Raw genomic sequence first — 56679 nt, forward strand, 5'->3', positions numbered from 1 at the left:
TACGAAGGCGAGCCGATCCCGACCGTAGTCAGTGCCATCGCGCCGCATCAGCAGCACGCGGCAGGTCATGGGGTCGGTGAGGATCAGGTGAACGGCGACGGGATAACGCTCGTGCTGGGTGTCCCGGATGAACTGATCTACCACGTTTCTCCTGTCTCTCAACGCGAACGAGTCGAACGCGGCGAGCCGCCGCGGGAAACTGACAACATCACATCCGACAGGCGACTTGCCTGATGAACGGCGGGCACGCCCCGCTGTCCATCCGCGTAGCCACTCCCGGTCCGCCGCATCAGCAGAAATTTTCCTTGCTGGACGAGGAAGACGTGCACGGTAAGGGGTAGCGGTGGTGCTTGGTGTTGAAGGCGTACTGCGGGGCGGCCATGGGTGTCCTTAGCTGGCGGTGGCTGACCGCCTGCGCCGGAGTGGGGTCGGTGGTAGTTGTAGTGAATGTTCCAGACCGCGATCGCGGCTGAGCGCGCGTCCTCGCTGGTGAAGTCCCGGGCGTAGAGCAGTTCTTCGACCAAGATCCGCTGATAACGCTCCACCTTCCCGTTGTGGCGAGGCGTGTAGGGCTTGGTCTTCTGATGCCGGGACCGGGTTCCAACGATTCGAGCGAAGTCTCCGGAGCGATAGCACGCACCGTTGTCGGTGACGACGCGATGGATGTGGGTGATGCCATGGGCGGCGAACCAGACCTTGGCACGGGCAAGGAATGCCGCCGCGGTGGCTCCCTTCTCGTCGAGTAGAAGCTCGGTGTAGGAGAGCCTGGAGAAGCCGTCGATGGCGGAGTGCAGGTAGGTGTACCCGCGTCGTGCGCCAGCTGACTTGGCACGGCCAGCGGCCTTGGCTTGGTCGCTGTCGCGGCCGTGGATGCGCCAGCCGCCGCCGTCGGGGATGCGGCCGACCTTCTTCACGTCCAGGTGCACCATGTGCCCGGGCCAACGGGCAGTGATCTTGCCCGGTTTGCGGTTGTTCTCGCCGTCAGGGTCGATGAACCGTCGTCGACCGAGGCCGAGGCGAGTCAGGTGCCGAGTCACGGTGCGGCGAATGGTCTGGTGGCCCAGGTCGGCGAATTCGTCGGTGATGCGCTGGGCCGACCACTTGTGTTCACGCCGCCAGGTCCCGATGTGTTCGACGACCCAGGCGGGTGTCGCGTGCGGACTCCGATGCGGAGTCGGCGAGCGGTCCTGAAGTCCGGCGTCACCGTGACGCCGCCAGCGGTTGACCCACTTCGACGCGCAGGCGCGCGAGATGCCCATCTCAGCTGCAACGTGAGCGATCGGTCGGGTTCGGCACCGCCGATCAGCCGCCGACGGCCCTCGATGGACAGTGGTGCGTTGGCGTGACTCACGCGGTCGCTCCGCCATTGATGTTGACACCGGTGATCTGGGCAGACATCTGCCATAGACGCTCGGCGCTTTCGGGGTCGATGGCGTAGCCACGAACACCACCATCGTCCATCGATCCTCCCGGGCTGGCGAGCGGCGCGATGTCGCAGTCCTCGCAGTAGACCCCGCCACGGCTGTCCAGCACGGGGGACGTCGCCGCCCACAGCCCGGTCGCTGAGCCTTCGCTCGACGTCTTGAAGCCGGGCCCAATGACATTCCCTTCTGCGTCAATCCACCCCCGCTCGATCTGCTCGGCCGTAGTCATGTCGCGCTGCAGGTCGGTGATGATGGCCCCGGGATGCAGGGAGAAGGCGCGGATTCCGTTGTTCTTCCCGACTGCGTCAAGGTGCACTGCGAACAAGACGTTGGCCGTCTTTGACTGGCCATACGCCAACCATCGGTCGTAGCCGTGGTCGAAGTTCAGGTCGTCCCATCGGATATCAGACAGGTGGTGTCCAGCCGAGGAGTACGACACCACGCGAGCACCGCCTGCGTTCGCAAGCAGCGGGAGCAGCAGGTTGATGAGGACGAAGTGACCCAGGTGGTTGATCGCGAACTGGCTCTCCCATCCGGGCCCGACGCGCCGCTCCGGTGAGGCCATGACCCCAGCGGCAGCGATAGCGATGTCCAGCTTCGGTTCGGACTCACAGAGGCACTCGCCAGCCCTGCGTACGCTCACGAGATCGGCGAGGTCCATCGGAATCACCGAGACGCCCTTGAGGCCATCCAGTCGGGAAGTGGCGAGGTCCGGACGCCGCGCCGGCACGAGCACACGTGCCCCCGCCTTCACCAGGGTTCGCGTGGTTTCTAGCCCCAGGCCGGAATATCCGCCAGTGACCAGCGCCGTCTTGCCGCCGAGATCGACGCTGGCTATCACCTCCTCTGCCGAGGATGCGGTCGTGAATCCTGACTGGAGCGGTGTCTGTTGGTTGATCGTCATGCCGCGAACCTAGAATCTAGAGCGGACTCTAGATCAAGCGCGGAAGGGTGTGGCATGACCATCGATGCGCAGCAGCAGGAGACCTTCACGATCGGCGAGGTCGCCGAGCGAACCGGGCTCAGCGTTCACGCGTTGCGCTACTACGAGCGACAGGACCTGCTCGTCGGCCCAGTCCAACGAACGTCTGGCGGTCGCCGCATCTACACTGCCGTCGACATCGACTGGCTCCAGATCTGCGTCAAGCTCCGGGAGTCCGGCATGCCTCTCGCGGACCTGGCTAGGTTCGCGGCCCTCGTCAGGCAAGGGTCGGGCAACGAGGACGAACGACTCAAGCTCCTCGACGAACACCGCCAACACATCGAGGCCCAGATCCACGCGCTCGAAGAATGCCGCGCGCTGATTGAATGGAAGGTCGGCGTGTACAGCAAGCACCTTCGGGCCGGTACCGCGACGGGGCTATGGGATCCCGGGCACGGACCCTGATCGTCCGCCGACGTCGCAGCGTCATCAACCTTCTGCCCCGCAACATCTAGGCCTTCCAGCACGGCAACCTTGGCCACCACCGATCTGGGACGCGTCGTCGCCTAACCACCTCCAGAGTGGCCAAGATGCGCCACCGCGGCTCTCAGCAGAACGGGTATCCGCAGGGAGGTTGGCGGTAGGCTCCCAGGCTGACGAAATCGTGGTGAGCGAACCTGCCAGGGGCGTGCCCTAGGCAAGCGCACGACATGGAGAGGATGTTCGTGGCGAACGACTATCACCTGGAGGAGCTTGGTCCTCGCGCATTCGAGCAGCTTGCTGCGGCGTTGGCAGCCGCTTCTTTCGGTCTGGGGCTGGAGGTGTACGGGGCAGGCAAGGATGGAGGTAGGGAGGCGACGTTCCGAGGGCGCATCGACTGGGACGGCGGTGCGACGACCTGGGACGGATACACGGTCGTGCAGGCCAAGCAACGTGAACATGTGGCCGACCCCGCCAACAACTTGCTGTGGCTCCAGCGTCAGATCCGTGACGAACTGAACTCCTGGATGAGGCAGGGGGCCAAGCGCACGCCGTTCCCGCAGCAAGTTCTATTTGTCACGAATGCAAGACTGTCGGCTGCACCCGGTGGTGGAGTCGACAAGATTCGCGAGTACGCAACGACGGAGCTCGAACGCAGCCATGCAGCCGACACGGTGGATACGCTGCGGTCACGTGGACTGCAAGATATTCGGATATGGCACCGGGATACATTGAACGCACTGATCTCGAACAATCAGGATGCCCGTGCTGCGTTTCCCGCCCTGCTAACGGTCGGAGACCTTCTCGAACGGCTTAGTTCATTATCGGGAATTTCGGATCCTGCGGGCTTGGCGCCGTTGCTACGCGCTCATGCCCAGAGTGCCCTCGGTCACGACAGGTGGGTCCGTTTCGGGGAGGCTGCAGGCATGCAAGGCCGTCAGTCGGTTGATCGCATCGTCGTCGACCTCCCCGTGCGCGACGGTGACGGCCAGCGAGAGCAGGTGCTAAAGGCGTGTCTGAATCAAGGGGACTCTGTATTGCGCCGGTCGGTATGGCGCAGTGACAAGCCGCGGCACCTCGTCATCACCGGAGCTGCTGGCAATGGCAAGAGCACCGTGGCAAAGTACCTTACACAGGTGTACCGCGGGCGTTTTCTCGACGGCGACGCCGGCCTCGCTAGCGCCAAGGACATTGTCACTGAAACCAATGACTCACTGGGGCGGATCGGAATTCCCGCACCCACCAGTCGCAGATGGCCATTGAACGTGTCGTTGCCGACAATGGCGAATGATATGGGGCCATCTGGCGGCCCTTCAATGATGCGCTGGCTGAGTCAATACGTGTCGGAACGGGCGTCCGTTGAATTCATGCCTGCCGCGCTGGAGAAGTGGCTCGCAGCATGGCCGTGCGTGCTCCTTCTCGACGGACTAGACGAAGTCACTGCTCCGTCGCTGAGGCAGCGAGTGCTCGATGAGATTACCGAGTTCGTCGAACGCGCCGATCAAGTCGACGCCGACCTACTCGTCGTCGTTACGACACGACCCACCGGCTATACCGAACGCATTATGCCGACCGAGTTTGCGCAAATCGACCTTGACTACTTGACCATTGACGAAGCCGTCAAGTACGGACAACACGTAACTGAGCATCGATTGCATGACGATGCGCATTTAAAGGAACAGCTTCTCGAACGATTTGGACGCGCGGTAGCGGCTCCGGCGACCGAGCGGCTGATCAAGACGCCGCTCCAGGTTCTGATCCTTACGTTCATCCTGGAGAACCTAGGAGACCTGCCCGCAACGCGCTATGAATTGTTCTGGTACTACTACGATGCTGTCTATCGACGCGAACAGGAAAAACCCACATCGCATCGAGAATTTCTACGTGGCCATCGCGATGACATCACAGAACTCCATGAGCGCGTAGGCCTGGTGCTACAAACGCGCTGCGAGGGAACAGGCGAATCCCGAGCCCGCTTGCCCTTGAACGACCTTCGATCACTTGCCCGAGCCCGGATGCTCGAAGTCGGGTACCAGGAGTTAACCGCAGCGGACATGCTTGCTAAACAGATCGTCGAGATCGCGACGACTCGCTTAGTGCTCTTGACTGCCGACGAAGACGAAAGCGTGTCTTTCGAAGTCCGTAGCCTCCAAGAGTTGATGGCAGCGCGAGCGCTGGTCAACGGCGACGACGAGACTATCCGAGGGAATCTCGTCGCCACTGCTCCCAGTCCTCACTGGCGCAATACGTGGCTGTTCGCAGCGGGAAAGCTCTTCGGCGACAGCGATCACCGGCGCCATCTGGTGCTGGACATCGTTGACCAGTTTGACCGGTCCAATGGGGCCTGGCCAGGTTGGCTCTGTCCTATCGGACCCGAACTAGCCGCTCATCTTCTCGACGACGGACTCGCCGAGACAAAGCCGGCTGCTCTGCGTTCACTTGTGACGATCGCTCTTCGTAGCCTGACAGGTCCGATGCCAGAAGAATTTACCGCCGTCGCTAAGGGACTTTCTTACGCTGCTCGACACAAGTCGCTCAATACGCTGATTCGGAACGAATTGCGCGCTGCGTTCGCTGGGAGCCCGACGGCGGTGAACGTCGCGAGCGTATTGCTGTTAGCGACGACCGGAGTTCTAGTTCCAGGACAGCCGTTAAAGGCAACGACGAGAAATGCAACGAAGCTCTGGACCAGTGCCCCGCCGCCAGGGCCGACGACGACAGTCGGCAAGCTGTTGCGTGAGCCGTGGGAGGACCTCAGCGACCAGCCCGGTGCCGCGCTGGTGGAACCCGCGATCAGCGAGTGTAAGGACCTGACCCTGCGCTTCTTGCCGGACGGCAGCCTGTGGCCGGCTGCGGTTCCGGCCTCATTCAGTTGCCGCGGGCTTGACGAGGTCCTCGGCGACGACGATGCGGCGAGCCTGTTGGAGTTGTGTCTTGGCGACCTTGACCCTCAGCGGTGGGCTGCGCGTTCTCTCCTTGCACACGCGGTGTCGGCCGCGCGATCGCGGTTACCGATCGGCGACAAGCTATCCATGTCCTACCTCGACTGAACGCGCGGTGTGGCTTGGCTGCTGCGCAGGTGCGTGGCGCCAGATGGTCGTGGTGGATCCAGGCCAACCTTCAGTTTGAGTACACCATTTGGCCCGGCCGGCGTGCCTGGAAGGGGGAATCGCATCGGAACGGCACCACGCTGCAGCAGGCTGTCGCCGACCGCCTCGACTACCTCGACGTCCTGGCCGCGACAAGCGACACGCCCTCCAAGGCCGCTCTCGCGGAAACGGAGATCATCCGATTGACCACCGCGTGGCGGCAGGTGCTCGACCAGCACGCACTCGACGCCCGTGGCCAGTGCGCCCGCTGCTCACGCCGATGGCGCCACAGCGAGTGCACCGTCTGGGAGACGGCCCTCCAACAGCTCATCGGCGACGACGCACCAGCTGGCGCCGATCGAGCAGGACGCGACCGGCTACGGCCATTTCACTAAGGCAGTTGCTGTGTCTGAAATCGAAACCCGTGGCATCGTGGCTCTAGCCCAACTCGGTCCCTACGGCCTGGCGGTACAGCAGCTCGTACAGGTGTGCCCCCTTGATGAGGACCGAGGCTTCGACAGGGCGTTCGTTGTCGCTGTAAATGACACGCAACTGCCGGATCACCGGCGTCCCATCAGGGAGGTCCAGCGTCTCGGCTTCTTCCACCGTCGGTGGGCGTGCCGAAATTCGGTCGACGAAGGCTTGCTGAGGAAAGCCGAGGTCAGCGAGGGCCTGGGGTGCGCCGCCGCGGATTCTCGCCGAGTTCGCGAGCCTGCTGTTGGCGGCAATCTCGGCGGGATAGTACGACGCGGACAACTCCACGGGCTGCTCGTCGTGGAAGAGGATTCGGGTGCGGACGATCGCGGTCGCGCCCGGCGGCATCTGCAATCCGTTGGCGATGTCGGCCGGTGGGACGACGTTGTCGACGTTGAGCAACTGATAGCGGAACTGGCCGGGTTCGGGCTTGATGTAGGCGGAGGCGTCGATGATGAACGGCTGCCGGTCGCGGACATAGACGCCTTTGCCGACACGGCTGTCGAGGAAGCCTTCGTCCTTCAGCGCCTTCAGCGCGTGCTGGATGGTGGCGTTCGCTGCGCCGTACCGCTCCACAAGCTGCGCGGTGGACGGCAGTTGCGTACCTGGGCTCAGCTCGCCGCGCATGATGAGATCGCGCAGTTCCGCCGCGATCTGCTGATGCCGGGGTCTGACGTCACGGGTGCGAGGCAAGTCCAACTCCTGGGCACGCCGTCGGGATGGTCATGGCGTCAGCTCGTATCGCAGCCGTCGCCCGTCGGCCACCATCGTCATCACGCTGACTTCGACGGGCAGGTCGTTCTCGGTGACAAGCGCGCGGGCGAGCAGCAACACGCACGACGGGTCGTCCAGCTCCAGCACGGCCCGTTCGTCTGGTGTGGCCAAGCGTGCGCTGACGTCCTCGCGGACGCGGCGAGGCGGATGTCCGAGGCCGGCCAGGAGGGCGACAGCACCGCCGGGGATCCTGCGGGGCTCGGCGAGCCTGGTGCCCCGAGCGATGTTCGCAGGGTAATACGAGTCGACGCGCTCGACCGGGTGGCCGTTGAACAGCATCAGGCGGCGCCGGACGACCACCGCCTCGCCCACATTCAGGCCCAGCATGTCGGCGACCGTCGCGGAGGCGGCCATCTCGTCCACGCTCAGCAGCTTTTGAGTTCCCGTGCCGCCCTGCTCTGCTGCCTCGGCGCCCCAGGCGTCGCCCGGTTGGCCGCTCACGTAGGGCATCGACACGCTCGTCCACGGGCCGGGGCTCGTCATCGCTCGCCCTCCTTGTGTCTCGCGGTGGGAGGTGCTCCAGCCATTGACCTTAGTCGTAAGGCAGCAAGGCCACCTTCGATGCTCAGCCGCCAGCCTTGCCACCTTTCATATATCGCAGTAAGGTCACTTGTGACGAAGGTACTACAGATCGTCACCGACTCCGCTCGGCCCCCCAAACTTTCCGGCCGCTGCGCCGTCCGGGCCGGTAGGACCGTTCGGCTGCCAGCGCACGTCGTCCGAGTGCCGTTTGGCATGACCGAGGAAGGAGGGCTACATGAAGGCCACTAAGGAGAAGTGCGTGGCGGACGGTCAGGTCACCGTCGCGCAGTCGTTTGGCTTCAGTGCCAGTCATGAGCTGAGGCAGTTGCCGGCCGGTCACAAGTGTCGCCGCAATCACGGCCACAACTACACGGTGACCGCCTCGGCGCTCGTGCACGATGAGGCTCGCGGAGACCTGTCGCCTCTCGGGGACTATCTGGCCGCGACGTTCGACCACCGGTTGCTCAACGAGCAGGTCACCTTCCATCCGACGAGCGAGCTTCTCGTTGTGCATCTTGCCGAGTGGTTCCGGGACAACATGGAATCGGCGATGCCGATCACGCTGGTCGAGATGGTGGTGTCGGAGACCGCGACGACGTCAGCCCGCTATGACGGCGTCACCGGCGAGATCACGATCTCGAAGACCTTCACGACCAGCCACGGCGGCGTCACGCTGGTGCTGGGCGCGGACGGGCTCGACGAGGTTGGGTTCATCACCGATTTCGGAGACCTAAAGCCGTTCGGGGCGTACCTCCAGGCGCCTGACGCCGACGCGGGGCTACGTGCCGCCGGTCCTGCGCTGGTCGCCGACCTGGCTGGCTGGTTCGTCGACAACATCGAGCCGAAGATCCGCGGTCGACTCGTATCCGTACGGGTCGGCTCAGGAGCGACCACCGGCCTGTGGGAACGAGGCGATGCCTCGTGAACACGCTGGCCTTGGCTCCCGAACGTGTAGAGGGCTCCGCGATTCTCACGGAGAAGTTCGAGTCGTTCCAGGGCGAAGGCCCATGGACTGGGCAGCGCTGCGTGTTCGTCCGGTTCTCCCGGTGCAACCTTCGGTGCGGCTTCTGTGACACCCCGGAGAGCTGGGACTGGAGCCGATACAACCCGGCCGAGGTCAGCGACAGGGTGCCCATCTCCGAGCTGGTGTCGTGGGTGCGTGAGCGCGGCGTGGACATGATGGTGATCACCGGCGGGGAGCCGATGTTGCAGCAGCCCGCCATGACCGCCCTCGCCCGCGGCCTGGCGAAGGTGCGGGTGCAGGTCGAAACCAATGGAACGGTTGCGCCCACGCCGGAACTTGCCGCCTTGGTCGATCTCTGGGGGGTGAGTCCGAAACTCGCGAACTCCGGCATGACCTACTCCACCCGCATCAAGCCCGAGGCGCTCTCGGCGTTGGTCGCGACAGACCGTGCGGTGTTCAAGTTCGTTGTGACCGAACCCGAACGCGACCTCGACGAGATCGCCCGGCTCGTCGAGGAGCACCGGCTGGCTCCGGTGTGGGTGATGCCGGAAGGCACCACCCAGGAAAAGGTTCTGGCCGGCATGAACGCGCTCTACGGCCCGGCTACCGATCGCGGGTGGAATGTCTCCACCCGTCTGCACATCCTGACGGGAGCGCGGTGACACCGATTCCCAGACTGAGCACCGGATCGCGCGGTTTCCCGCGCCAGCATCGAAACGCCCGTGGCTTCCTGTCAAAGGACGCCTTCCGAGGAGCTGACCGAGACCTCCTTGTTGCTCCTGGTCGTCGCTGCGCTGGCATGTCGCGCAGCGCCTGCGCGCCGAGGCAATACGAGCCGCCGCTGCTGACGTCTTTGACCGATTTACCGAACCCGGAAGCGAGGCGAAGTCCGTGACCAACACCCTCGACAGACTGGCTCCCAGCGATAGCCAGGATCTGACGTCGCCGGGTCCGGTCGACACCGAGCGCGTCGCCGATCTTGTCGGCCAGCTCCTCGCCGCGATCGGCGAGGACCCCGGACGGGAGGGCCTGTCGGACACGCCGGCCAGGGTCGCCGCGTGGTGGCGCCGTTTCTTTTCCCCGGATCCGTCGGCGGCACCGACCTGCTTCACCGAGCCGCACCTGAGCGGCCAGTTGGTCGTGATCGGCGGTATGAGCGTCTGGTCGCTGTGTGAGCACCATCTGCTGCCCATGAACCTGGACGTCGTCGTCGGTTACGTACCGGACGGCGAGGTGATGGGCCTGTCGAAGTTCGGCCGTATCGCACAGCAGTGCGCCGGTCGTCTTCAGGTGCAGGAGCGCTTCACCCGGCAGGTAGCGGACGAGATCGCCGTCGTGATCGGCAGTACCGATGTGGCCGTCGCGGTCCGCGGCACGCACCTGTGCATGAGCGCGCGGGGCGTGCGGATGGAAGCAGCTCGTACCACCACACTGCAGACCGGCGGCCGGTTCGAAAGCGATTCTGTTCTCTCCCAACAGTTCCTCACCCTCGCCACCGACAGGTGGAGGGTCGCCTGATGGCCAAGAGCATCGCCTTCTCCGCGATCGCCCCGCCCGACTACCTCGACGCCTTCGTCGCGCAGGAGCCCGCCAGCGTCCACCACGTGGCAGCCCAGCGTGTTCTAACCGACGCCGCCTACCGCGCGTTCTTCCACCGCGAGGCGCAGCGGGGCGCGGAGATCATCGTCGACAACGGGGTCTTCGATCTCGGCCACGCCCTGCCGGCCGCCGACCTGATTGCGGCGGCCCGCCTCGTCGACGCCCGCGAGATCATCCTCCCCGACGTCATGCGCGACGGGCTCGCCACCATCAAGGCCAGCGACGAAGCCGCCCGCGAGATCCTCGACCTCAGCAACGAGTTCCGCCTGTGCGTCGTGCTGCACGCAGCAGACGATCACGAGTGGCTGCGCTGCCACGACTACTTCGCCTGCAGCGACTACGTCGGAGCGATCGCGCTGCCCGCATCCCGGCGCCCCGCACCCGAAGACCAGCTCTGCCGCACCCGCTGGGCGGCCACCCGATACCTGGAAGACCACGGCATGATCGAAGACGGCATCGTCTATCGGCTTCTCGGCCTCGGCCGGACCGGGCACCTCGAACTCGTCGAACAGCGCGAGCACGAATGGATCGCCTCGGTCGACGGGGCCGCCCCGGTCATCCTCGGCGCGATGGGCATCGAGATGCTGCCCGGCGGCCCCTACAAGAAGCCCAAAACTCCTCGGATCGAGCACCTGGGCCCCATCCCCGAGGAACGGTTCGACCTGATCCGACGCAACATCGCCGTCGTCCGCGAGGCGGCCGGCAGCAGCGTCCGTATCCCGGAGGCCGCCAGATGAACCTGCTCGCCAATGCGGTCCTGCCCGCATGTTCCGACTCGGCGTTGCGCAGTTCTCCCATCGCGGTGGACGGGCACACCATGGCCCCGGACCGCCTTCTGCGCTACCTCCAGATCAAGGTGCACCACCTGATCCAGGACCACGACTGGGACAGCATTCATGTCCTCGGCAGTTACGACCGCCAATCGGTGATCTCCGCGCATGAGAAGACCGGCAAGCTGTTCAACTTCGAGCGCCCCACCGCCGAGGTCCACGGCTGTGACCTCATCGTCAAGGCATTCCCCGGTGCCGACTACGTCCACCACTACGCACTGATCATCGCCACATACCTTTCCATGACAGGAAAAACGGCCGACACGGTCACCTACGAGTTGCCCGACCCGACGTCGTCTGACGACGCGATGGGAAAGCTCGACCTCGAACTTGACGGCGACCTCGTGATCGTCGGTTGGGGCCTGGCGCACCTCGCCCCGCCGGACGGGGTGTGGAACCACGGGCACGGCTACGCCTGGCAACGCACAGAGATCCACGGCCGCCGGGTGGTCTATCTCGGTTTCCTGCACAGCATCTGGGGCGACGTCGCCGGACGCGTGGTCACGCGCCTGGCGGGGCTCGGCGCCCGCCACGTCGTCTACGTCGGCAAAGTCGGCGCCCTGAACCCCGACATCGAACCCAACACGCAACTCGCCACCGGAAACACAAGCCTCGTAGGCGGAAGCCTCGTGACGTGGCCCGACTTCTTCGGTGACTTCGCCGCTGCCCAACCGGGCGTGCACACCGGCGTTCACGTCACCTCGCCCTCGATCCTGCTGGAGAACCGGGACTGGCTGACCGAGCACGCCGAGCATGCCTTCGTCGATCCGGAGATCGGCCCCATGGGGGTGGCAGCACGCGACGCCGGGATCGATTTCGGCTATCTACATGTCATTTCCAACAACCTCGCGCGCCATTACCCCGCGGACTTGTCCAACGAGCGGCACAACGACGTCGTCCGACGGCGCACCGTCCTCATCAGACAGATCCAAGACATCATCGCCAACCGACTGGCCGCCCGGCCGATCTGAAACCCTTGGAGGAGCACCACATGACGAACGCGGCACCTGTCTTCAACCCCACGCGCGGACGGGAAATCACGGTCGTCGGCATCGACGGCGCGGGCAAGTCCACCCTCGCCACCCGTCTGCACCGAGCGCTCATCGAGGCTGGTCACGAAGCGATCCTGATCGGCAAGCACAGCACCGAAGTCCCGATGGACCCAGAGTTGTCCGCCTACGTCGATCGGCTCAACGCATTGGTCTATCGCCGCGACGCACGCGTCGCCCAGGCGTGCGGCGACCACTACTGGCTGCTGGCGTTGGCCGCCTGGTACACCCTCCAGGACAAACTCGTCATCCAGCCCGCTCTCGCCACCGGAACCCACGTGATCCTCGACAACGCCCACCACAAGATCCTCGCTCGCTACGCGGTGAACCCCGACGTCTCCACCAGCCTGGCCGAGCAGGTCTTCGCCCACCTCACCGAACCCGACCTGGTGTTCTGCCTGCGCATCAGCGCCCGCGACGCGCTCGCCCGCAAGGGCGAATTCAGCTCCCTGGAAACCGGCCACTCCGGCGGCGCGGACGAGGACTTCATTCGCTACCAGGACGTCGTTCTCGCGAAGCTGCGCGAGCACGAGCAGCGCGGCGGATGGCTGTCGATGGACGTGACCGACATGGACCGCGACGCGGTCTTCAAGACCGCCGCTGACGCGCTCGCCGACCGCCTCCAGCTCGCCATCTGACCCGCCCGCAGCAACCACGAGGAACGCACCATGCCAGTGACCCGACCGACCGACGGCGAGTACGTGTGCCACGGCATCACCTGGGCGACAGGAGATCCCCGGCTGCTGCTGGCCTCGCTGCCCGACGGGCCGCTGGTGTACGCCGAGGTCATGAACCGGCGACTCGGCTTTGCGGTTGGTACCGGCCGGTGGTGCACTGGCCGGTACCAGTTCGCCGACACGGTGCGCGTCGAAGCCCTCGCATGCCCCGACCGCGCGCCGACCGAGCAAGGTGACCAGTGCGCTCGGTGCTTGCGCCAGGACGAGTTCCGCTTCGCCCACCAGTTCCACCAGGACAGCAACGTCCCCGAGGCCCTGCGCCAGTACATGGACCAGGCGCACTGGCTCTACCTCGCCACTTTCGCCGACGGCGCCACCAAGGTCGGCACCGCAGCCGAACCACGCAAGCAATCCCGCCTCGACGAACAAGGCGCCCTGATCGCCACCTACCTGACCAAGAGTCCCGACGGCCGCGCCGTACGCCATCTCGAAGACGCCATCACCCGCAGCCTGCAGGTGCCCCAGACCATCCGGGCCTCAACCAAGCTCAAGGCGCTGGCCAACCTGACCGACCTGTCCACCGCAAGCGCGACCCACGACCGGCACGTCTCCCGCGCCGCGGACGCGCTCGCCGCGATGAACACTCCGGCAATTCTGGAGAAGTGGACTCCTCCTGCCGAAGGCGACCGAATGCGCGTGGCCGGCGGTGTACGGATGCTGTATCCACACGACCTGCGCGAGGGTGAGCACGGCTTCACCGTCGTCTCGTGCGTCGGAACCCAGGTACTGGCCGTCCTGGACGGTGACGACGAGATGGACTACGTGCTTGACCTCGGCACCCTCAAGGGCCGCCGCATCACGCTCGGCCCGTTCACTTCGCCAGCTGCCGCCTTCCAGAACTCCCTCTTCTAACCGCCCCGGCCGGGTTCGTCGCATCCGTCCGCCACGAGCCTGGCCTGCACCCCTGAAGCGAGGTATCCGTGATGGCACCCCTGGACGCCCTTCTCGGCTGGGACGAGGACACCACAGCCGAGGCGTACGCCGCCTTCACCCGTGCCTTCCCCATGTACGCGCTCACCAGCCGAGACCTTGCCCGCCGCGCCGATCTCACCGACAGCGGCCTGGTGGTCGACCTCTGCGGCGGAGCCGGCGCGACCGCAGAGGCAATCCTCGAACTCGCCCCGACCGACGCCCAGGTCGTCTCCCTGGACAACGCCGCCGCCATGCAGCGCGTTGGCCGACGCACCCTGAACGACCCGCGCCTGACCTGGGTCACCGCCCCAGCCGAAGACCTGGCCGACCACGTTCCGGGCGCGGTGGACGCCGTGGTGTGCAACTCCGCGATCTGGAAGACCGACGTGCCACAGGCGTTCGTCGCCGTCCACCAAGTCCTACGACCCGGCGGCCGGTTCGTGTTCAACGTCGGCGGCGGCTTCGCTGGCGTCCGCCACCCCGACGAGACCAGCGTGCGCACCGGACCCTCGCTGAACACCTTGATCCATCAGGTCGCGGCCCGTGACTACGGCTACACCCCGCCGCCTCCAGCCCCTGAGGCAGCGCCCAAGCTGTCGCTGGACACGGTCGCCGAGCACCTGTCAGTCGCCGGGCTGACCGTGCTCGACACCGAGGTCGTCGCCCAGCACAGCACCATGGCCGAAAAGAAGGCGTGGCTGTCGATTCCGGTCTTCGCTCGACCAGACGGCGAGTTCACGCATGCTCAGCGGATGGACATCCTCGACAGAGCGTACTCGCTGACCACGCCCGACACGCCTACCGTCACGAGCTGGCTCGTGGTGGTCGCACAGCGACCCAAGGAACAACGTTGACCGCCCCGCCGCTAAGCGCGGAACCGTTCACCGCGACGCCCGGCTTAGAGCCGGTGTGGGTTCCATTCCTGCACGAGTCCCAACTGGTGACGCTGCCCGACGACACCCTGAGTCTGACCGACAAGGTCCTCTGACCGTGCACCGGCAACACGTCTCAGTGCGCCCCTACTACGTTCCCCGCTGCCAATCGCCGCACGTACGCGCGGATACGTTCGCGGTCCTCGGGGAACACGCTCTCCCACGTCTCGTCCAGGTCGAACCACTTCGACGGCTGCCCAGTCTCTCCGCCGAGCGGAACATCACGGCCGACGACGGCGCCATAAGACAAGCTCAGCGTCGGTGCCCAGTCGGCACGGAAGGAACGGACAGCCACCGCGGCCGGCGCCGGCAACAACTCGCCAGCTACACCGGCCTCCTCCACAAGTTCACGGGCCGCGGCCGCCCGCGGCGTCTCGCCCGGCTCGACCTTGCCACCAGGCGGCACCCATCCGCGCACGCGGTGCCGTACGAGCAGGACGTGGCTGCAGGTCGGGTCAGTGACCCAGACCTCGGCCGCGAGCGGCTCCATCAGCGTCTGATGGGCGCACAGCCATGCCTGAGCGTCATCGAACTCCATCGCGGCAAGGCGAGCATCGGCGACCGCCGCTTCCACGGTCAACTGGTCAATCACCTGACCCAGCCTAAGCCGAAGTCGCAGCCGCCACAGACATTGCAGAGAGCACCGCCCGCCGTGTCCCTGCCCGCTAATGAACGGCCTGAAGGCTGGATGCCCCTGAATGGCGAAATCGTCAGCGTCGAGTCGCCGTGTTCACGCAGGTCAAGCCTACGGCGACCGCGTCACACCGGCTCGCCGCCGCGGAGATCCGGCCGATGACGTTCACCGGTCTGCCGTCATGGGCGTCGCGGATACCGGTCACATCTCCAGCCACAGCGGGACACCCGGGCCGTCGCGCCACGTTCGCTCCGGTACGACGGCGCCCGGGTGCCACAGCCGCGCACGCCGTTACAGTGTCAAGCGGGTTCGTTCGAGTCGGGGTGAATGAGCCCACTCGCGGGGAAGGCCAGTCATGGCGCACATCAACAGCACCCACCCGGTGTGTCCCTCGCTGGACACCACCCGCCCTGGGTTAGCCCGGGTGCGTGATGCCGCGCTGGGCGGCAAGGACAACTACTCCATCGACCGGGATCTGGTGGTCGAGCTCGAACACGCAGCACCCGGTTTCAGCGACCTGGTCCGCGCCGAACGCGCGTGGCACATCCGCGCCGTGCGGTACGTCGCCAGCACCGGTATCGACCAGTTCCTCGACTGCGGCGTCGGGCTGCCGACCGCGTTCGACAACACCCATAAAGTCGCCCAGCGTCACAACCCCGATGCCCGGGTCGCCTACGCCGACGCCGACTGCATCGTCGTCGCCCACGGCCGTGCCCTGCTGCACGACGACGAACGCACCCTCGTCCTTCAGGCCGACTACACCTACCCCGAAGAACTCCTGCCCGCCGCCGGTGCGTTCCTGGACTTCAGTCGCCCGATCGGCCTGCTGCTCACCGACACCCTGCACCACGTCGAGGACGACGCCCACCCTGACAAGCTCATGGCCACCTACCGCGACGCGCTGGCGCCCGGTTCCGCCGTTGTCGTGAGCCACTGGTGGGATCCCGGCACCGGCCCGGACCACGACGCCGCTCGCGCGCTGGAAGCCACCTGGCAGGCCCGCTGCCCCAGGACCGGCCGTTACCGCACCCGCGCCGAGATCCAGGCGCTGCTCGACGGACTGGAACTCGTGCCGCCCGGTCTCGTCGAGTTCGACGACTGGTGGCCCGACGGACCCAGCATGACCGCCCCGACACCCACCCGGCGCCTCGGACTCGCCGCCGTCGGAATCACCCCCTGAGCGACCTCGCCCAGGGGAACCTCACACAACTTCGCCAGCCGAGACCGCCTCGCGGAACTGAACAGGAAAGACGGCTTGAACTGCGGAAACTTGTGTGCCGCCAGGGGTTCGAACCCTGGACCCAAGGATTAAAAGGCTCTTGCTCTATCCAGCTGAGCTACGGGGGCCTGTGGCGGGAGGTCGTCGGGCGCTGTGCGGCCTGGGGTGCACTGTTGACGCGGGGACCGTGGTATTCGCGGGCTTGTTCCTGGCTGGCTTCGCGCCTGTCGGTTGTTGAAGTCTTGTCACCCGCGGGTCCAGCCGAGCCATGCCGGCGCGGCTATTTCTGGGTGGGTGCGCTCTGGCGGGCATTCGGCGCAGGGTTCGGCGTCGTCGGGGGATCGGGGCGTCGATGAGGCCGATCCGCGCGCATCGAGTGAAGGCGGCGGTGTGCTCGCCGTATCGCGTCGCCGTTGGGGTGTCGCTGATCCTGTGCACGGTCTGCGGGGTGGTGAAGCCGATGCACCGCTGGCCGGCCGTTGCTGTCGCGGGCGGTTCGGGGACGATCGGCGTGAAGAGGACGTCGAGATCGAACAGTGGCCACCGCGGTTCGGGATCTGGGCTCTCGTACCGGCCGCCCCCGGGTCGTGGTCGCAGAAGGTGGACGGTGGCGCGCAGGCGGCCGGATCTGGACGCCGTCGGCGACCAGATGGGCGCGGACGGTCTTGACGGACATGCGGTAGAGGCGGGCGAGGCACCACAGGGACGCGCCGGCCTCGTACCGGCTGGCCATGCCCGGCGGTACCGGTCGACGAGACTTCGGAGCGGCAATAGCGTTTCCGGTACGGCTGCTCATTACCGGTCTCGGGCGTCGGCGTCGGGGACGCGTGCGGCGACGCAGTGCAGGAACGGGTCGTTGTGGTGGCCGACCGGGACCGGGTCGAGGCCGGACAGCCAGTGGTTGAGCGCGCGGCGGGATCGGTCGGTGAGTGGCTGGTCGATGCTGCAGTAGAGGTTCAGTGCGGCCGACAGGCGAAGGTGGTCCTCGGGCTTGTCTGGGGTGGTGAGGTGGGAGACCGCGAGGTAGCTGCCGGGGACGAGGGCATCGCGGTAGCGGGCGAGGATGTCGGCGGGCTTGTGCTGGTCGGGCACGTGGTGCAGGACCGCGGTGGCCAGCAGGAGCACGGGCTGGGCCAGGTCGAGGGTGGTTCGCACCGCTGTGCTGGCCAGGACCGTGTCGGGGTCGCGCAGGTCGGCGGTGAGGATCTCGCTGGCCGGGTTGGGATGCTGCTGCCGGGCGAGCGTGCAGGCGGCGGTCACGACGGGGTCGTAGTCGACATACACCGCGCGGATCCCGGGCTGGGCGAGCGTGGCCTGGTGCCGCCAGATGGGCCCGGTGGGCATGCCGCAGCCGAGCACGAGTACCTGCCGGACCCCGTGATCGAGCGCGTGGTGCAGGACGTCGGTAGCGAAGGCGACGTTATGGCGGACGATGTCGCGGACGGGAAGCAGGATCGCGACTTGCTCGCCGAAGAACCGGTCGACGGCGGTGTTGTGGCTGTCTCCAGCTGCCCAGTCCGCGATCCTGGCGGTGTTGGGCTGTTCGAACCGCAGGAAGTCCGGTGTCGGCCACCGTGGGATGTCGTTCGCGGTCGCGTTGGTCGAGTGGTTCATCGGCGTTGGTCGTCCCCAGTTCAGGTCTGATCCAGCTGAGCCCCGGGGGCCGCGCCGTGCTGGGCACGGGCGCGGCCACCCCGGGTTCGGTGTCAGGTGGCGTTGCCGGTGCGGGCGACGTGGTAGATCCAGTCCCGGAAGTCCGGCGAACTGGTGTACACGTCCGGCACGGTGCCGCAGAACTCGGTCGCGGCACGGCTGGCGCCGCCCACGAGCTGCTGCACTCCGTTGACCCTGGCCAGAGCGGGCCCGCCGGAGTCTCCGTAACAGCTGCCGTCCGTGCCCGAGGGATTGTCGGTACACACCTCGCCGACGGACATGGCCGCGTCCGCGCAGCGAGACGGCGCGGTGACGCGGGTGTCGAGCTGTTGCAGGTGCAGCGGCAGGTCGGCGCTGGTGCTGTCGGGCTCGGTCACACCCCAGCCGTAGAGGCTGATCGTGCTGCCCCGCCGTGCGGTGTCGCGCGCCAGCTGCACGGTCGGCTGCTGGAGCAGGTGGTCGAGCTTGAGCATGGCGATATCCGAGACCTGGCGCTTGGGCGCGCCCTGGGCCCAGTTCCAGCCGGGGTGGACCACGATCTTGGTCACCGTCGCGGTTTCCCCGCCGGAGAGTCGATCGAGACTGCCGACCCGGACGTGGAACGTCTTGTCCGCGGTCGGGATCGGCGCGCTGTCGGCGGCGAATCGCCGGGTCGTGGACCCGCTGGCCGCACCTGCTGGCGGGTCGGCGACGCAGTGCGCGGCGGTGACCACCCAGCCCCGGAACACCAGCGCCCCGCCGCAGGTGTGGTAGTTGACGTACTTGGCGCCGTGCGCGGGCGCGTCGTACTGCAGCGAGGTGATACCGGCCGGCGCGCTCGCGGCCGGGTGCCCGCCGACGATCATCGGCTCGGCCGGAGGCGGGGTGTCGGCAACCGCTGCGGTCACCGGGGCGGTCAGCGCGGCGGCGATGCTCACCGTCACGGCTACTGCGAACGACATGATCTTTCTGTTCACGAAGGTTGTCTTTCCCATCTGCATAGAAAGAGCGACAATTGTCCACAATGGAATTACTGAGCACTGGTATCGGTGGTCCGCGCCCCGGATGGCTGAACGGCATTGGCGGCCGACCCCGTTATTCGACGGCGTCTTCGCGTTGGGCCACGGCGTGCAGGGCAGGTTTGTCGTGTCCCGGTAAGCCGGTTCGGCACGGCTCGTCGGGATTGTCGATGCTGCCGCACGGGCCGAAGATCAGGCAACGGGAGATCTCGTCGGGGTGGAGCGTGCGCGCATGGTGCTCCAGCCGGACGAGCACGGCGGGGAAGACGCCGGTATGCAGGCCGATGATGAGCGGGGTGCTGCGGTGATCAGCGCAGCCGATGATGGCTCCGCATGAGGTGAAGCGGGCGATCCAATGCTCACCGTCGCGGTAGAGGTCGCATTCGAGTTCGTTCAAGCCGACATCCACCGCGGGATACCGGCGGTCGTCGTCAACGAGCACTCCGCCGAAACTCGCGGAGTAGTAGAAGTTGGCGACGACGTCTGAGTCGCGATCGAGAATTGTCCAGTCGCGATAGGTAAACCAGGCGATCAACGGGTCGACGGTGCCGTCGTCGGCGGGCGGGCGCCTGTAGCGGCCGGTCCTGACGAACGGGTCGAGAAAGTCCCGGACACGGGTCAGCATGGTGTCGAATAGGTGGAGCATCCGATGGCGGCCTTCCTTGGGGTGTCAGTGATCGGTGTTGTGCGTGCCCCGGAAAGGGGCGATCGCCCTGGCCTTCGCGACTTCAGGCGGAAAGCGTGTGCGCTGTTGCTGTACGGCAGCGGACATGGCTCGCAGGAAATGGAGCCCTTGAGCCTCGGCAGGTCGTGGCAGCGCGGCTAGTGCGGTTCGGGCGGACGTGTCCTGGTCTCAGTACCGTCGACGTCGCGTCGTAGGTAGGGCCGGGTTCGTAGCCGTGCCGGTGGTGTGCGGACCGGGGGAAGTCGCAGCGTCGGCTGCTCGCGCTCCGGACTGGTACTCCGGAGGTCGAGGTCGAGTACCGGCCAGGCCGGGGGTGGCGGCTGTCTCTGCTCGGCCTCGACGCGCGCGGCTATCGCCGCAACGGAATCCGGGCGCTCGTTCCAGCGCCGTCGCCGACGGCGAGCGCGTGCTCGCACAGCGAGCACGGTGCCGGCCAGCAGCAGCGCGGCCGACAGGCCGACGAGGAGGATCGGGCTCATCGTCAGACCGGTCGTTGTGGATCATGGTGCGCCCGCCCGGCTGGCGTCGGCGCGGCGTTCGGGGACGCGTCCGACGGCGGCGAGGGTGTAGGGCGCGCGGGGGTGGCGGCTCTGCTCCGGCTCGGGCCAGCTCCGGGCCGTGCTGATACCCGGCTCGAGCAGATCGAGATCGGCTATCAGCCGGGCGAACTCGTCGACGCTGCAAGGCCGCGGGTGCGGAGGCCCACAGCGTTGGTGTGCTCGGCACCAGCGGGCAGTGACCGAGCGCAGGGCCACGAGATCGTCGGCGTTGGCGGGCGCGAGCAATGGCTCGTCCGCCAGGTGCGTGATCGGGACCAGGCTGCCCGGGTGCAGGTGTTGCGCCAGGCGCCACAGCACGGAGCGGCCGTCGATCTCGGGTTCGGCGAAGTGCAAGAGGTCGACTGCCAGCACGCACGCGCGCTGGTTGAGATCGAGCAGTCCCTTCTTGGACAGGTGGGTGAGCATCTTGCCGACAGCGAAGACGTTTCCCCGCACCATGGCCGATCGGTGCCGAGCGCGGGGGTCGTCTTTGAAGTCGCCGTGAGCGTGGGCAAGGACGAGAGGTTCGTGGTCGACGAGCACGATCGTGGGATCCTGCTCAGCGTCCGCGCCGACCACCGTGGCGTGTGCCGCGCTGGTGTGCAGATGCCCTGACCCCAGTTCGACAAACTGGGTGATCCCGTCGTCGAGCGCGCACTGGATCACCCGGGAAGTAAAGGCGCGCCGCATCCGCAGAGCGGTTTTCGCATACGGGGCGATGCGTTTCAGTTCCTTGGCCACCTTGCGATCGAGCAGCCATGCCCGGTCGCCGTTGGCGACGATCGCGTTCTCCACCCGCGAGATATGCGGGTAACACAGGCATAAGCGCGGCAGTTCGCCCCAGTGGCGCTGCTGGCGAATCCGGCAGTGGGCCTCGAACAACTCCGCCCCGCATCCGCCCCGCGGATGGGAGCACTTCCCGTTCCAGTAGCGCCCGCGCCCCTCGGGCATCGGCTCGATCGTCACACTCACGCAGGCGCTCCCGCGAGTTCGGCGAGGTGCTCAGCGGCGCCGGCGAGGTCGGGCACTACGGCGACACGCGGGTCGCGGTGAACGTCCTCCGGGACGTCGACGTCGCGGGTGTTGACGAGCACGGCGGCCCGGCACCCCACGGCGAGCGCTCCCCGGACGTCTTCGGGCACGCGGTCGCCGAGGTGCACGATGTCGCTGACCGGCACCTGGTGGTCGGCGGCGATCGTGGTCCAGCACCGGCGCTGCGGCTTACGGGCACGCAGCTGGTAGCTGGTGTAGATCCCGGCGAGGTGCTGCCCGCATTGGTCGAGAAGGTCGCCTATCCTGGCGGGCCCGGCGATGCAGGACACGTTCGACAACGCCACCACCGGTGCCAGGGCCGCGAGGCGTGCCAAGGCGGCCAGCGTGCCGGGGTAGGCGGTGAACCCGCCGGTCGGCCATATCTGCGGCCAGTCGGAGGGGTTGATGAGTAACCGCTCGCGTACCAGCTCGGCGACCTCGTCGGTGAGTTCGGGAACGACGTGGAGGATGTTGCGGTCGATCTCGGCCGCGTTGTCCGGCGCCAGCGCGATCTCCCGCAGTACCTCCGCTGTGCCCGGGCGGTCGAACGAGCCCAGGGTGTCGCCCACGTCGGTGGTGATCAGCACGAGGCACCTCGCCGTCGGCGACGCCGCCCGGGTACGGCAAGGCGGGCCATCACCGCCGCCGCGATGACGCCCAGGAATTTGTGGAGTCCTTGGTCGAGGTCGTAAAGTGCCGTGCCCGGCCCGGAGGTGTCGGGTGCGCTGTCGGGCTTGCGCATCACGGTGGCGTACGCGATGAAGGTGTCCTTGTGGTTGACCCGCTTCGCCAGCCACAGCAAGAAACGGCGCCGATCGATGATCCAGTGCGTTCCGAAGTTGATCGCCGCACCGACCAGCCGGGCACGCCACGGCAGGCGCAGGCCGAGGGTGCGTGCGACGGCCTCGGTGACGACCAGCTGCCCGGCGGCATAGGTCAGTACATGGCCCGTGGCCGCGCGGCGCCCGACGACGCAGGCCGGCACCGGAGTCTCATGCTCACGCGCGACTTCGACCTCGGAAGCCGGTTTGCCATCGCTGGGATACACCAGCTCGTCGCCATGCAAGCCTTTGAGGACAGCATCTTTCGGCCGCTGTAGCCAATGATCCGCCCACAGATGCAGGCCGTGGAACGTGCCGGCGAGTGCCCCGAACAACGCTATTCGTTCCACGGCGCGGTCGGGGACGTTGACCGTGGTCATGCGCCGTGCTCCTCGGTGCTGAGGCCGGTGTCGTCGGAGCGCTTGTAGAACAGCTCGAGGTAGACGTCCGCGTCGGATTCGCGATCGACGTGGCGGGGCTGGTCGAGGTCGATTCCCCAGACCTGGACCTCGGCCTGTGCAGGGTCGGCCAGCCACTCGGCTGCGGCGGCGAGCGCCTCGGCACAGACGTGACCCCTGAATGTCGTGCAGTCCACGGCGCCGCGTGTCGGTTGTCGGCGTGGCATACGAACCTTTCTCATCGAGATACTCCGGGTGTGAACGTGGCCGGCGAGCGTCAGTTGTGCTCAGCCGGTGCCGGGAAGAGACGGGGCGATGTACTCACCGCTGACGTCCTCGGCGGTCTGCTCGGCCACGACCGGTGTTCCGGTGGCCAACAGAAAATGGCGTGCCGCCGCGACCACCGAATGGCGGGCGGGCACGGTGTAGCCACCAGCGCTGGCGCCGAAGCGCAGCCACGGCCCGAGCCGCGCCAAATAGGTCAGCCACAACCGTTCGGCGATCGCGGGAATATCGGCGCGCAGCGCACGGGCGGCATGCCAGGAATTCAACAGTGGCTCAGGCCAGCCCGCGGCCACACCCGGCCGCGAGGCCACCACCTGGGTTGCCCGCGAGCACTGCGTCAGCATCGCGGTGAACACCTCCGGCGGCGGAAGCTGCCCCCTGGCCAACCCGAGATCGGGCACCCATGGCACCACCGGTACCGGTCCGCGCGCAGGGGAGGCGACCGACGCCAGCCGCAGCGCGATCGGTAGCAGGGCGGACGCTTCGCCACGATCCACTGGATCCCGGTTCATCGACCGCGCGAACGCCTCCGGGTGCGGAATGCGGGGCAAGGTCTGCCTGACATCCAGACCGGCCTCGTGAACGGCTGCCAGCAAACCCAGGCCGTGACCGTGCTCCCAGCCCATGCGCATCAAACCCCAGGACGGTGCGAGCGCGTCGGGTACGGCGTCGCCGGACAGCACCAGCGTGCGGGCCTGCGGGTCCACCAGCGTCAACCCCAGCGCTGGCGCGCACAAGGGCCGCAGCACGTGGATGGCCAGCAAACGCTGCCACCACGGCGCGGCCAACGGGCTGCACACCGCTCCCGGCCGGTCCTGCTCGCGCAGGCGGCGCAACGCCGCCGCGAGCCGGGACTCCTCGGCCGGCGCGTCGAGATCCGCAGGCGCATCTGGATCTGCCAGCACCACCTCCTCGGCACCGACCTGCGTGGCGTGGCGCAATCCTCGCGCCACGGCGGCACCCCACCCAGCGCCCGGCAGCGTCAGCTCAACGCGCGATCCCCGTAACCTGGCGTTCCGGAAGGCAGTGCGTGTCCTGTCGTCTTTCGCGGCACTGGTATCCACCAGCACGGTGCACACTGACCGGGTCGACCCGCTCCCCAGAGTGGCGCGCTCGGCGTATTCGGCCACAACCGCAACGGAGTCCGGGTGCGCGCGGGCTGGCAGCACAATTACCAGCGGCGGTGGTTCAATTTCGCTCGTACTAGATGGGACGGCGCGACCATCGGCGGGAGGGGGAGTCGTCGAGTTGCCAGATGGTCGTGCCGCCCCGCGCCCCACCTCGCTAGTCGACCCCGGGGGACGGGTCTGACACGACGCGGGTGAGGACATCGTGGAGCTGTTGAGCGAATTGGTCATTGGTCTTCAGTATCCTGGTCAGGGCGCATAATTCGGAGGTCTCGCGGAGCTGTAGTTCCAGGTTCAGGCGCCTCGGAACGAGTTACCATGGGACGCCGTGTCCGCAGGTGGAAGAACCCCTCGACTACGGAATTTAGATGGCATCGAGCACTTTGTATTTTATCGCGCGAGTGTCGAGACGGTAATTTGCAGACTGGCAAATGTGGCGACTCGAGTTTTTGCAGACGAACAGTCATTTCCCACCCCGCGTGATCTTGGCCGTAGTGAGCGAGGCGTAGGTGACGCTGCGGTTCTGAAGTATCACGAAATTGCTACCGCAGTCTCCCTGCCCGCTGACGATGCCCCTTGCGTGCTGCCGACTCCCCGATGGCTTCGGTTCAAAGCAGTCAACAGGTGCGCTTGCGCGGGTGGTAGCCGCCATGTCACTGCCAGCAGGCAGCCACGGTGTGACCTGCTGCTTAGCGGAGCTGTGTCGTCGGGCAGAATGTAGCGTGGAGCTGCTACGAGAAGGGGTGCTGAGAACACATGGTGATCAAGGCTGTGTTCTTCGACGTGGGCGAAGTTCTGGTCAACGAGACTAGGGAGTACGGCACGTGGGCGGACTGGTTAGGCGTCTCTAGGCACGAGTTCTCTGCTGTCTTCGGCTCAGTCATCGCGACGGGCCGAGACTATCGCGAGGTGTTCCAGGTTTTTCGCCCCAGCTTTGACCTCACGGTAGAACGTCAGCGTCGGGCCGAAGCCGGGAAACCCGAGACCTTCGACGAGCAGGACCTCTATCCCGACGTCCGAGCCTGCCTTAGCGAACTTCAGAGGCAACGGATTCTCGTTGGTGTTGCCGGAAACCAGACAATTCGAGCTGAGGGTATTCTTCGCGACCTGAAGCTGCCGTTGGACGTATTAGGGACATCGAGCAGTTGGGGCGCAGACAAGCCGTCCGACAAATTCTTTCATCGACTGCTGGCGGAAGCGGACGCGCCACCGGAGAACGTCCTGTATGTAGGTGACCGGCTCGACTGGGACGTGCGTCCCGCACAGGCTCTCGGATTGAAGACGGCCCTCGTGCGTCGAGGTCCATGGGGGAGGATTCTCGCGGACGCCGATGTCGAGCGAGCACTTCTTTTTGATATCCCGAACCTGAGCAGTCTGGCCAACCTAGTTGAGCAGTACAACGCGACCGGCGAATACCTTGGCAGGCGAGACATTCCCTTTAGCTGAGCGGAGACCCAGATGGTAATAACGCTTGCGTTCGATCTGCGATTTCGCGTTCGTGGGGCGTGCCAGTCAGTGCCGCCGTCACTGCTGGGATGCGGAGCGCTGCTGCCGCGTATGGGTTTCGTTCGAGTTCGTCGCACGCGACGTGGATAAGGCTCGCGCCCTTGTCAGGGTCGTTCGGGATCTCCGCTAGTGCGAGATCGAACAGCAGGACGGTACGCTGCTTGTTCTCGCTCTGTGGCAGGTTTTCCAAGGCTTGTTGCATCCATCGACTGGCTGATTTGTGGCGGCCGGCGAGTAGTTCGGCGTTCCCGGCGAACCCCGCCAGACGGCTTTCGTCGAAGAAGTCGAGCCACTCTGGATCGGTGCCCTCGGTACTGAGGGCTTCCTGAGCCTGACGGATGCGGTCGCGGGTGGCGTCCGTGTCGCCGATGCGTGACTGAACTTCCGCTGCCACGCAATGTAGCCATGAGCGCAAGCGCGGACCTCCCGCGTATCGCGCATGCGCGGAGGCCACGTCAAGCAGTGCTCGTGCGGCAGCTGCGTCCCCTTCCGCGGCTCGAAAGCCCGGGACGAAAGATCGATGTGCCGCTACTGCGGCAGCCAGCGCGGAATCGCGGGCGAGGTCTACTGCCTGTGGCGCGATCAGGAAGGGCCAGGCGGCGAGTTCTGGCTGGCCGAGATCGAAGAACGCCAGCCGGGCGGCTTGCAAGGCTGATTCGGCGACGGAGGAAGCCAGTTCGCGGGCCGAGGACGACGTCGGTTGGGCGCGAAGGAGCGCGGCGCCGAGCTGAGTGTGCGCGATGGCCGCTTCGCGCAACGCCGCCGGAGGTGAAGTCCAGTAGAGCTGCCGGTGTCGGGCGGTGATGTCCGAATAACCGGCGACGACCTTGGCATCCCGGGCCGTGGCATGCGGGTTCGTCACTGCGTCGGCAGCCTCGGCGAGGTCGGGAGGCAGCAACGGTGCAGTGCCTGCGACAGCAAGCATCCGTAGGAAGGTCTGGCGGCTGATTCCAGGGCCATTGCCCTGCCCCATGTCCCACATCCTCGTCATTACCTGGCAGGCGAGGTCGTCCAAATGGCGGTCCTCGGGCGTCAGCTCTCCGTTCGGAGCTTCGGTCGGGGCTAGTGCCAATTCGTCATCGGTGAGCAGCCCCAGCTCGGCGGCCGGCTTGCCCAAGACGAGCACTAAGTGCTTACGAAACTGAGGTTCCGGCCACCGTTCGCCAGCCTCCCAACGGCGTGCCGTGTCGGCGGTGAGCCCGCAACCACCGTCGCCCGCGAGGTCCATACTCCGTTTGATCTGGTTGACCAGTTCTTGACGACTCCAGCCGTGTTGAAGCCGTTGCCAGGCCAGTTTGGTGTTGGGTGCGTAGCGCCGAGTACCGCTCATCAGCCAGCAACCCTCCTGTCCCTGTTCGAACGTTGGTTTGGACGGTATGCCCCGCCGTGACGTCCGCTGAAGACCTCGCGGCAGTATGGCTGTGTCGTGGCTGTCCGGTGGCAGTGTGTTCCCAATGGCCTGGCGCATACACTGGTCAGAACCGCGGCCAAGTGCTACTGACGTCGGAAGAAGCCAGACTCAACTGCGGCGACGAAGGCATCCCACTCGGCGTGGTCGAAGACGAGCACCGCGCCGTCAGGCTTGCGGCTGTCCCGCATGCCAACGGCGTTGTCGCTGAACGCGACCTCGACGCACTCGTTGCCGTTGGGATGACTTAGGGGCGACTTCGCCCAGCTGGCGAAGTCGGTGTTGAGGTGTGGCTTGTGGCTGCTCTGAATGTCCATCGCGAGTGGCACCCTTCGTGAAGATCGCTCGATCTACAGGCTAGCGGCGAACTCGAGCAACAGGGTCCTCGTGCGCTCCTGCCCCGCAGCAGCCGCCTTCTGCTGATCGAAGAGTTCCAAGTAGCCCTTGGTCTCTTTGGACTCGGCGTATTCGCCCTTGTTGTATCGCTCCAGGTAGACCACGCTCACCGGCGGTTCCGTCTCGTACCGGAACACGCTGTAGTCGTGGCCCTGACCCATGTAGTACCCGACGCTGAACGGGACGAGCTGAATCTCGATGTTGGGCCGGTCGATCGCCTCGGCCAGGTGCGTGATCTGGGCCTTCATCTCCTTTGCTGGCAGCGGTGTGCGACGCAGGACCGCCTCGTCGAGGATGAACCAGAAGTGCTGGTGCTCGTGATCGAGCACGTACTGACGACCGAGCCGGTTAGCGGTGTCGCGGTCGATCTCCTCCGACGTGAGCGACGGGCGCCAGGAACGAGCCTGAGCACGCATGTATGCCTCGGTCTGCAACAAGCCGGGAATGACCGTCGACCGATGGCTGAGCAGCCTGTTGCATGTCGGCTCGACGTCGACCAAGAGCCGTAGCTGCTGCTTGAAGCGCGTGCTGAACGCGCCGCGCTTGGCGCGCTTGTTGCTCTCCGCTTGCAGCGACCGCGCGTAGGCCACATCAGCCTCGTCCGCCTGGTAGAGATCCAGGAGCACGTTCAGCTCGGCCAGCTTGATCCCGCCACCGCCCTCGATGTACGCGATCTTCGACTGCCCGCACCCGAGACTCTGCGCCGCCTGCTCTTGAGTTACCCCAGCTTCGTTGCGGCGACGGTCCAGGAGGCTGCCGAGAACGATCTTCATCACGGCAACCGGCAGATGCTGAGGCTGCGTCACTTCCTGCGTCACCTTGGTCTCTCCTGTTCCCTCATCGTCCGCGCGGCCGATCATTCACCCGAATGGCGGACTATCTAATCTAGATATCCAAATTAAGGTCTGTAGGTGACCCGGTTGCGTTGTACAGCTTAGCGAGGTGCCTCAGTGTTCGATATCTACATTAACAGGCGACCGCTTGTAGACATCGCCTCCTCGGTCCCCGCCCATCCCGCCATCCCGGTGCTCCTGGTGGCATTCGCGGCTCTGTTCGTGGGGTGCCTGGTTGGTGTCGCCGCAGGCTGGTGGCACGTCGCCGAGCGGCGCAGGGTGCGTCGTTGCCGGGGTGAGGGTGTTACTGAGTCGCTCCGCGAGGCGGCCCAGGTGTCGGCCATCCAGTCGACGAAGTGTCGAGGAGCGAACAGAACCACCACGAAACTTCGCTCTTCATCGGCGAAGGCGCACGACCGTGCGGGCAACGCGCGACCGTGCTCCGTGACGGTTGAAGGAGGCGCAAAATGAAGCGTCGTAGGCGCTCAACGATCCTCGCCTTGCTGGTCAGAGCTGGCTGGAACCCCTTGCGGAGTGCGTGGTCGGTGCCGTGCCGTGATCGCGATGGCCGTTGGTCGTATGTGCAGGTTTCGATCGCCGAGCACGGACCCCAGCTCACGATCGGCGGCTTCGGTGTCGTGGTGTTCGATCCGCTGGCGGCGGGCCGGTTGCGTGCCGCGTTGCGAGGCGCCATCGAACTGCATGCGCGGCTCGATGAGTCCGCGCGGGAGGGAGTTTCAGCGCCCCGGAGCCATCCTGGTGCTGCGCCCACGCCGCATCGTGAGGTTCCAGCTGGGCGGCACTCGGCGAGGGCTGCGGGCCGGGTTCGGGTCGTTCTCGGTAAAGCCGATGAGGGCGAGCCCAGCGGTCGCCACGCGCTGACGTCGACACCTGTGGCCATCTCGGAGGCTGCGTGATGACCGGAACAGTGGGTAGGCGGCTTCACCGGGGTTCGACGCACGGCGCAGGGGGCCGTGCGGTGACCGTAGGGAACGCTGTCGATGTCATCGACGTACCGGTGGAGCTGGCGCGGCCCGTGGTGGCCGAGCTGACGGCGGGTTGCCTTCGGGGCCCGGTCCTGTGGCGCGGGCCTGGGCGGTGGGCGGTGCTGACCGCACCGCATCGGCGGGCCGGTTTCGCGTTGCCGGACTCGTTGGTGCGGGCCAAAGTCAGGCTGCTGCCGGAAGGTTCGCAGCTTCCGCTGCCGCCACAGCTTCATGGAGGGGCGAGGAGCGGGTCGGGAGACGGTGACTGGGTGGTGCCACCCGGCCGGAACCAGCTTCTGCCGCCGTGCAGCGCGGTCGTCGCGTTGCTGGAACGGGTCGCGCGGGGAAAGGCGCCGTCGTGAGCCGGCACGCCCTCGACGAAGCTCGCGTGCCCGAGCCACTGCCCAGCCCGGGCTCGTCGACCGAGTCCGCCGCCGAGCTCGCTCCCTCACCGCCAGACGCCGAGGTGTGCGAACGCGCCGTGCTGTTCGAGCAGGTACTCGAAGGTCTCCATCGGTGGGACACCGACGAGCCACGTCGCACGCTGGCGGAGTTCCATGACTGGTTCACCCCCACGGTGGCCAGCGATGAACCTTCGCCCGCGGACGAGGCGTCCGCGTCAGCGTCGGAGGCGGGTGATGCACGGTGTTGAGCACGCATCCGTATCCAGCGGGCGAACTGACGGAGATGCGCTGCGCCGCGACCGACTACGCGGCGCACGGCTGGCTCATCTGCCCGGGTGCCCGGGTTCCGCAGCCCGGGTCTGGTGCCTCCGACGGCCGGTCTCTGCCCGAGGAGGCCAACTTGGTGTGCCGGGGCGGACCGCTGTCCAAAGACGAGGCGTTCGAGGCGTGGACGGATCGGCCGTGGCCCATTCTCCTGCGCCCGGGCGCAGTGGGAGTGCTCGATCTCGGTCCTGGCGATGGCCGGACCGAAGCGGTCCTGCGGAACGCCGGGTGCCTCGGACCGATCTTGGTCGGGCCGGGCTCGCGCTGGCACCTGATCGTCGAACACATCCCCGACCGGCGGGCTCGAGCGAGTCGAGTTCCGCGATCGGTGCGCGAGGGATGTCTCCTGCTGCCGCCGAGCCGGGTGCCGTCGTGGATCTCGCGCTGGCGGATCAGCCCGGAAGACACCGGCTGGTCCTTGCCCGACCACGCCAGCGCGCGGGCCGCGCTCAACGCCGGAACACGAAGGGACTGATGGGCATGTCCGTTACCTGCACGGCACCCCCGGCATCGGCCGGGGACACCGCAGCACGGTGGTGCGAGTACTACTGGGCCACGTGCGGGCTCCCCGCCCAACTCGTGGACGGCAACCGCATCGCCCTGCGCCTCGGCGGGCTACTCGGCGCGGTCACGATGCCTGCCGCGCTGGGCCGGAAGGTCGCGCCCAGCCTGCGGGTGCGGGCCATGCCCGCCCCGGCGCTGGCGCATCCCGGCGGGGAACGGTGGACGTTCCTGAGCGGCCCGGGCAGCGCGACGCTGGAGCACATGGCCGCGCTGGTCCCGATGGGCGTCAGCGTGGTCGGCGACAACGCTCTGGTGGTGCTGCCGTCGCCGGAGACCGAAGCGCTGGATCTGTGGCGCTGGGTCGACTGGCCCACCCGGGCCGATCTGCCCGCGCAGGCCGCGTTGCTGGCCACCACCCGCGCACTGGCTGCCTCGGTGCCCGCCGCTCGATCGGAGAAACCATGACGCGCGCACCCTCGTTCGATACCGCCGAACCCACAACCGGGCTACGCAGCCGCGCGGAGGGCGCCGGGGTCGACCTGGCGTCCTGGTGGGCGCTGCGCCGGGCCGCGCGCGGAGGGCTGCGTCATCACGTCGGCGAGTTGTTCACCGACGGGGGCCGCGCGGTCCCGGAGTGGATCGCGCAGGCATATGCCGACCTGCTCGCGTCCGGCCATCTCGCCGACGATGCCGATCGGCCGCTCACGCTGACCGCGTCCGGGTCGGCGGCGCTGGCAGGAGGACAACCGTGAGCCGGGCCAGCGTCGACCCGGAGCTGGCCGCGCTGCGCGGCGAGCTGATCGATCGTGCCGCCGCCGATCAGCGCGCCCGCGCCGAACTCGACCCGGTGGCTCCCACACCCGAGCAATGGGAAACCGTTCACCGCGTCGACGAGCACAACGTGCGCTGGTTCGCGCCCATCGTGGCTGTGCACGGCTGGCCCGGCCGCCGCACCGTCGGTGTCGACGGCGCGCACGCCGCGTGGGTGCTGGCCCAGCACGCCCCCGCGCCCTACCGGGCCTGCTGGCTGCCGAAGTTGCGCGCCGCGGTGAAGAACCGCGACGCCGCACCGCGCGATCTGGCGTTTCTGTCCGACCGGGTCGCGACCGATCAGGGCCGCCCGCAGCGCTACGGCACCCAGCGGTTGCGGCTCGGTACCGAGGCCGCCGGCCGCCTCTATCCGCTGCACCGCCCAGCCGAAGTCAACCTCGCGCGCGCCGATGTCGGCCTCGACCCCTTGCCGGACTCCGCGATCAAGGCCGCGTACTCCAGCTTCGCCGAGATCACCACCGCGACCCGAGGCGGTTCACGATGACCAACCTGCACTGGGGCGTCAGCCCCTACCACCCCGGGCGCGCGCATACCGCTTTGCCCGATACCGATGTCTCCGTGTGCACCCGGCACTTGCACGAGGGCCAGCTTGTGCTCGAATCTCTGGGTCCGCGCCGTCCAGCGAACCTGCGGATCTGCCCGGAGTGCGCTGTGGAGACCATGGCGCTGCTGTACCCGCTTCCGACGCCGCACCGACGTACCGCCTTCGCGCAAGCGTCATAACACCTAGTGACAGCAGGTAGTTCTACTTGGTTGCACTGAGTAGTGTTGCTCGCCTCAATTAACCCGAAAGAAGTAATCGGTTACCCGGCAGTTGCATTGACTGGGAAGGTACGGGTATCCAGGAAAGATCGGGTGATCTTCCACGTGTGGGGAAAGGTCTTGCGCCGCAGGGCTGGATGAGCTGGGAAATCGCTCGTGAGCTGTGACTGGTGGCTGTCGCACGGCTTCAGGGTGTGATGGTGGCGAGGCGCCCCGGCGAGGGCGTTGGGGTAGTGACTGCCTGTCATCGACGTGTTGGTCACTCCGCGTGTCGGCGCGGGATAACGAATCTCGGCTGTCGCGGTCGTCGCTCCCACCTAATGATGCGGACGTCCGATCCGGTCCCACAGCCTGCGGCCCGTTCTCGGACGGCGTCGCGACGCTCTGCTCCGCAACAAGCGGCTGTAGCGCGTCGATCTATCCAGGGGGAGACGTGGAATTGAGGTCCATCAACGCTTTCGCGGAGGCGGTACACCGGCTGCGTCGCCGGCGCGGCATGACGCTCGACGACATCGCGGGCCAGACCACCTACAGCGCGAGCTACCTGTCGAAGATCCTGCACGGTGTGCGGCCTCTGGCACCGGGGCTGGTACGCGAAGTCGATCGCGCGCTCGGCGCCGACGGCGAGCTGGAACAGCTCGCCCACGAGCAGGACGAGATTCGCCGGGCCCCCGCTCGGCCGATGCAACTGCCACCTGCCGCCGCAGACTTCGTCGGCCGCGCGAACTATCTGCACCGGCTCGACGCCGCTCTCATCGAGCATGTCCGTCCGGGAGCTGCGGTCACCGCGGTCATCGAGGGCGGCCTCTGGGTCGGCAAGACCTCACTGGCGTTGCACTGGGCCGCGCGGGTGCAGAACCGCTTCGACGGTGGCTGCTTGTTCGCCGACCTGCGTGGGCTGGCCCCCGGGCGGGCCGTCGACCCCGGCGATGTCCTGGACGGCTTCCTGCATGCGCTCGGAGCCGGTGCCGACGCGTTGCACGGCACGATCGACGAACGCGCCGCCCGCTACCGCTCGCTGCTGGCCGCACGTCCGGCCATCGTGGTGCTGGACAACATCGCCAGCTATGACCAGGTGCGGCACTTGCTGCCCGGCGCGGGCAGCGTGGTGGTGCTGACCAGCCGCGAGCACCAGCCCTCGCTGTTGCTGCACAGCGGCGGCCTGCACATCGACTTGCCCCCGTTGTCGCCCGAGGAAGCCCTGACCCTGCTGCGCAGGCGCGCTGGCGATGCGCGTGTCGAGGTCGAGCGCGAGGCCGCCGAGGCGATCGTGCGCCGCTGCGGCCGGCTGCCGATGGCGGTGCTCATCGCTGCCGAACGTATCCAACAGCATCCGCACGACTCGCTGCAGAGCCTGGCCGACCGGCTCGGCAGCGAGAAACGGCGCCTGGACGTGTTCACCTCGTCGGATCCCACGGTGAACATCCATGGTGTGATCGACCTGTCCTATCTCGCGCTAGCGCCGCTGCAGCAGCGGGTGTTCCGGCTTGCCGGCATCATCCCTGTCCCGCTACTGAGCGCCGAGGCCGTCGCTGCCCAGACCGGACTTGACGTCGGCACCGTCCGCGAAGTGTTGGACGTCCTGCGCCACGCCCACCTGCTCGACGACGCCTACGTTGGCGCCGGACGCCTCTGGATGAACCACCTTTTGCGCGCCTACGCCTACCAGCGCGCCGTCGTCGAAGACTCCCTCGACGAGGTGGCGCGGGCCCGCTATCGGCTCCTGCGCTGGTATGTCACGACCGCCTGGAAGGCCGGCAACGCCCTGACCCCCAACTGGGCCGGTTCCGGGCTCACGCTCGACATCGAACCCGACACCACCACGACCATCCCGGAGGTTGCCGCGCCGTTCGCCCTGGGGGACTACCATGGCGCGCTGGCCTGGTGCGAAACCGAAGTGATCACCGCGCTCGAAGTCGCTCGCCATGCCCGGGCCATCGGCGCTGGAGATGCTGCCTGGATGCTTCCTGCCTTCTTTCTGCCCTACTTCTACCTGACCAAGAACTGGAGCACCTGGCTCACCGCGGCCACCGAAGGACTCGCCGCCGCGCAAGCCCTCGACAGCACCCCGGGCATCGCCCGCTGCACCCAGAGCCTCGGCTGGGTCCTGCACGAACTCGGGCGCACCGAGGAAGGCATCGACCACCTCCGGCGTGCGGTCGGCCTGCAAATCGAGCTGAACGACGACCGGGGCCGCGCATGGAGCGAGTTCGGCCTCGCCGCCGCCTACAGCGCCCTCGACCGCCACGACGACGCGCAAGCCAGCTACGAGCTGGCCGAGACGATCTTCGCGCGCGTCGGCCTCGACCTCGGCGTCGCCGTCGCTCGCGCCATGCTCTCCGGAGTGCACCAGAATTTGGGCAAGACCGACGACGCTCGCGCACTCGCCGAGGACGCGCTTGCCCGCGCTCTGGCGCTCGCTCCGAAGCAACCGGTCGCCAGCCTCGCTCATCACCAACTGGGCTTGGTCCTGCTGCAACAGCACCAGCCACGAGCTGCACTGACCCACTTCGATGCGGCCTTGGTCGTCCGCCGTATCGGACACGAACGCTGGGGTCAGGCTGAAACCCTCGTGGCCCGGGGCGAAACGCTGACCAAACTCGGCGACCCCGAAGGAGCGCGCGCTTCCTACCGCGCCGCGGGGGAGATTCTCGAATCACTGCAGGACCCGCGTGCGCTCGATATCCAGGCCCAGATCGCCACGATCAACGTGTGCCTGAGTACTCGCGACGAGCCCGGTACTTGAGTTACCCAGGCCATAACGCTGTTACTCCGCCCAAAACGCAGTAGGGATTCGGGGCACCCCGAATCCCTACTGGTGCGGTGTAGTTCTATGCCGATACGCTCGTCCGCGCGAGCATCAAAAGTAACAGCATGTGCCGATGCGGGCACGCGATGTCGTCAAACCCTCGGATAGATGAAAATCGTTTTCGCCTGGACAAAACGAGCACAAAACCAGCACAAAAAGAGCACAAAACTGTCCTGAGACTATCGGGCTCGGACGCGTTCTCGTTGCTCCATTGTGGAGGCATGCGAACCGAGCCACCTCCCGGAACCGTCGATCCAGTCGGGGGATCGACGGCGCCCCGCCCGGTCTCGCTGGCCGGGGTGACACTCCTCCCCCTAGGTGTCACCCCGGCGTCCGGAACTCAATCCGAGTATCCCTTCAACGCGGATATTCCGAGAAGTCACAACATTTTCCTGGAGTCCATATCCGCATTTTTCTCACAGCGTCGTCTCCTTATTCTCGTTACCGGTCGCTTCGCGATGTCACCTCCAGAATTCCAACGGCTCTTCTCGATGCCTGTGGCCATTTCGCAGATTGTTTCAATCACGTCAACGTGCGCCGATTCCGTCTGTGAATCATCACGGTTCGGCGGTCAACAGCACCTGACTTCGGGCGCCGAGTCGCGCTCGGACCGACCGGTGCGGCGGTTCGCCAGGACTCCAGCCTCCGGGTCCACTGGACCGTCGCCCCATCCCGAGCCCCACCGTCCTGGACGGAGCACACCGATGGCGCACTTCCTCCTTCTTTGCTCCCATACGCGTGCACTCGATGAAATCGGCGACACCGAACTCACCGAACTCGCCGAGAACCCCGAGGTCATTCCCAGCTACGCATGGTGCGACCGGTGCGTCACCTGGCAGCCCGTCGCCGAACTCGTCACCACGCCCGCCCTGCCCCCGAGTCTCCACGCTTTTGTCCAAGCGACCGACCTGGAACCCATGACCGACCCGTCCGCCACCGCCGCGAGGACCAGCCTGACCGTTTCCGGTCCACGCCTCGACGAGATCCCGGAAACAGCTGGCGCCGAACCCCGGCCTGGTGTGGAAGACGTAGGGGTGTCCGTGCCTTCCACACCGCCTACGGCCGGACGACACCGCAGTTCCTCCCGATCGGAGCAGTACGCGCGATGACTCCAGGTACCTATTACGCGCGGATCGTCACGATCAGTGCCGATCTGTCCCTCGACCACGACGAGGAGCAGCACAACCGCGGCGCGAGCCAGGCCGAATGCTGCGGCCCACGCCAGCGCCTTCGTGCTCGTCTTGGAGGTGTTGATGATGTCGATCCTGGTGCCTGCGGTCGGAGCCGCGAGTATCGCGGCGGGACCAGTGTTGCTCGCGGCGACGGAACGAACGACCGGCACGGTGGTTGTCACCGGCCGGCTGGCACGCTTCACACTTCCCGCGGCGATGTCGCTGATGACGGCAGTGCTGTGTTGGGCTGGACTGTCTCGACTCGGCGCGACACCGATCTGGCTGGCGTGGTGCTGGGCGTGCGCATTGGGATGCGGCCTGGCACTCACGGACCTATGTTGCCGAAGGTTGCCGTTTCCGCTGGTGGCAGCGCTGGCGGGCGGAGGCGCTGTGTTCTTGCTCTGCGCCACGGTGAGCGATGGAACCTGGTTCCGGTTTGGCTTCGCCTGCATGTCGATGGTGGCCGTGCTCGGTCTTGCTTTGCTGATCCAGGTGTGCGCGCCGGAACATACAGGGGGCGGCGATACCGCGCTGTACGCCGCGCTCGCGCTGTATCTCGGCTGGTTCGGGTGGGATGGCCTGTTGCGCGGCCTGCTGGTCGCGAGCGGGCTTACGGCCCTGGTCGCCCTTGCGGTAGCAGTGTCGTCCAGAAGTGTGAATTCGCGGTTCCCTGCAGGTCCACCACTGCTCGCCGGCGCGCTGGTAAGCATTCTGTTGACATAGGCGCATGGCGGCCTGCGCAGGCGTGGGTCGGCATGGACATCGGCATCGGGAACACTGGGGAGGACCTTGTGAGCAACATCGGTACCCATCGTCAGCGACTGAACGTCGTCCTGGCTGGCGCCTTTGCCATGTTGCTGACGGGGTGCAGTGGCGAGAACAACTCGGCACAGCCGCCATCGTCTTCGCCGAACCTAACCGCGCCGTCACAGGCACCGACCTCTTCCGGCCAAGACGAACGCACCGCGGTCGAAACCGCCTACGCCCAATTCTGGGTCAGCACGTTCCATGCCAGTGACAAGCCGGAGAACACCTGGCATGACGTAGTGGCTGCGGTAGCAGTCGACCCTCAGCTCACCACCACCTTGAACGCGATGCAATCTCAGAAACAGGCCGGGATCAAGGTCTATGGCGATGTCACTGCGCGCATCGTGTCAGTTCAGATCACCGGCGCTTCTGCGAAAGTAGTCGACTGCCAAGACGGTTCAAAAGCAGGCCAGGCGGACGCCAAGACTGGTGATCGAAAGACCGTCGGCGTGCCGCGGAATCCAGTCAATGCGGATCTTAAACGCGACAGCACCGACAGCCAGTGGAAGGTTGCTCAAGTCACGTTCCCCGGCGGGACCTGCTGATGGTTCGCCGACGTATCGCGCAAGTCCTCACAGGCGTGCTGTGCCTGGGCGGGATATCAGTGGCGGGCCTGCCGGCACCAGCCCAGGCAGATCCGCCGCCGCCCAGCAATGACGATGGTCAGGTCATCGTCGTTCCGGGCGACCTTTCTGGTCTGGTCGCCCCGCCACACATCGACATGCGGGCCTTGGAGCAGCGAGGCCAGGCGCCCGTACGGCCGGGGAGTCCGGGAAGGAAGTCGGCCGGCACCGGTCAAGATCGGCAGGCCGCGGCCGGCTCGAGTGATGCTGCAGATTCGCCGAGCGGGATTCCTCCGGGTTGTTTTCTCGGTGGTTTCGGTGTCGGGGGTGCCCCCGGTGCTGGTCGGCCGGGTGGTAGCGCGTTCGGGATGCGGTGTTTGCCGCCTCTTCCCGCGGACGCCCCGGCGCCACCAGGTGCGCCTGCAGCGCCGCCGTTGCCGACTCCGGCGGAGCTGGCGGCGCAGGCGTTCGAGCAGTTGCAGCTGCCGTTGCCGGTGCCGCGGCATTCACCGGACGTGCGGCTGCCGGACGGGCGGGACGCCACGATCGTCGGCGAGAACACCTGGGTGTGGACCGATCGTGGGGTGTGGCATCCGGCCGTGCAGCGGGTGGAGGTCGGCCCGGTGTGGGCCGAGGTGACCGCAACACCGGTCGGCATGACGTTCAACTCAGGCACGGGCGGTTCGATGACATGTTCGGGACCGGGCACACCGTACGACCGCTCCTTTGGTCTGCACGCGGCAAGCCCGGATTGCGGGTTCGTCTACACCCGCTCGTCGGTGGGCCAACCGAATGATCAGGCCAGCGCGGAGTGGGCGATCCAGTGGTCGGTGAGCTGGGTCGGATCGGACGGAACCGCTGACGTCGGTGGGGACTTCCCGCAGATGCAGTCCCGGGCCGGGGCTAGCTTCGCGGTTGCCGAGGTACAGGCTCTGCGCGCGAACTAGCGGTCGTGAATGCGATATCCGCATTCTGTCGGACATAAGAAAACTGTATTTCTGAGAATGGGTAAGGAGTTGCCCAGTGGGTACTGCTGTGTCTTTTTCCGGGCCACGCCAGGCAAGTGGCGGCTCAGCTGACGTCGAGCTGCCCAACGACGGTGATGGCCCGCGGGTGCCGCGTCGGCGGCGGTGGTGGCTGCTGGGCGTCGCGGTCGTGCTGGCCGCTGTGGTCGCGTTCGGCAACTACGCCCTGATCGCGGGCCAGGACAACCGGGTCGATGTCGTGGTGCTGACGCGGGCCGTGGGCTGGGGCCAGCGGATCAGCGACGGCGATCTCGGAATAGCGAAGGCGGTCCCGGACCAGGGGGTGTCCTCGATTCCCGCCGGTGACCGCGCGGGTGTGGTGGGGCAGGTCACGCGCTCGGCGCTGCCCGCGGGCACTGTGCTCGCGCCCGGCCAGCTGTCCACGCAGCCGATTCCTGGGCCGGGCGAGCGGTTGGTCGGGCTCGCGGTGAAGCCAGGACACCTGCCCGCGCGCGGCTTGTCGCCCGGTGATCTGGTCCAGGTCAGCCCGGTCGCGAGCGGGACCGGGACGGATTCGGGACAAGCCTCAGCGGCGAGTACGGCCGGGCCGTTTCGGGCGCGGGTGGTGGGCACCGGCCCGCCGGACTCGACCGGCGCGGTCACGGTCGATGTCGTCGTCGGCGCGGATGCCGCGCAGACCGCGACCAGCGCCGCTGCGGGCCAGGTCGTCGTGGTCCAGCTCGGACCGGGCGCATAGAAGCAAGTCTTCGTCGGGAAGGGCGGTGAGGGTGTTGGCCATGATCACGATCGTCTCGGGCAAGGGCGCACCGGGCGCGACCACGACGCTGGCCGCGCTGGCGGCGGCGTGGCCCGCGCCGGTGCTGCTGGCCGACTGCGACCCGGCTGGCGGCGACCTCGCGCCGGGCTGGCTGGGCCACTGGCTTGTGGACGGCACGGTCCGCACCGATCTCGGCGTCCTGTCGCACGCCACCGCGACCCGCCACGCGATGGCGGGCGACCCTGCCACGCTGATCGACCACGTGCAGACCGTGCCGCCCGCACGGCACGTGGGCCTGCTGGCCGGGTTGACGTCGCCGGAACAGCACGCCGCGGTCGGTACAGCGGGATGGACGCGCCTGACCGCGTCGCTGGCCGCGTTCCGGACCGCGACCGGTCATCCAGCCGACACCTTGGTCGATGTCGGCCGCTACGGCACGGCTACGCCGTGGCCGTTGCTGCTGGCGGCCGATGTCGTGTTGCTCGCGGTGCGCCCAACCCAGCGGCATGTGCTGTCCGCGCGCCCGGTGCTGGCCACGCTCGCCGAACGGATCGCCCCGGAGCGACTCGGGCTGGCGGTATGCGCGACCACGCCTGCCGGCACCCGTGAGGTCCGCGCGGCGCTGGGCCGCGACACCGTTGTTGAGATCCCTGCGGACGCGCGGACTGCGGCGGTGCTCTCGGACGGGGTCGACGGAGGTGCCCTGCCCCGTCGGTCGCCGTTGCTGCGGGCAGGACGCCGTGCGGCGCGCCGCCTGCACGGGACCTACCACAACTACACGCCCGCCGAATTGCGCGCGCCGGCACCGCCGATGTCCGCAGGCGCGCTTACCGGAGGAACACGATGACGTTGCCACACAACGGATACCGCCTCCCGAACGGTCCCACCAGCTACCCACACCCGGTGCCGCTGGCATCGCCACACGACGGCGTCACCAGCGTCAGCGGCAGGCCGCCACAGGCGTTCGGGCAACCGCAGGGCCGCACGCTGGACGAACAGCTGGACTCGCACGCTGTAAGGGAAATCCGGGAGTCGGTCGCGGCCCGGCTGGAACGCGTCGCCGCCGGAGAGACCCATCTGGACACGCCCCTGTCTGCGGAGGAGCAGCAGACACGCATGCGCGCGTACGTGGCCGAGGAAGTCGCTTCCTGGGTGCAGCGTCGCGCCACTGCCGGACAGGCACCGCTGTCGGTGGAGGCGGAACGCCGGTTGACTCGCGCGGTGGTGGCCGCGTTGTCCGGGCTGGGCGCGCTGGAGGAGTTGCTGGAGCGCGAGGACGTGGAGAACATCCACGTGCACGGCTGCGACCGCGTGCTGCTGGAACTGGCCGACGGATCGATCGAGCCGTGGCCGCAGCCGGTGGCCGATACCGACGCCGAGCTGGTGGAAATGCTGGCCGCGATGTTCGCCCGCCAGGGCCAAACGTCACGGGAGTTCAATGCTGGCCGCCCGCTGGGAAACCTTCGCATCGGTGCTGGCGGCCCGCTGGGTGCGCGGGTCGCGGCCGTGATGGAAGTCAGTGATCGGCCGCGGGTCGCGATCCGCCGCCACCGTCTGGTCGACGTCACCCTTGATGATCTCGTGGCTAACGGCACTCTCGATCCGGTGATCGCGTCGTTTCTGCGTGCGGCGGTGCGCGCGGGCTGCAACGTGATCGTTTCCGGCGGCCCCGCGGCGGGGAAAACCACGCTGCTGCGCGCGTTGTGCACCGAGATTCCGGACTACGAGCACGTCGTGACCGTCGAGGAGGAGTACGAACTCGGCCTGCACATTGGTGCGCGTCCCTTGGTCACTCCGCTGGAAGCCCGGCCGGCCAACAGCGAAGGGATCGGCGAAATCAGCCTGGACGATCTGCTCAAGCAGACGCTGCGGCACTCGCCGAGCCGGGTGATCGTTGGGGAAGTCCGCGCCGGAGAAGTCACCGCCATGCTTCGGGCCCTGGGTAACGGCGCGACCGGCGGGATGTGCACCCTGCACGCCACCAACGCATCCGCCGTCTTCGACCGGATCGGGGCGCTCGGGCAGCTGGCTACCCCGCCGCTGGCGATCGAGGCCGCCCACCAGTGGACCGCCTCGGCGATCGACCTGGTCGTGCACGTCGCCCGCACCGACCACATCCACCTCGGAGCGCACCACCGACAGCGATTCGTCTCCGAGGTCATGGAGGTCGGCCCGGTCGGTGATTCCGGCCGCCCGGACACCACCAGAGTCTTCGCCCCGCGCCCGGCCGACGGCCGCGCGGTTCCAGCCTATGCACCCAGCCGTGACCTGCTGGAGCGCCTGGAGCGGCACGGCTTCGACCGCGCCCAGCTCGACACCGCCGGTACGGGGGCAGGTGCCGGAAACATCACCGGTTTCCCCGAAGGAGGCCGGCGATGACGAACGTGTGGCCGGGTCTGCTCGGCGTCGTGGCCGTGCTGGCCCTCGCCTGCGCGGTTGCGGCGATGCTGCCTCCTGCCTCGCGGAAAGCCGGTAGTGGCCGAGGTTCCGTGCCGCAGCGAGCGGCAGGCTGGCGGGAGCGCCTGGCACGGCTTCCCCTGCGGCGGGTTGCTGTGGCGGTGGTCGGGGGCGTGGTGGTGTGGTGGGCCACTGGCTGGCCGGTTGCGGCGATGGTGGCCGTCGCCGGGGCGGTGACCGTGCCGATCCTGGCCCGCGGCCACGACGCGCAGCGACTGATCGCCCGCTTGGACGCCTTGGCAAGCTGGGTACGGCGGCTGGCCGACGTCCTGGCCTCCGGCGCGGGCGGGCTGGAGCAGGCGATCACCAGCTCGGCCCGCACCGCCCCCGACGCCTTGGCCACCGAGGTCGAGACCCTCGCAGTGCGGCTGCGCACCCGCGGCCTGGAGCAGGCGTTGCGCGCGTTCGCCGACGACGTTGGCGACGAAGCTGCCGACGAGGTCGTCCTCGCCCTGGTCCTGCGCGCCCGCGCCGGTGGACGCGGGCTGGTCGATGTTCTCGACGCGAAAGCCACCGCGCTCGAACGGGAAGTCGTGGCCCGCCGGGACATCGAAGCCGACCGGGCGAAACCGCGCACCGATGTGCGCGCGATCCTCGGCATCACCGTGGTCTTGCTGGTCGGGTTGGTGTTGTTCGCCCGGGAGTTCCTCTCGCCCTTCGATGGAGTGCTGGGCCAGGTGGTCATGGCCGGGATCGGGGCTCTGCTCGGCGCGGCCGGATGGTGGATGCACATCTTGATCCGAACTCGCCGTCCCGCCCGGCTGCTCGGCGTCTCCTCCCGGACCCCAGTCGGCGCACCGAAGCCGAAGCGCTCGCTGACCGTGGTCACCGAGCCCGACGCGGAGGCCCTGCGATGAGCCCGGGTATCGCTGCCGCTGTTCTCGGTGCCCTCGCCGGGATCGCGCTCGTGTGCGTGATTCTGGCGTTGGTACGGCCAGCACCGGTCAACCTGGCCGCCGCGGTCGCGGAGCTGGACGACCGTGCCGCGCGTCGCGTGGACGGAGCTGCGCCGCTGGGGCGCTGGTCGGTTCGACTGCACCGCCTGGCCGGGTACTCGGCGCGGTCGTCGAACCGGTGGTGGGGTATTCCGGCTGGCGACCTCGACGTGCTCGACCAGACTGCCGAACGTTACCTCGTTCGACGCCTGGCATGGGCTGGCGGCGCCGCAGCAGGCGTTGGGGCGGTAGCGGGGCTGGCGTGGTTCGGCGGCATCGGTTTCCCCGGCACGGTCGTGATCCTGGGCGTGCTGGTCGCTGCGGTGGCCGGGTCGCTGGTGCCAGTGCTGGCCGTGCGCGAGGACGCCACTCGGGCACGAGAGGAGTTCCGGCGGGGGGTCGCCGCGTATCTCGACCTGGTGGCCCAGGAACGGGCGACGGGTCGCGCCCCGAGCCAAGCACTCGCCGAAGCTGCCGCGGTGGCGGACTCGTGGGTGTTCGCGCGGATCAGTCGCACGCTCGGCCGGGCGATGCGTGCCGGGCACACCCCGTGGGAAGCCTTATCCCGGCTGGGCAAACGGATGGGTGTCGTCGAACTCGCCGACCTGGCCGACATCCTGTCCACCGCCGCTGACGGCGCTGCCATCTACAGCACGCTGATCGCGAAAGCGAGCGCGCTGCGCTCGGCCGCGCTCGCCGGAGACAAGGCCGACGCCAACGGGCGTTCCCAGCGGCTCGCACTCCCGGTTGCCCTGTTGCTGGTCGCGTTTCTCCTGCTGGCCATCTATCCAGCCCTGCTCCGGTTGCTGACAGCCGGTGGCTAGCCGCGCAGCCAGAGACGAATCACCTAAACACGCTGCACACCAAGGAGTTGAACATCCCATGACCGAGATCCTGGAGCACTACCTCACCACGGCGCGGCGTCGCGTTGCGCAGCGCGCGCTGAGTCTCGGCGGCGCAGTGATGCTGTTGTTCTTCACCGTCACGGCCCGCTGGGAACGCGTGCGTGCCACCAGTGATCGCGGATCGGAAAGCGTGGAGAAGGCCGTCCTGGTGGCCATCGGGCTCGCTGTGGCCATCGGACTCGGGGTCGCGATCCGCGCCGTGGTGCAGCAGTTCCAAGGCCAGATCAAGTGACGAGACGAAGGAGTCAAGATGCCTACCGACGAGGAGATCGAACGTCGTGTCGCAGAGGCTGACGCACCCCGTAGCGCTAAACGATCCGCTGCGGCACAACGAGTCGGCGATCTCGCCGCGCGTCACGCCGAGATCGCTGCCCAGCTGAACGAGGTCGAACGAGAACTCGGCGAGGTTCTCGCCGAATCCAGCGACGTCATCGATATTGACGAGCTAGCGCAGTTCACCGAAGTGCCTGCTACCGACCTCGCCCGCTGGCTCGATACGGGCAACCCGGCGTCGACGAAGCGAAAGAAGCCTGCCAATAGCGGTTCCCGCGCGAAGAAAGCCCTACCGCCGCCGAAAACCACCGCCGCGAAGACGGTGCCTACGCCACGTCCCCTCGCTGCGGCTCCGACACCCACCGCGGACTCTCCGGCGGCAAGCGTCTCGGTGGCCCAGTGATGCACACCATCCGGCCTGGCAACCCGAAACATGAGCAGGTGGCAAGAAGTACCGGCACAATTCAAGTCCGCGACGGCGGAGCAGAGTCGGTCGGCTTGGCCATTCTGTTCCCCATTGCCCTGGTGTTGATCCTCTCGGCGGTGCAGGGCGGCTTGTGGTGGCACGCCCATGCCGTCGCCGCGCAAGCCGCCCAGGCCGGGGTGGAGGCTGGACGTCCGGTCGATGGCACGAGCGTCACGGCGGCCGAGGCCGCGCACTCGTTCGCCACCCGCGCCGGCCGCGGCGTCCTCACCGCTCCCGACGTCCACACCACCGTCACCGCGGACACCGTCCAAGTGGAGGTGTCGGGCACCGCCATCCGCCTGATTCCTGTCCCGGGCCTGGATATCCGCGTCGCCGCATCCGCGCACGCCGTAAAAGAGCGCTTCACCGTGCCCGCGCTGGCGGCTGGAGACGGCTCATGAGGTCCCGAAACCGGACACATCATGGCTGGTCGCGCTGCTGGAGTGACACGGGTTCGGTCAGCGTCGAGGCCGCGGTCCTCGTGCCTGCCGTGCTCTTCGTCGGGCTGCTGATCATTGCCGGTGCCCGGGTCAGCTCGGCACAGCAAGCGGTCGACAACGCCGCCACCGCAGCAGCGCGAGCTGCCTCGATCGCGCGCAGCCCCGACGCGGCGCAACAGGCTGGAACTCGCGTTGCCCGCGAACGGCTCGACCGCGAGGGCGTGACGTGTCAAACCTCCAGCGTGTCGGTCGACGCCAGCCAGATCGCGGTCGGCCGTGCCGGACAGGTCCGGGCAAGCCTGACGTGTCAGGTCGCGCTGAGCGATCTCGCACTTCCGGTCCCCGGCGGCACGGACACGATCACGAGCACGTTTACCAGCCCCACCGACCCATATCGAGGCATCCCATGACGACACGGACAAGGCCGCGGGACACGGGTTCGGTCAGCGTGATCGTGGCCGTCCTGGTGCCCGCGCTGCTGCTCGTCTTCGCTTTGGTGGTGGATGGCTCTGCGCGGTTGCGCGTCATCGCCCGCGCCGACGCGCTGGCCGCCGAAGCCGCCCGCGCGGCCAACACCGCCGTGGACACCCGCAGCCCCGCGGTCAGCATCGACACGACAGCCGCAGCGCGCACGGCCGCCGACTACCTCGCCCGTGCCGGGTATCCCGGTCAGGTCAGCGTCGCCGGACCGCGCGCGGTCCGCGTGACCGTCACCGTCGCCGAGCCCACCCCCATCGGGCTGCTCGGCGGTACCGCCGAGGCCACCGGCACCGCGTCGGCCGAACTCGGCGTCGGCACACGGACCGGCGACCTCCCATGACGACCGCACCAGCACAGCGGATTCGCGGGGCCTGCGCCGCGCTGGCCCTGCTCGTGTTCATTGCCGGGATACCGTGCGGGCTTCTCGCGCTCGGCGCCGACCCCGCCCACCTGCTTCCCGACCACTGGCCCGGTCCCACTCCGATCGACCAGTGGCCCGAACGGATCTGGAACACGCTGCGGTGGGCGTGGCTCACCGGTGACCTCGTGATCTGGCTGGTCGTGGCCGTAGCGTGGGCCGGCTGGCTGCTGCTGACCCTTTCCGTCATGGTCGAAGTGATCCGCCAGACCGGACACGGCGTCCGTACCGCCCGCGGCCTGCTTCGCCGAGTGCCCCGTGGCCGATGGATCGCCGGGCTCGTGGCCGCCGTTCTCGTGGCCACCTCCACCGGTACCGCAGCCGCATCGACCGCCGCCGCAACACCAGTTGCGGCCACCGCGCCACCACGGCCACACGAACACCCCATCACGGCAGCCCGGATCTCCGCGGCGGACACCGCACCCGATCAGGCCGCCCACACCGTCGGCACCGCGACCACGCCGATTCCCGCAGCGGCGCGAACCGAAGACGCTGTGCCCTACACGGTGGTACACGGCGACACCTTGTGGGATCTGGCCGAACGCCACCTCGGCCGCGGCACCCGCTACCACGAAATCGTGCGGCTCAGCCCCGCCCTGCTCGCCGACAACCCCGGCGACCTGGAACCGGGGTGGACGCTGCTGTTCCCACCGGATGCCGTCGCCCTGCCCCATCCCGCGGACATCACTACAGCGAGCGGGCGCACCGTCACCGTCGAGCCCACCGACACGCTCTCGGCCATCGCTGAACGAGAACTCGGCGATCCGGACTCCTGGCCCGCGATCTTCGACCTCAACGCCGGCCGCACCCAACCCGACGGCCGCGCGCTGCGCCACCCCGACCAACTCCTGCCCGGCTGGCACCTCGTCCTTCCCGCCCAAGCACCGCCAGAGCAGCCCGCGACACCGCCGAACAGCCCGATACCCCCGCCTGCTCCAGAGGCCCCGGCGACCCCCGCCGAGCAGCCCTCCTCTCCGTCCGTATCTCGAGGAGAACAACCGGACATGCCCGAGGCACAGCCCGGAGCCGGTATCGCCTTGCCTACCGGTGCGTTTGTCGGCCTCGGGCTGGCTGCCTTGATCACCCTCGCGATGATCACTGTCCGACTCCGGCGCCGCCGCTGGTATCTCCCCGGCGCACGCGACGACGCTGACCCTGCCGGTCTGCCGGTCGTCCGCGCACTGCGCATCGCCCACGACACCGCGGCGCCCCAGTCGGCCGACGACGACAACCCGACCGAACCACCTGGACACGCACGACCGGCCGACATCCACGCCCGCGACCGAGTCCAGGCCACGGTCCGTGCTGTGCTCCCGGCACCTCCGGACACCTCGTTCGGCGTACGCGACGGGCACGCCATCGCGCTCGACCTCGTCGGCACGCGCGGACTGGGATTGACCGGCCCCGGTGCTCACGCCGCCGCACGGGCCCTGATCATGACCCTGCTCGCACAGGCCACCAGCGACGGCCTCGACGCCATGATCGTGATGCCCGCCGACGATGCCCGCGCACTCTTCGGACACGACCTGCCCGATCCCGTCCCGGCCCGGCTGCGCATCGTCGATGACCTACCCGCAGCCCTGGGGACGTTGGAGGCCGAGCTGGTCGCCCGCACCGACACCAGCGACCTCGCGCGGGACAACTCACCAGCGAACACGGCATTTCCGCGCGGCGACACCGGACCCGCTGTGGTCGTGGCCACGCCCACCACAGACACGAACCGGCGCGCGCACGCCGTCCTCGACAACGGCTCGCACCTCGGCCTGGCCGGAGTGTTCCTCGGCCCCTGGCACCCCGGCGGCACCGCGCGCGTGCGCGACAACGGCACCGTCGAAGCGACCAGCCCCACCCTGCGCGAAGACTTGGCCGGCGCCCGACTGTTCACACTGCCGGACACCGACGCCCGTGACCTGCTCGCACTCCTCCACGCGGCCGACTCCGGCAGCGACCCAACCCGAGACCGTATCGCCGCCAGCAGTGCCGCGGAATCGGGCACACAGCGGCAAAGCGGGCCTGAGAGCACGGCGGCAAACGCCCAACCACTCGTCTCCGCATACGAATTCGCCACAGAAGCACCCGACGCCGCAGCCGTGACCCCACCAGCAGCGGGGGCCGCCAGCGACAACCCCGGCGAGCACCCGACGACCGGACCGTCCGGACCGGCTAAAACAGAGACGACGGAGCCACCCTCGCCGGAGGTCAGCAACCACCCGTGCCCCTCGGCCGCCCGGCGCGACGACAACCGGACGACCGCGCCAGCTCTGGCCACAGCTCCATCCCCGGCCCCACCGCTGCACCTGCAGGTGCTCGGCCGGCTGCACCTGACCAGAGCGAACCCCGAACCCCGCGACCTCATCGACGTTCTCGCTCCGCGGCAACGCGAAATCCTGGTCTACCTGGCGCTGCACCGTGACGGGTGCCGACGCGAAACCCTCAGCGCCGCGCTCTGGCCGGACGCTCCCGGCGAACGCCCCTACAACAGTTTCCACGCGACCCTGTCCCAGCTACGCCGCGCCCTTCGCCGGGCACACGAGGACAACACCCTCGACATCATCGTCAACCAGGACAGCCACTACCGGCTCGACCAGACGATCCTGACCACCGACCTCTGGCAGCTCCACGACGCCAACACCGCCTGCCGTCAGGCCTCGGCAACGAATGCCGTCGCGGCAGCACACCGCGTCACCGAGCTGTACCGCGGAGACCTCGCCGAAGGCATCACCGCCGACTGGATCGACGGACCCCGCGAAGCACTCCGGCGCGACGTCCTCGACGCGCTCAGCACCCTGATCCGCAAGATCAGAACCGACAGCCCCGAACAAGCACTCGCCCTGCTGGAACAGGCCCGCCACCTCGACCCCTACAACGAGGCGATCTACCGCGACCTCATGCGCCTGCAAGCGCGACTCGGCCAGAACGACAGCATCCCACGCACCCTGCACCTGCTCACCACATCGCTGGCCGATCTCGACCAACGCCCCGCCCGAAGCACCCTCAGCCTCGCTGACGCCCTGCAACAGCCAAGAAATAACATATCCGATCGGCAAGCCAGCTAAACGAACCCAGTGCCTCTCACAGGGAATAGTCGATCTTCATCGCAACCGAATAATCTCCGGAGATTAGCTCGGGAGACTGCCCTTCACGGGACAACTTGGTTATACTGGACTAATTCCTTGCGGGAGCTTGACCGCAGTGACACGAACCTATTCGTGTATTCAGGGACTCAGTGGTGGCAGCCGCGGAGGAGATCGGCAGCAGAACTCAAGGCCGACACTCCGCCGCGTGTGCAATCGGAACGGACGCGGCGGCGAGAGCCGGTAGACCTCTCGCCCGTCCACCTTCTTTTCGGCCTTCCTCTCTGTCTTCCTTTCCGGAGTCCTACTAGAGAGGAAGGGGTGCGTCAAAGCCTTGTTGCAGGCCAACGCCGGGCAACCCACTTCCTCCGCGCCCCTCGACTTCGGTGCCGGCAGGCACGTGAACAGTCGGCTTGGGTGGTGTGTTGTCTCTCTGATGGTTCGCATTGCCTTCCGTTCGCAAGTTCTGTTCTGCTGTAGGCAACTTCTTTATTATTCTTTTTTCCTGTACTCTTTCTTCTTTTTTCCTCATGATTCCAGTTGGCCGCATAGCGCTTTCTGCCTATTTCTTGCGCGCGAGATAAATTCTAACGACAAGGAAACATGCGCTGTAGATATTGACAACCACATGAGCGGCGTAACTGCAAGTGGTACGAGTCGAAAACCGCGAACTATCTAAAAGAGGAATTCGTACAGATTCCAAGCTCCGTGCGGGTCGCGGGCGTGGGCGCTGGCTGCCGCTGTGCGGGTCGCGGGCGTGGGCGCTGGCTGCCGCTGTGCGGGTCGCGGGCGTGGGCGCTGGCTGCCGCTGTGCGGGTCGCGGGCGTGGGCGCTGGCTGCCGCTGTGCGGGGCGTCTCTTCCTCTGCGTCTTCCCAGCTCAAGGGCCCGACAGGCCCTGAGTAGCAAGGTCGACGCCGAAGGTAACAGCGAGATAACGGAACCCGGCTGAAGCTTGAAAGTGTCTAGGCAGTGTGTCAACCTAGACATGTAACCGAGACAGACCGAAGGGGATGAGGCAGAGAAGGGCGTGAGGACCGGGGCACGGCGTCCCGCGAGCGATCTCCTTCCTTTCTTCCCTTGAAGGTTTGGTCGTTACGAACCATAAGACCCGCACAGCGCGGGCAGCGGCTTGGGCCGCGCGGACAGCAGCGAAACCGTGCAGGGCAGTAGTGGGGAACGACGCGTAGCCAAACGCGCATTTCTAGTCTGAGGTGCGTAGTAACTGCGCTTGCAGCCCCGTTATGTGAATCCCTTGCTATAGAGCGGAGTAGCGCGCATAAAAGGCATGCCTGCCAGAGGCGTGTCCCCAAGATAACTACATGGTGGTCTAGCACCGACAAACGTCACAACGTGTGGGCGTCCGGATTGTGTAAAGCGGTTGCCGACATTGAACGACTCTCTTAAGCGCGTCGCGTTTTCGTCGTTCATAGCACGCTATGTCTTACGGGCATGGTTCCCTGCGTTGTGTACTAGACATAACGGCTTCCCTTTTAGGGAGGTTCAGGGAATGCGCTACCGGTCGACCGGGCGCTATCGCTTGCGATTCCGCATTGCACGGACATAGAAGATGATCCCCTTTGCATGAACCGCACCCGACGTGTCCATATTTCGGCCCGTACCAGTTCGCAACTGGCCTGAACCGCCAAGCACGTGCAACTACAACATCATTGGAGGATATGTCATGACACGCAAGGACTTCAAAGAAATTGCGGATTCCGTACGTCGGGAAGTAGTCGCAGACGACGAACGAAAAGCGCTTGCCGACGCCTTGTGCGCGTACTTCAAATCCGTAAACCCCCGTTTTAACCGGGACCGCTTCTTTGCCGCATGCGGCCTGTGACCCGTAACTAATCCGCGCCTGCTGGGAGTGTCAATCGTGAACAACTCTGAAATTTCTTTCTCTGAAAATGCACTCTTGTACTTCAGCCAAAATTACCGTTACGGGACATGGGACGGTGAAGACTGTGCCCGAGACAATGAATGGTCCGGTTTCGGATTCGTGCTCGGATCGGGCGGTGATCCACTGCCAATTCCTGGCGACTACCTCACCGGGCACCAATGCTCCCATATGGTGGACGTGTCCAACGGGCGAGCGGCAATGCGGCTCATGGAGGAAGCGGCACCAGGGAAAGCGGCAGAGTGGAACGGTCTTCTTGCCTATGACTACGGCGATTCCGCCGCGCGTGAGGCTGCTACCCGTATCGGCGACTCTCTCGCGGGATACCCCCTGCTCGACGACGAAGACCTGTCCGAGCGGGAATCGGAGAATGCCGCGCGCGTGCTGATCGATTCCTACGACGTTCCGGAAGACATCGCAGCCGACGTTGTGTCTGCGCTCAGCGATGACGGACAGACTTTGTGCACCGACTGTCACAGCTGGGATATCGACCGCATTATGTCCAATCTGGGCTATCGGGAATGCGCCGAGTGTGACAAGTGGCTCGCGACAACGTTTGATGAGCCGCTGCATTACGACTGCGCCGAATGCTACGCAGAAGACGACTGCGAATGCATTTCCGTAATGATCGATGGATACCGGCACGGTAATCACGCCGTGACCATGTCCGACGTTCGCGAAACCCTGCGGGGCTGCGAGCACTGTTACCCCCTTGTCTACCCCTACGGCAAAAACGTGGCGTAGCGAACACGACCGGTCGAGAAGTGCCCGGAAAAGGAGGCGCACCGTGGATACTAACAATCCGGCCACCGGAAGTGAGCAGGACCGGCAATACGCGATCTTTCGTGACTACGCCGACCAACACGGAGTCCGGCGCGCGTACCAAACACTGTCCATCATGGGCGTCTGCCATGAACTTATGGTGAGCCTGGCTGTACGTTACCTCACCGAGTCGGGACCACAAGGACATGAAGGGTCCGACAACGAAACCGTATTCGCCTACGCCACCGAGCACGGACACGTGCGCGTGATCCTTCGCTGGCGCGGATTATGGCGCGGGTTGGCGTTCTGCTCGGTTGAGCCCGACGAAACCGAGCAATGGCACCGACACTTCAGTGATGCCGAACAGTGGCTTTCGAAACGTGCCGCACTGAGTCGGGCAGAAAAAGCAATGCAATCGCACTACGGCAACTAGGCACACCATGTTGTGCCGTTTCGGTGCCGCGCGCGTTCGCGTGCGGACGCCGTGACCGCACAACGGTTTCCGATATCACCTCCGATAACGAAAGTGGGTTCGTCATGTCCAAAGAAACCAGCGAATGGCTCAACAACAATGTTTTGATCGGATACACCGACAAGCGCGGCCACGCGTGGCACTACCGGGCGTCCGCGCAGGGCAGCGAGTCCAACCATTACCCCGGCGCCATCCCGGTCGCCGACGTGCAGCGCCGCCTGTTCCACTGGACCGCCGAACCGGAACCGGTGCTCGTCTCAGGCAAGTTCGGTCTGCGCCACGTGCCGAACAAGCAAGCCATCACCGCATCCGACACCGGCGACGTCCTCGGGATCTTCGCCGACGGCTACACCGTGCACCAGTACCAGGAATGGCTACTCAACAAGGTCGGCACGATCCTCGACGACGGTCTATCGATCGGTTCCGCGGGCCTGCTGCGCGACCGCCGACAGGCATGGGTGAGCGTAGAAGTGCCCGAGAACATCACCACGCCGGAAGGCGTGGAGTTCCGGCCGAACCTGGTCGCCTGCACCAGCCACGACGGCAGCCTTGCCACCACCTACAAGCGGACCGTCACCAACGTGGTGTGCGACAACACCATGTCGGCCGGTCTGCGCGAGTACGGCCAGCAGTTCAAGGTCAAGCACTCCAAGAACGGCAAGTTCCGCATCGTGGAGGCCCGCGACGCGCTCGCGATGGTCCACACCGTCGCCGAGGAATTCGCCGCCGAAGTCAAGGCCCTGTGCGAAACGACCGTGACCGACCAGGCATGGCGCGCCTTCTTGGACGCGCACACCCCCGTGCCCGAGGACAAGGGACGCGCCCGCACCACCGCGACGAACGAGCGGGCCGCGCTCAACCGGTTGTGGAACAGCGACAACCGCGTCAGCCCCTGGCGCGGTACCGCGTGGGGAGTGGTGCAGGCCATCAACACCTACACCCATCACGAAGCGATCGTGCGCAACGCCTCCCGCGCCGAACGCAACATGTCCCGCGCTGTCGACGGCAAGGCCGACGCGCTCGACCAGGACACCGTGACGACGCTCGGCAAGGTGCTGACTTCGGTCTGACAAGGACCGTCGCCGCTTCGGTGCCCGCGCGGCCCTGCGCCGCGCGGGTGCCGTGGCCGCGAAATGGCCACCACCGGTGCCCGAACCAAATTCCGGCGCACCACAAAACCCGACACGGGAAGGAAACCAACCCATGGATATGCAGGCATTCGCGGCAGCGATGGCGGACGCGCTCGACGGAACATGGACGGTCGAACCCGGCCACCACGGGCACCGCGACCGATACCTCATCGGCCCCGACGGCGAACAGCTTCACGTGTTCTACTCCGACTGGGAGAAGACACCACGGCTCCGGCTCTCCGCCAGCCTCCCGGCCACACTAGCGACGATCCGGCACCGCCACGGAAACCCGGTGCCACCACATGAAATCACGGTGTCCCCGGCCAAGACGCCCGAAACCGTCGCCGCCGAGACCGTCCGGCGATTGCTGCCCGGCTACCGGGTCACCCTCGCCGAAACCCGCGAGCTGAAACAACGACTCGATGAGCAGGCCGCCGCGCGTGACCAGCTGGCGCACGCCATCGCGGACCCGCTCGGCGCGACCGTCCACACGCCGGGCCCCAGCCCCCTCGGCCACGACCCGCAGGAAGCAATCGTGCGCTACCAGGGGCCACTGGCCGGCACCGCCACGGTGCCCCGCAACAGCAGGCCCGTGGCGTTCGCCTTCTCGGTCGCCTCGGACGACGCCGCCAAGGTTGCCGCTTTCCTCGCGACGTTCCCGCACACCGACCAGCCCACCGAACCCGAACCGGACAGGACATCGGCACCGCAGGACTCGGAGACGCCTCGATTCACCCGAGACCAGGTTTCCCGCGCTGTCAACGATGGTGCCGACCTCGTAATCGACGAAGTGACGACGAGCGACCGTGACGACGACCTGATCAATCTCGTCGTGAACGCCGCGCTCACCCGCCTCAACAACCCCACCGCTGACCTGGAACAGGTCGTCACCGAGTGCTACGACACCGGGCCCTCCGACGTCCGCAGCTGGTGGAGTAACTGGTCCTGACCACCCAGCCCGCGACTCCAATCCAGAAAGGACAGAGGAAACATGAGTAAAGGCACCATGAGCGGCGAATGCGGAACCCCCGGGTGCGACAACATCGGCATGGGAATCTCCATCGCCGTGTCACGCCCCAGCGTCTACCGATGCAGCACGTGCCTGGACTGCATCAACGCGCTGGTTCCATGCTGGACACCCGGAATGACCGACCGCGACGCCTACGACGCTCGTACCGACGCGATCGGCGAGATGGACGCGGACAGCCTCCGCAGCGAGTCGGCACAGATCCTCGCGCGACTCGCCGCCGCGCGCGACGCCTACGCCCGGCTGGCCGACCTGATCGGTGCCACCGCCGCGCGGGACCTCGTGATCTCCATCGTCGACGCCGGAGACCGCGTCATCGACGTCACGGTCACCAACTGGTGGGCCGCGTACCGCTGGCCCGAACACCACCGCGCCACCGCCCCCGAGCACGAGCGGTTCGCCTTCACCCACGCATGGCCGATCACGGTCAACGGACTCGGCATCGGCACCGTTCGCCGCGTCACCGAAGGGCACCACGAGCGCTACACCGCCCGCGACCTCACCGGCGGCAGCACCCGGCCCGACCTGCCCGCCGCCGAAGAACCCACCTACGGCACACCCCATGAGGCCGCACGCGCACTCCGTGCGTGGGCCGCCCGCATGGGATGGGACCAGGACCACTGACCCGCCCGGATATCAGCGGCCCGAACAACACAGCCACGCACTACATGCGAAACAAAATGCAGGAGGCACATCGCCATGTCCTTGGGAACTCTGACAATCCACCACGACTACGAGTCCGGCACCACCGTCGAGGGAACCACTCGTAACAGTCCCGCGCACGCGGCGCTCAAGGCCCATCCGTCGTGGACCTGGTCTCGCTACGCCACGGCGTGGCTGCTGCGATCCTCCCGGCATCGCCAGTCCAAGCCGTACGCCATCGCCGAGATCGAGCGCGTGCTCACCGAGGCGGGCTACACCGTCGAGCGCGAGATCAACGACACGATGCCCAGCGTCGAACAGCAGGAAACCGATCTCGCCGACCGGATGGACGACCGGGTCGACCGGCTCACCGAGCGCGCCGGGAACCATCAGGCCCAGGCTGATGCCACGCGGGCGAAAGCCGACCAGGTGTTCCACAACATCCCGATGGGCCAGCCGCTGCTGGTCGGTCACCACAGCTACAAGGCCGACCGCAACCGTCGCGAGCGTGCCTGGAACCAGCTCGGCAAATCCATCAAGCAAGGCGAGTACGCCGACGAGCTGGCCCGCCGCGCCGAGACCGCGTCGCACCACATGGGTGCCCGCCACAACCCGGTCACCGTCGCCAACCGGATCGAGAAGCAGGAAGCCGACCGTCGGCGTCTTCAGCGCGAACTCGACGGCGAACCGGGCTGGGTGACCGAGCCCGGCGAGAACGGCCAGCCGCGGCACCGCTGGGGAATCCAGCACCCCAGCGAAGCGCGCGCGGTCTACCTGCGGCGCGAAATCACCACCCTCACCGAGCAGATCGACTACTGGAATGGCGTCTACGCCCAGCTCCAGGCCGAGGGCAAGGCGTCCACGCTGGGGCCGGACACCGTGAGCACAGGCGACTGGGTGCTCTACACCAACATGTGGATGCGAGTACGGCGAGTCAACAAGAAGTCGGTGACCGTGCCGAATCCGGTCTTCCCCCCGCCACGGCCGGGAGAGAAAGAGGCCACCTGGACCGTCGCCTGGCACAAGCTGCGCGGCCACCGCACCACAGACCAGATGCCACCGGAGATCGTCGAGGCATACGAGGCGCCCCGGCACTGACCGGATCAACTGATGCACGAACTCCAGAACCCGCCCCGTCGACGAAATACGGGTCACCGTGCACACAGGCGCGCATCTACTCATTTCATTCCCCACAGTAAGGGAAATCGCCATGAACACCACGACCATCGCACCCTCGGCCACTCGACTCGACTGCGGCCACATTCCGGTGCCCGACGGAATCGGCACCGGATTCGCGACCGACCCCGCCACCGGCACGACCGCCTGCTACGCCTGCACCGACGAACGACAGCGCGACGCACTCAACCACGCGACCCGCTTCGCCGCCTACATCGCCTACGACAGCACCACGCTCACAACCTGGTCCGGTGGGCATCTCGCCACCATCGACCCAGCGGACCGCCACCAGGCCGGCGAACACGCCTTCACGCCCACCGGGCACCGCTGGACCCGCTTCACCTGGCACGCCACCGACGGCGACGGCGGCAGATGGTTCGGCGTCAACGGTGGACCCGGCCTCGTGGTCTTCCTCCGCCGCCTCCGGGTGTGCGCCTGGCAAACCGAATTCGGCAACGGACGCCCGCCGCGCTACTGCCACCGGCGCGCAACCCGGCAGGCCAGCAGCGCACCGCACACCCTCTACTGCCGCCAACACGACCGTATGGCGCGCGATCTCTATGACTGGACCACCCAGCCGATCACCTCCACCCGATAACCCCTTTTGTGCAAGGAAAGGATCTGCCATGTACACACCGAATCTCACCGCGACAGACGGCGAGGTGTACGTCGCCCTACTCGACACCACACAGGTGTTCCCGGCAACCATCGAAGAGAATCGTTGGAATGGATTCACTGTGCCCCGGTTTCGGCGCACTGTCGCGGAGTCCATCGCCACGTGGCTCAACACGATGCACGACCACGATCCCGGAAAATGGACCGACACCGCCACTTTCGACGGCGACGTGCTGACAGTCCTCGAAACCGAAGAGCACAGGCCGGATCGGATCGAGCCGGACGAGAACGACCGCTACGCGATCGGCTATCGCGGGTGGTGCTGGATACTCACCGTTCCGCCATCGGATCCGCAGGCTGAT

Annotated in this window: 61 protein-coding genes and 1 pseudogene (2 of these 62 only partly in view); 44 read left to right on the forward strand and 18 right to left on the reverse strand. The window is 66.9% G+C overall.

Annotated elements, in window-relative coordinates; translation table 11 throughout:
- The 3 genes and pseudogenes from CFN78_RS23815 to CFN78_RS23825 all read right to left on the reverse strand — a co-directional run.
- On the reverse strand, positions 1 to 144 hold the start of the coding sequence (locus CFN78_RS23815; RefSeq protein ID WP_094865112.1) for an NUDIX domain-containing protein. Its footprint begins 339 nt before the window's first position; 144 of the gene's 483 nt are visible here — the first part of the coding sequence; the start codon lies at positions 142 to 144; its stop codon lies off the left edge, out of view.
- Positions 145 to 389: 245 nt separating this feature from the next.
- Positions 390 to 1351, reverse strand: a pseudogene (locus CFN78_RS23820) (IS481 family transposase); the annotation flags it as partial.
- The gene (locus CFN78_RS23825) at positions 1348 to 2328 is read right to left on the reverse strand and encodes an oxidoreductase (protein ID WP_094865114.1); all 981 of its coding nucleotides are present in this window, start codon (positions 2326 to 2328) and stop codon (positions 1348 to 1350) included. The pseudogene CFN78_RS23820 and the gene CFN78_RS23825, both read right to left, overlap by 4 nt.
- Before the next feature lie 54 nt (positions 2329 to 2382).
- Here CFN78_RS23825 and CFN78_RS23830 point away from each other — a divergent pair, with 54 nt between their 5' ends.
- The 3 genes from CFN78_RS23830 (at position 2383) to CFN78_RS23845 (ending at position 6310) form a co-directional block, all read left to right on the forward strand.
- Positions 2383 to 2811, forward strand: coding sequence for a MerR family transcriptional regulator (locus tag CFN78_RS23830; protein WP_094865116.1), 429 nt, complete (start codon positions 2383 to 2385; stop codon positions 2809 to 2811).
- Between the two features lie 260 nt (positions 2812 to 3071).
- Entirely contained in the window at positions 3072 to 5876 is a 2805-nt protein-coding gene (locus CFN78_RS28840; protein WP_133116434.1) for an NACHT domain-containing protein, read from the forward strand.
- 14 nt (positions 5877 to 5890) lie between these two features.
- The gene (locus tag CFN78_RS23845; RefSeq protein ID WP_133116435.1) at positions 5891 to 6310 is read left to right on the forward strand and encodes a hypothetical protein; all 420 of its coding nucleotides are present in this window, start codon (positions 5891 to 5893) and stop codon (positions 6308 to 6310) included.
- Between the two features lie 43 nt (positions 6311 to 6353).
- Here the strand turns inward: CFN78_RS23845 and CFN78_RS23850 are convergent, their stop codons facing one another.
- Positions 6354 to 7082 (reverse strand): GntR family transcriptional regulator, encoded by a 729-nt coding sequence (locus CFN78_RS23850; RefSeq protein WP_094865123.1) that lies wholly within the window; start codon positions 7080 to 7082, stop codon positions 6354 to 6356.
- Between the two features lie 30 nt (positions 7083 to 7112).
- Complete coding sequence (locus CFN78_RS23855; protein WP_094865125.1) at positions 7113 to 7646, reverse strand: GntR family transcriptional regulator; 534 nt, start codon at positions 7644 to 7646, stop codon at positions 7113 to 7115.
- 274 nt (positions 7647 to 7920) lie between these two features.
- Between CFN78_RS23855 and CFN78_RS23860 the strand changes: the two genes are divergently transcribed.
- The 9 genes from CFN78_RS23860 to CFN78_RS29315 all read left to right on the forward strand — a co-directional run bounded on the left by CFN78_RS23860 (position 7921) and on the right by CFN78_RS29315 (position 14764).
- Positions 7921 to 8610 carry a 6-pyruvoyl trahydropterin synthase family protein gene (locus tag CFN78_RS23860; RefSeq protein ID WP_094865128.1) on the forward strand — a complete coding sequence of 230 codons (690 nt, stop codon included), beginning with the start codon at positions 7921 to 7923 and terminating at the stop codon, positions 8608 to 8610.
- Positions 8607 to 9311 carry a 7-carboxy-7-deazaguanine synthase QueE gene (locus CFN78_RS23865; RefSeq protein ID WP_205660632.1) on the forward strand — a complete coding sequence of 235 codons (705 nt, stop codon included), beginning with the start codon at positions 8607 to 8609 and terminating at the stop codon, positions 9309 to 9311. Before CFN78_RS23860 ends, CFN78_RS23865 begins: the two co-directional genes overlap by 4 nt.
- A gap of 229 nt (positions 9312 to 9540) precedes the next feature.
- The gene (folE, locus tag CFN78_RS23870) at positions 9541 to 10167 is read left to right on the forward strand and encodes a GTP cyclohydrolase I (RefSeq protein WP_205660633.1); all 627 of its coding nucleotides are present in this window, start codon (positions 9541 to 9543) and stop codon (positions 10165 to 10167) included.
- Positions 10167 to 10985, forward strand: coding sequence for a hypothetical protein (locus CFN78_RS23875; RefSeq protein ID WP_094865130.1), 819 nt, complete (start codon positions 10167 to 10169; stop codon positions 10983 to 10985). Before folE ends, CFN78_RS23875 begins: the two co-directional genes overlap by 1 nt.
- Positions 10982 to 12049: a nucleoside phosphorylase-I family protein gene (locus CFN78_RS23880; RefSeq protein ID WP_205660634.1), complete on the forward strand. Its 1068-nt coding sequence runs from the start codon at positions 10982 to 10984 to the stop codon at positions 12047 to 12049. Before CFN78_RS23875 ends, CFN78_RS23880 begins: the two co-directional genes overlap by 4 nt.
- Before the next feature lie 20 nt (positions 12050 to 12069).
- Positions 12070 to 12765, forward strand: coding sequence for a dTMP kinase (locus CFN78_RS23885; RefSeq protein WP_094865132.1), 696 nt, complete (start codon positions 12070 to 12072; stop codon positions 12763 to 12765).
- A gap of 30 nt (positions 12766 to 12795) precedes the next feature.
- On the forward strand, positions 12796 to 13716 hold the full coding sequence (locus tag CFN78_RS23890) for a DUF2797 domain-containing protein (RefSeq protein ID WP_094865133.1): 921 nt from the start codon (positions 12796 to 12798) through the stop codon (positions 13714 to 13716).
- Between the two features lie 71 nt (positions 13717 to 13787).
- Positions 13788 to 14630 carry a class I SAM-dependent methyltransferase gene (locus CFN78_RS23895; protein WP_094865135.1) on the forward strand — a complete coding sequence of 281 codons (843 nt, stop codon included), beginning with the start codon at positions 13788 to 13790 and terminating at the stop codon, positions 14628 to 14630.
- On the forward strand, positions 14627 to 14764 hold the full coding sequence (locus CFN78_RS29315) for a hypothetical protein (RefSeq protein ID WP_165777683.1): 138 nt from the start codon (positions 14627 to 14629) through the stop codon (positions 14762 to 14764). The genes CFN78_RS23895 and CFN78_RS29315 overlap by 4 nt, the downstream gene beginning before the upstream one ends.
- Positions 14765 to 14784: 20 nt before the next feature.
- Here the strand turns inward: CFN78_RS29315 and CFN78_RS23900 are convergent, their stop codons facing one another.
- The gene (locus CFN78_RS23900) at positions 14785 to 15300 is read right to left on the reverse strand and encodes an NUDIX domain-containing protein (RefSeq protein ID WP_276307360.1); all 516 of its coding nucleotides are present in this window, start codon (positions 15298 to 15300) and stop codon (positions 14785 to 14787) included.
- Between the two features lie 397 nt (positions 15301 to 15697).
- Between CFN78_RS23900 and CFN78_RS23905 the strand changes: the two genes are divergently transcribed.
- Positions 15698 to 16522 carry an SAM-dependent methyltransferase gene (locus CFN78_RS23905; RefSeq protein ID WP_094865137.1) on the forward strand — a complete coding sequence of 275 codons (825 nt, stop codon included), beginning with the start codon at positions 15698 to 15700 and terminating at the stop codon, positions 16520 to 16522.
- A gap of 834 nt (positions 16523 to 17356) precedes the next feature.
- Here CFN78_RS23905 and CFN78_RS23910 read toward each other — a convergent pair.
- From CFN78_RS23910 to CFN78_RS23945, 9 genes are all read right to left on the reverse strand, one after another.
- The gene (locus tag CFN78_RS23910) at positions 17357 to 18175 is read right to left on the reverse strand and encodes an SAM-dependent methyltransferase (RefSeq protein ID WP_094865139.1); all 819 of its coding nucleotides are present in this window, start codon (positions 18173 to 18175) and stop codon (positions 17357 to 17359) included.
- Between the two features lie 92 nt (positions 18176 to 18267).
- On the reverse strand, positions 18268 to 19155 hold the full coding sequence (locus tag CFN78_RS23915; RefSeq protein WP_094865316.1) for a S1 family peptidase: 888 nt from the start codon (positions 19153 to 19155) through the stop codon (positions 18268 to 18270).
- Positions 19156 to 19288: 133 nt separating this feature from the next.
- Positions 19289 to 19837 carry a hypothetical protein gene (locus CFN78_RS23920; RefSeq protein ID WP_133116436.1) on the reverse strand — a complete coding sequence of 183 codons (549 nt, stop codon included), beginning with the start codon at positions 19835 to 19837 and terminating at the stop codon, positions 19289 to 19291.
- Positions 19838 to 20034: 197 nt separating this feature from the next.
- Positions 20035 to 20376, reverse strand: a complete 342-nt coding sequence (locus CFN78_RS28845) for a hypothetical protein (RefSeq protein ID WP_133116437.1) — start codon at positions 20374 to 20376, stop codon at positions 20035 to 20037.
- A gap of 21 nt (positions 20377 to 20397) precedes the next feature.
- Positions 20398 to 21408 carry an SAM-dependent methyltransferase gene (locus tag CFN78_RS23925; protein ID WP_133116438.1) on the reverse strand — a complete coding sequence of 337 codons (1011 nt, stop codon included), beginning with the start codon at positions 21406 to 21408 and terminating at the stop codon, positions 20398 to 20400.
- Positions 21405 to 22055 (reverse strand): HAD family hydrolase, encoded by a 651-nt coding sequence (locus tag CFN78_RS23930; RefSeq protein WP_110495030.1) that lies wholly within the window; start codon positions 22053 to 22055, stop codon positions 21405 to 21407. Before CFN78_RS23930 ends, CFN78_RS23925 begins: the two co-directional genes overlap by 4 nt.
- Positions 22049 to 22669, reverse strand: coding sequence for a hypothetical protein (locus tag CFN78_RS23935; RefSeq protein ID WP_094865149.1), 621 nt, complete (start codon positions 22667 to 22669; stop codon positions 22049 to 22051). Before CFN78_RS23935 ends, CFN78_RS23930 begins: the two co-directional genes overlap by 7 nt.
- A complete protein-coding gene (locus CFN78_RS23940; RefSeq protein ID WP_094865152.1) occupies positions 22666 to 22884 on the reverse strand; it encodes a hypothetical protein in 219 nt (72 codons plus the stop codon). The genes CFN78_RS23935 and CFN78_RS23940 overlap by 4 nt, the downstream gene beginning before the upstream one ends.
- Positions 22885 to 22974: 90 nt before the next feature.
- The gene (locus CFN78_RS23945; RefSeq protein ID WP_133116439.1) at positions 22975 to 24102 is read right to left on the reverse strand and encodes a hypothetical protein; all 1128 of its coding nucleotides are present in this window, start codon (positions 24100 to 24102) and stop codon (positions 22975 to 22977) included.
- Between the two features lie 753 nt (positions 24103 to 24855).
- Here CFN78_RS23945 and CFN78_RS23950 point away from each other — a divergent pair.
- On the forward strand, positions 24856 to 25545 hold the full coding sequence (locus tag CFN78_RS23950; RefSeq protein WP_094865155.1) for an HAD family hydrolase: 690 nt from the start codon (positions 24856 to 24858) through the stop codon (positions 25543 to 25545).
- Here the strand turns inward: CFN78_RS23950 and CFN78_RS28850 are convergent.
- The 3 genes from CFN78_RS28850 to CFN78_RS23960 all read right to left on the reverse strand — a co-directional run bounded on the left by CFN78_RS28850 (position 25538) and on the right by CFN78_RS23960 (position 28227).
- Entirely contained in the window at positions 25538 to 26935 is a 1398-nt protein-coding gene (locus CFN78_RS28850) for an NsdA family TPR-like regulatory protein (protein WP_133116440.1), read from the reverse strand. The two genes, CFN78_RS23950 and CFN78_RS28850, sit on opposite strands and share 8 nt — an antisense overlap.
- A 164-nt stretch (positions 26936 to 27099) precedes the next feature.
- Positions 27100 to 27330, reverse strand: a complete 231-nt coding sequence (locus tag CFN78_RS23955) for a DUF397 domain-containing protein (RefSeq protein ID WP_094865157.1) — start codon at positions 27328 to 27330, stop codon at positions 27100 to 27102.
- 33 nt (positions 27331 to 27363) lie between these two features.
- Positions 27364 to 28227 carry a helix-turn-helix domain-containing protein gene (locus CFN78_RS23960; protein WP_240519655.1) on the reverse strand — a complete coding sequence of 288 codons (864 nt, stop codon included), beginning with the start codon at positions 28225 to 28227 and terminating at the stop codon, positions 27364 to 27366.
- A 994-nt stretch (positions 28228 to 29221) separates the two neighbouring features.
- Here CFN78_RS23960 and CFN78_RS23965 point away from each other — a divergent pair.
- The 30 genes from CFN78_RS23965 to CFN78_RS24090 all read left to right on the forward strand — a co-directional run.
- Complete coding sequence (locus tag CFN78_RS23965; RefSeq protein WP_094865160.1) at positions 29222 to 29590, forward strand: hypothetical protein; 369 nt, start codon at positions 29222 to 29224, stop codon at positions 29588 to 29590.
- Positions 29591 to 29873: 283 nt separating this feature from the next.
- Positions 29874 to 30431 carry a hypothetical protein gene (locus CFN78_RS23970; protein ID WP_094865162.1) on the forward strand — a complete coding sequence of 186 codons (558 nt, stop codon included), beginning with the start codon at positions 29874 to 29876 and terminating at the stop codon, positions 30429 to 30431.
- On the forward strand, positions 30431 to 30925 hold the full coding sequence (locus tag CFN78_RS23975; protein WP_133116441.1) for a hypothetical protein: 495 nt from the start codon (positions 30431 to 30433) through the stop codon (positions 30923 to 30925). Before CFN78_RS23970 ends, CFN78_RS23975 begins: the two co-directional genes overlap by 1 nt.
- Entirely contained in the window at positions 30922 to 31212 is a 291-nt protein-coding gene (locus CFN78_RS23980; protein ID WP_094865167.1) for a hypothetical protein, read from the forward strand. Before CFN78_RS23975 ends, CFN78_RS23980 begins: the two co-directional genes overlap by 4 nt.
- Positions 31209 to 31775: a DUF6624 domain-containing protein gene (locus CFN78_RS23985; protein WP_205660635.1), complete on the forward strand. Its 567-nt coding sequence runs from the start codon at positions 31209 to 31211 to the stop codon at positions 31773 to 31775. Before CFN78_RS23980 ends, CFN78_RS23985 begins: the two co-directional genes overlap by 4 nt.
- A gap of 711 nt (positions 31776 to 32486) precedes the next feature.
- Positions 32487 to 34799: an XRE family transcriptional regulator gene (locus CFN78_RS23990; RefSeq protein WP_094865168.1), complete on the forward strand. Its 2313-nt coding sequence runs from the start codon at positions 32487 to 32489 to the stop codon at positions 34797 to 34799.
- A gap of 767 nt (positions 34800 to 35566) precedes the next feature.
- Positions 35567 to 35971 (forward strand): hypothetical protein, encoded by a 405-nt coding sequence (locus CFN78_RS28855; protein WP_133116442.1) that lies wholly within the window; start codon positions 35567 to 35569, stop codon positions 35969 to 35971.
- Positions 35972 to 36118: 147 nt separating this feature from the next.
- Positions 36119 to 36757 carry an A24 family peptidase gene (locus tag CFN78_RS23995; RefSeq protein WP_240519656.1) on the forward strand — a complete coding sequence of 213 codons (639 nt, stop codon included), beginning with the start codon at positions 36119 to 36121 and terminating at the stop codon, positions 36755 to 36757.
- Between the two features lie 68 nt (positions 36758 to 36825).
- Positions 36826 to 37386 carry a hypothetical protein gene (locus tag CFN78_RS28860; RefSeq protein ID WP_133116443.1) on the forward strand — a complete coding sequence of 187 codons (561 nt, stop codon included), beginning with the start codon at positions 36826 to 36828 and terminating at the stop codon, positions 37384 to 37386.
- 452 nt (positions 37387 to 37838) lie between these two features.
- Positions 37839 to 38351, forward strand: coding sequence for a hypothetical protein (locus CFN78_RS24000; protein WP_094865171.1), 513 nt, complete (start codon positions 37839 to 37841; stop codon positions 38349 to 38351).
- Between the two features lie 166 nt (positions 38352 to 38517).
- Positions 38518 to 39126, forward strand: coding sequence for an SAF domain-containing protein (locus tag CFN78_RS24005; RefSeq protein WP_240519657.1), 609 nt, complete (start codon positions 38518 to 38520; stop codon positions 39124 to 39126).
- Between the two features lie 40 nt (positions 39127 to 39166).
- Complete coding sequence (locus CFN78_RS24010) at positions 39167 to 39994, forward strand: hypothetical protein (protein ID WP_094865175.1); 828 nt, start codon at positions 39167 to 39169, stop codon at positions 39992 to 39994.
- A 56-nt stretch (positions 39995 to 40050) separates the two neighbouring features.
- Positions 40051 to 41526 (forward strand): TadA family conjugal transfer-associated ATPase, encoded by a 1476-nt coding sequence (locus CFN78_RS24015; RefSeq protein ID WP_240519658.1) that lies wholly within the window; start codon positions 40051 to 40053, stop codon positions 41524 to 41526.
- Positions 41523 to 42461 (forward strand): type II secretion system F family protein, encoded by a 939-nt coding sequence (locus tag CFN78_RS24020; protein WP_094865179.1) that lies wholly within the window; start codon positions 41523 to 41525, stop codon positions 42459 to 42461. The genes CFN78_RS24015 and CFN78_RS24020 overlap by 4 nt, the downstream gene beginning before the upstream one ends.
- Positions 42458 to 43363: a pilus assembly protein TadB gene (locus CFN78_RS24025; RefSeq protein ID WP_094865181.1), complete on the forward strand. Its 906-nt coding sequence runs from the start codon at positions 42458 to 42460 to the stop codon at positions 43361 to 43363. The genes CFN78_RS24020 and CFN78_RS24025 overlap by 4 nt, the downstream gene beginning before the upstream one ends.
- 58 nt (positions 43364 to 43421) lie before the next feature.
- A complete protein-coding gene (locus tag CFN78_RS24030) occupies positions 43422 to 43676 on the forward strand; it encodes a hypothetical protein (RefSeq protein WP_094865183.1) in 255 nt (84 codons plus the stop codon).
- An 18-nt stretch (positions 43677 to 43694) separates the two neighbouring features.
- Entirely contained in the window at positions 43695 to 44120 is a 426-nt protein-coding gene (locus CFN78_RS24035) for a hypothetical protein (protein ID WP_094865185.1), read from the forward strand.
- 95 nt (positions 44121 to 44215) lie between these two features.
- A complete protein-coding gene (locus CFN78_RS24040) occupies positions 44216 to 44584 on the forward strand; it encodes a TadE/TadG family type IV pilus assembly protein (RefSeq protein WP_240519659.1) in 369 nt (122 codons plus the stop codon).
- Positions 44581 to 45033 carry a TadE family protein gene (locus CFN78_RS24045; RefSeq protein ID WP_094865187.1) on the forward strand — a complete coding sequence of 151 codons (453 nt, stop codon included), beginning with the start codon at positions 44581 to 44583 and terminating at the stop codon, positions 45031 to 45033. The genes CFN78_RS24040 and CFN78_RS24045 overlap by 4 nt, the downstream gene beginning before the upstream one ends.
- Positions 45030 to 45443, forward strand: coding sequence for a hypothetical protein (locus tag CFN78_RS24050; protein WP_094865189.1), 414 nt, complete (start codon positions 45030 to 45032; stop codon positions 45441 to 45443). Before CFN78_RS24045 ends, CFN78_RS24050 begins: the two co-directional genes overlap by 4 nt.
- Positions 45440 to 48577 carry a BTAD domain-containing putative transcriptional regulator gene (locus tag CFN78_RS24055; RefSeq protein ID WP_094865191.1) on the forward strand — a complete coding sequence of 1046 codons (3138 nt, stop codon included), beginning with the start codon at positions 45440 to 45442 and terminating at the stop codon, positions 48575 to 48577. Before CFN78_RS24050 ends, CFN78_RS24055 begins: the two co-directional genes overlap by 4 nt.
- Before the next feature lie 1700 nt (positions 48578 to 50277).
- Positions 50278 to 50436 carry a hypothetical protein gene (locus CFN78_RS29320; RefSeq protein WP_165777684.1) on the forward strand — a complete coding sequence of 53 codons (159 nt, stop codon included), beginning with the start codon at positions 50278 to 50280 and terminating at the stop codon, positions 50434 to 50436.
- A gap of 36 nt (positions 50437 to 50472) precedes the next feature.
- Positions 50473 to 51237 carry a hypothetical protein gene (locus CFN78_RS24060; RefSeq protein ID WP_133116444.1) on the forward strand — a complete coding sequence of 255 codons (765 nt, stop codon included), beginning with the start codon at positions 50473 to 50475 and terminating at the stop codon, positions 51235 to 51237.
- Between the two features lie 43 nt (positions 51238 to 51280).
- Complete coding sequence (locus CFN78_RS28865) at positions 51281 to 51688, forward strand: hypothetical protein (protein WP_133116445.1); 408 nt, start codon at positions 51281 to 51283, stop codon at positions 51686 to 51688.
- A 23-nt stretch (positions 51689 to 51711) separates the two neighbouring features.
- A complete protein-coding gene (locus tag CFN78_RS24065; RefSeq protein WP_240519660.1) occupies positions 51712 to 52797 on the forward strand; it encodes a DUF932 domain-containing protein in 1086 nt (361 codons plus the stop codon).
- A 133-nt stretch (positions 52798 to 52930) separates the two neighbouring features.
- Complete coding sequence (locus CFN78_RS24070; protein WP_133116446.1) at positions 52931 to 53806, forward strand: hypothetical protein; 876 nt, start codon at positions 52931 to 52933, stop codon at positions 53804 to 53806.
- Between the two features lie 195 nt (positions 53807 to 54001).
- On the forward strand, positions 54002 to 54508 hold the full coding sequence (locus CFN78_RS24075) for a hypothetical protein (RefSeq protein WP_133116447.1): 507 nt from the start codon (positions 54002 to 54004) through the stop codon (positions 54506 to 54508).
- 75 nt (positions 54509 to 54583) lie between these two features.
- Positions 54584 to 55624, forward strand: a complete 1041-nt coding sequence (locus CFN78_RS24080; protein ID WP_094865199.1) for a DUF3560 domain-containing protein — start codon at positions 54584 to 54586, stop codon at positions 55622 to 55624.
- Between the two features lie 112 nt (positions 55625 to 55736).
- Positions 55737 to 56300 (forward strand): hypothetical protein, encoded by a 564-nt coding sequence (locus tag CFN78_RS24085; protein ID WP_094865201.1) that lies wholly within the window; start codon positions 55737 to 55739, stop codon positions 56298 to 56300.
- A gap of 64 nt (positions 56301 to 56364) precedes the next feature.
- Positions 56365 to 56679: the 5' portion of a hypothetical protein gene (locus CFN78_RS24090; protein WP_133116448.1), read on the forward strand. It continues 360 nt past the right edge of the window; 315 of the gene's 675 nt are visible here — the first part of the coding sequence; the start codon lies at positions 56365 to 56367; the stop codon falls past the right edge of the window.

It is taken from the genome of Amycolatopsis antarctica, from assembly GCF_002262875.1.
In the GTDB taxonomy this organism is placed as follows: domain Bacteria; phylum Actinomycetota; class Actinomycetes; order Mycobacteriales; family Pseudonocardiaceae; genus Amycolatopsis; species Amycolatopsis antarctica.

What these genes read in the sequence shown, in the direction of transcription:
- CFN78_RS23825 (WP_094865114.1), bottom strand. Translation starts at nt 2,328, where the DNA reads ATGACGATCAACCAACAGACACCGCTCCAGTCAGGATTCACGACCGCA.
- CFN78_RS23830 (WP_094865116.1), top strand. Translation starts at nt 2,383, where the DNA reads ATGACCATCGATGCGCAGCAGCAGGAGACCTTCACGATCGGCGAGGTC.
- CFN78_RS23855 (WP_094865125.1), bottom strand. Translation starts at nt 7,646, where the DNA reads ATGACGAGCCCCGGCCCGTGGACGAGCGTGTCGATGCCCTACGTGAGC.
- CFN78_RS23860 (WP_094865128.1), top strand. Translation starts at nt 7,921, where the DNA reads ATGAAGGCCACTAAGGAGAAGTGCGTGGCGGACGGTCAGGTCACCGTC.
- CFN78_RS23875 (WP_094865130.1), top strand. Translation starts at nt 10,167, where the DNA reads ATGGCCAAGAGCATCGCCTTCTCCGCGATCGCCCCGCCCGACTACCTC.
- CFN78_RS23880 (WP_205660634.1), top strand. Translation starts at nt 10,982, where the DNA reads ATGAACCTGCTCGCCAATGCGGTCCTGCCCGCATGTTCCGACTCGGCG.
- CFN78_RS23885 (WP_094865132.1), top strand. Translation starts at nt 12,070, where the DNA reads ATGACGAACGCGGCACCTGTCTTCAACCCCACGCGCGGACGGGAAATC.
- CFN78_RS23890 (WP_094865133.1), top strand. Translation starts at nt 12,796, where the DNA reads ATGCCAGTGACCCGACCGACCGACGGCGAGTACGTGTGCCACGGCATC.
- CFN78_RS23895 (WP_094865135.1), top strand. Translation starts at nt 13,788, where the DNA reads ATGGCACCCCTGGACGCCCTTCTCGGCTGGGACGAGGACACCACAGCC.
- CFN78_RS23905 (WP_094865137.1), top strand. Translation starts at nt 15,698, where the DNA reads ATGGCGCACATCAACAGCACCCACCCGGTGTGTCCCTCGCTGGACACC.
- CFN78_RS23910 (WP_094865139.1), bottom strand. Translation starts at nt 18,175, where the DNA reads ATGAACCACTCGACCAACGCGACCGCGAACGACATCCCACGGTGGCCG.
- CFN78_RS23915 (WP_094865316.1), bottom strand. Translation starts at nt 19,155, where the DNA reads ATGTCGTTCGCAGTAGCCGTGACGGTGAGCATCGCCGCCGCGCTGACC.
- CFN78_RS23920 (WP_133116436.1), bottom strand. Translation starts at nt 19,837, where the DNA reads ATGCTGACCCGTGTCCGGGACTTTCTCGACCCGTTCGTCAGGACCGGC.
- CFN78_RS28845 (WP_133116437.1), bottom strand. Translation starts at nt 20,376, where the DNA reads ATGAGCCCGATCCTCCTCGTCGGCCTGTCGGCCGCGCTGCTGCTGGCC.
- CFN78_RS23935 (WP_094865149.1), bottom strand. Translation starts at nt 22,669, where the DNA reads ATGACCACGGTCAACGTCCCCGACCGCGCCGTGGAACGAATAGCGTTG.
- CFN78_RS23950 (WP_094865155.1), top strand. Translation starts at nt 24,856, where the DNA reads ATGGTGATCAAGGCTGTGTTCTTCGACGTGGGCGAAGTTCTGGTCAAC.
- CFN78_RS28850 (WP_133116440.1), bottom strand. Translation starts at nt 26,935, where the DNA reads ATGAGCGGTACTCGGCGCTACGCACCCAACACCAAACTGGCCTGGCAA.
- CFN78_RS23955 (WP_094865157.1), bottom strand. Translation starts at nt 27,330, where the DNA reads ATGGACATTCAGAGCAGCCACAAGCCACACCTCAACACCGACTTCGCC.
- CFN78_RS23975 (WP_133116441.1), top strand. Translation starts at nt 30,431, where the DNA reads ATGGGCATGTCCGTTACCTGCACGGCACCCCCGGCATCGGCCGGGGAC.
- CFN78_RS23980 (WP_094865167.1), top strand. Translation starts at nt 30,922, where the DNA reads ATGACGCGCGCACCCTCGTTCGATACCGCCGAACCCACAACCGGGCTA.
- CFN78_RS28855 (WP_133116442.1), top strand. Translation starts at nt 35,567, where the DNA reads ATGGCGCACTTCCTCCTTCTTTGCTCCCATACGCGTGCACTCGATGAA.
- CFN78_RS23995 (WP_240519656.1), top strand. Translation starts at nt 36,119, where the DNA reads ATGTCGATCCTGGTGCCTGCGGTCGGAGCCGCGAGTATCGCGGCGGGA.
- CFN78_RS24010 (WP_094865175.1), top strand. Translation starts at nt 39,167, where the DNA reads ATGATCACGATCGTCTCGGGCAAGGGCGCACCGGGCGCGACCACGACG.
- CFN78_RS24020 (WP_094865179.1), top strand. Translation starts at nt 41,523, where the DNA reads ATGACGAACGTGTGGCCGGGTCTGCTCGGCGTCGTGGCCGTGCTGGCC.
- CFN78_RS24025 (WP_094865181.1), top strand. Translation starts at nt 42,458, where the DNA reads ATGAGCCCGGGTATCGCTGCCGCTGTTCTCGGTGCCCTCGCCGGGATC.
- CFN78_RS24030 (WP_094865183.1), top strand. Translation starts at nt 43,422, where the DNA reads ATGACCGAGATCCTGGAGCACTACCTCACCACGGCGCGGCGTCGCGTT.
- CFN78_RS24035 (WP_094865185.1), top strand. Translation starts at nt 43,695, where the DNA reads ATGCCTACCGACGAGGAGATCGAACGTCGTGTCGCAGAGGCTGACGCA.
- CFN78_RS24045 (WP_094865187.1), top strand. Translation starts at nt 44,581, where the DNA reads ATGAGGTCCCGAAACCGGACACATCATGGCTGGTCGCGCTGCTGGAGT.
- CFN78_RS24050 (WP_094865189.1), top strand. Translation starts at nt 45,030, where the DNA reads ATGACGACACGGACAAGGCCGCGGGACACGGGTTCGGTCAGCGTGATC.
- CFN78_RS24055 (WP_094865191.1), top strand. Translation starts at nt 45,440, where the DNA reads ATGACGACCGCACCAGCACAGCGGATTCGCGGGGCCTGCGCCGCGCTG.
- CFN78_RS29320 (WP_165777684.1), top strand. Translation starts at nt 50,278, where the DNA reads ATGACACGCAAGGACTTCAAAGAAATTGCGGATTCCGTACGTCGGGAA.
- CFN78_RS24070 (WP_133116446.1), top strand. Translation starts at nt 52,931, where the DNA reads ATGGATATGCAGGCATTCGCGGCAGCGATGGCGGACGCGCTCGACGGA.
- CFN78_RS24075 (WP_133116447.1), top strand. Translation starts at nt 54,002, where the DNA reads ATGACCGACCGCGACGCCTACGACGCTCGTACCGACGCGATCGGCGAG.
- CFN78_RS24080 (WP_094865199.1), top strand. Translation starts at nt 54,584, where the DNA reads ATGTCCTTGGGAACTCTGACAATCCACCACGACTACGAGTCCGGCACC.
- CFN78_RS24085 (WP_094865201.1), top strand. Translation starts at nt 55,737, where the DNA reads ATGAACACCACGACCATCGCACCCTCGGCCACTCGACTCGACTGCGGC.